Origin of the sequence: Catenuloplanes japonicus (genome assembly GCF_000717135.1) — a bacterium.
Classification (GTDB): Bacteria; Actinomycetota; Actinomycetes; order Mycobacteriales; family Micromonosporaceae; genus Catenuloplanes; species Catenuloplanes japonicus.
Genome location: NZ_JNXY01000028.1, coordinates 1 through 57,671 on the forward strand (window position 1 = coordinate 1; position 57,671 = coordinate 57,671).

The 57,671-nt window shown below is 72.9% G+C and carries 24 protein-coding genes and 3 pseudogenes (1 of these 27 running past the window's edge); 11 read left to right on the forward strand and 16 right to left on the reverse strand.

The genetic code is table 11. From position 1 onward, the window contains the following. A partial coding sequence (locus tag OP04_RS33730) for a potassium transporter Kup (RefSeq protein WP_033343994.1) occupies positions 1–1,606 on the forward strand: 1,606 nt, incomplete at its 5' end. 43 nt (positions 1,607–1,649) lie between these two features. Here the strand turns inward: OP04_RS33730 and OP04_RS33735 are convergent. Continuing rightward, positions 1,650–2,123, reverse strand: coding sequence for a hypothetical protein (locus tag OP04_RS33735; protein WP_033343995.1), 474 nt, complete (start codon positions 2,121–2,123; stop codon positions 1,650–1,652). Positions 2,124–2,258: 135 nt separating this feature from the next. Here OP04_RS33735 and OP04_RS33740 point away from each other — a divergent pair, with 135 nt between their 5' ends. The 6 genes from OP04_RS33740 to OP04_RS33765 all read left to right on the forward strand — a co-directional run bounded on the left by OP04_RS33740 (position 2,259) and on the right by OP04_RS33765 (position 12,845). Then, entirely contained in the window at positions 2,259–5,183 is a 2,925-nt protein-coding gene (locus OP04_RS33740; protein WP_033343996.1) for an AfsR/SARP family transcriptional regulator, read from the forward strand. 82 nt (positions 5,184–5,265) lie between these two features. Continuing rightward, a complete protein-coding gene (locus tag OP04_RS54930) occupies positions 5,266–7,284 on the forward strand; it encodes a S8 family serine peptidase (RefSeq protein ID WP_232323835.1) in 2,019 nt (672 codons plus the stop codon). A 176-nt stretch (positions 7,285–7,460) separates the two neighbouring features. Next, positions 7,461–9,086 carry an ABC transporter substrate-binding protein gene (locus OP04_RS33750; RefSeq protein WP_051799494.1) on the forward strand — a complete coding sequence of 542 codons (1,626 nt, stop codon included), beginning with the start codon at positions 7,461–7,463 and terminating at the stop codon, positions 9,084–9,086. Beyond that, positions 9,086–10,168, forward strand: coding sequence for an ABC transporter permease (locus OP04_RS33755; protein ID WP_033343997.1), 1,083 nt, complete (start codon positions 9,086–9,088; stop codon positions 10,166–10,168). The genes OP04_RS33750 and OP04_RS33755 overlap by 1 nt, the downstream gene beginning before the upstream one ends. Then, positions 10,169–11,194, forward strand: a complete 1,026-nt coding sequence (locus OP04_RS33760; RefSeq protein WP_198154063.1) for an ABC transporter permease — start codon at positions 10,169–10,171, stop codon at positions 11,192–11,194. After that, a complete protein-coding gene (locus OP04_RS33765; protein WP_033343998.1) occupies positions 11,187–12,845 on the forward strand; it encodes a dipeptide ABC transporter ATP-binding protein in 1,659 nt (552 codons plus the stop codon). Before OP04_RS33760 ends, OP04_RS33765 begins: the two co-directional genes overlap by 8 nt. 638 nt (positions 12,846–13,483) lie before the next feature. Here OP04_RS33765 and OP04_RS33770 read toward each other — a convergent pair. Further along, on the reverse strand, positions 13,484–15,019 hold the full coding sequence (locus OP04_RS33770) for an RtcB family protein (RefSeq protein ID WP_051799495.1): 1,536 nt from the start codon (positions 15,017–15,019) through the stop codon (positions 13,484–13,486). Positions 15,020–15,277: 258 nt separating this feature from the next. Here OP04_RS33770 and OP04_RS33775 point away from each other — a divergent pair, with 258 nt between their 5' ends. Next, a complete protein-coding gene (locus OP04_RS33775; protein WP_033343999.1) occupies positions 15,278–15,583 on the forward strand; it encodes a hypothetical protein in 306 nt (101 codons plus the stop codon). On the opposite strand, the gene OP04_RS33780 is transcribed toward OP04_RS33775, so the two are convergent. The 12 genes and pseudogenes from OP04_RS33780 to OP04_RS55955 form a co-directional block, all read right to left on the reverse strand. Beyond that, positions 15,476–16,156 (reverse strand): dTDP-4-dehydrorhamnose 3,5-epimerase family protein, encoded by a 681-nt coding sequence (locus OP04_RS33780; protein WP_063746735.1) that lies wholly within the window; start codon positions 16,154–16,156, stop codon positions 15,476–15,478. The two genes, OP04_RS33775 and OP04_RS33780, sit on opposite strands and share 108 nt — an antisense overlap. Then, entirely contained in the window at positions 16,156–17,451 is a 1,296-nt protein-coding gene (rfbH, locus tag OP04_RS33785; RefSeq protein ID WP_033344000.1) for a lipopolysaccharide biosynthesis protein RfbH, read from the reverse strand. Before rfbH ends, OP04_RS33780 begins: the two co-directional genes overlap by 1 nt. After that, positions 17,441–18,586: a DegT/DnrJ/EryC1/StrS family aminotransferase gene (locus OP04_RS33790; protein WP_033344001.1), complete on the reverse strand. Its 1,146-nt coding sequence runs from the start codon at positions 18,584–18,586 to the stop codon at positions 17,441–17,443. Before OP04_RS33790 ends, rfbH begins: the two co-directional genes overlap by 11 nt. Next, positions 18,583–19,536, reverse strand: a complete 954-nt coding sequence (locus OP04_RS33795) for a Gfo/Idh/MocA family protein (protein WP_033344077.1) — start codon at positions 19,534–19,536, stop codon at positions 18,583–18,585. Before OP04_RS33795 ends, OP04_RS33790 begins: the two co-directional genes overlap by 4 nt. After that, positions 19,533–20,993 carry an NDP-hexose 2,3-dehydratase family protein gene (locus tag OP04_RS33800; RefSeq protein ID WP_051799496.1) on the reverse strand — a complete coding sequence of 487 codons (1,461 nt, stop codon included), beginning with the start codon at positions 20,991–20,993 and terminating at the stop codon, positions 19,533–19,535. The genes OP04_RS33795 and OP04_RS33800 overlap by 4 nt, the downstream gene beginning before the upstream one ends. After that, positions 20,983–22,038, reverse strand: coding sequence for an alpha/beta hydrolase (locus OP04_RS33805; RefSeq protein WP_232323836.1), 1,056 nt, complete (start codon positions 22,036–22,038; stop codon positions 20,983–20,985). Before OP04_RS33805 ends, OP04_RS33800 begins: the two co-directional genes overlap by 11 nt. Positions 22,039–22,046: 8 nt before the next feature. Next, positions 22,047–24,428: a thioester reductase domain-containing protein gene (locus OP04_RS33810; protein ID WP_033344004.1), complete on the reverse strand. Its 2,382-nt coding sequence runs from the start codon at positions 24,426–24,428 to the stop codon at positions 22,047–22,049. Continuing rightward, positions 24,425–32,545 (reverse strand): annotated as a pseudogene (locus OP04_RS50365) (HAD-IIIC family phosphatase); the annotation flags it as partial. The pseudogene OP04_RS50365 and the gene OP04_RS33810, both read right to left, overlap by 4 nt. A gap of 98 nt (positions 32,546–32,643) precedes the next feature. Further along, entirely contained in the window at positions 32,644–37,194 is a 4,551-nt protein-coding gene (locus OP04_RS48680) for an SDR family NAD(P)-dependent oxidoreductase (RefSeq protein WP_157240726.1), read from the reverse strand. Continuing rightward, positions 37,140–45,848, reverse strand: coding sequence for a type I polyketide synthase (locus OP04_RS50370; protein ID WP_157240728.1), 8,709 nt, complete (start codon positions 45,846–45,848; stop codon positions 37,140–37,142). Before OP04_RS50370 ends, OP04_RS48680 begins: the two co-directional genes overlap by 55 nt. 242 nt (positions 45,849–46,090) lie before the next feature. Next, a pseudogene (locus tag OP04_RS55950) lies at positions 46,091–50,812 on the reverse strand (acyltransferase domain-containing protein); the annotation flags it as partial. After that, positions 50,779–52,182 (reverse strand): annotated as a pseudogene (locus OP04_RS55955) (type I polyketide synthase); the annotation flags it as partial. The pseudogenes OP04_RS55950 and OP04_RS55955, both read right to left, overlap by 34 nt. Positions 52,183–52,446: 264 nt before the next feature. Between OP04_RS55955 and OP04_RS33840 the strand changes: the two are divergent. From OP04_RS33840 to OP04_RS33850, 3 genes are all read left to right on the forward strand, one after another. Next, complete coding sequence (locus OP04_RS33840) at positions 52,447–53,691, forward strand: nucleotide disphospho-sugar-binding domain-containing protein (protein ID WP_332309699.1); 1,245 nt, start codon at positions 52,447–52,449, stop codon at positions 53,689–53,691. A 175-nt stretch (positions 53,692–53,866) separates the two neighbouring features. Continuing rightward, positions 53,867–55,312, forward strand: a complete 1,446-nt coding sequence (locus tag OP04_RS33845) for a PepSY-associated TM helix domain-containing protein (RefSeq protein ID WP_033344005.1) — start codon at positions 53,867–53,869, stop codon at positions 55,310–55,312. Between the two features lie 194 nt (positions 55,313–55,506). Next, entirely contained in the window at positions 55,507–56,004 is a 498-nt protein-coding gene (locus OP04_RS33850) for a MarR family winged helix-turn-helix transcriptional regulator (RefSeq protein WP_085066982.1), read from the forward strand. On the opposite strand, the gene OP04_RS33855 is transcribed toward OP04_RS33850, so the two are convergent. Continuing rightward, positions 56,001–56,762 (reverse strand): NADP-dependent oxidoreductase, encoded by a 762-nt coding sequence (locus tag OP04_RS33855; protein ID WP_085066983.1) that lies wholly within the window; start codon positions 56,760–56,762, stop codon positions 56,001–56,003. The genes OP04_RS33850 and OP04_RS33855 overlap by 4 nt on opposite strands. Positions 56,763–56,946: 184 nt before the next feature. Continuing rightward, positions 56,947–57,671 carry the 3' portion of a helix-turn-helix transcriptional regulator gene (locus OP04_RS33860; RefSeq protein WP_033344007.1) on the reverse strand. The gene runs 85 nt beyond the window's last position, so only the last 725 of its 810 coding nucleotides appear in the window; the start codon falls outside the window, past its right edge; the stop codon is at positions 56,947–56,949.

Sequence of the window (57,671 nt, forward strand, 5' to 3'; positions counted from 1 at the left end):
ACGCAAGACCGCGCTGATCCTGGCCGCGCTCGGCATCTTCGGCGCGTCGCTGTTCTTCGGCGACAGCATGATCACCCCGGCCATCTCCGTGCTCTCCGCCGTGGAAGGACTCAAGGTCGTCCAGCCGTCACTGGAGCCACTGATCGTGCCGATCACCGCGGTCATCATCGTCGTGCTGTTCGCCGTGCAGAAGCGCGGCACCGCGGCTGTGGGCCGGGTGTTCGGCCCCGTGATGATCGCCTGGTTCACGGTGATCGGCGGGCTCGGCGTGACCGGTGTCGCCGGCAACCCGGAGATCCTCAAGGCGCTGTCGCCGACGTACGCGCTCGGCTTCCTGGCCGGGCATTTCCACATCGCGTTCTTCGCGCTGGCCGCCGTCGTGCTCGCGGTGACCGGCGCGGAGGCGATCTACGCGGACATGGGCCACTTCGGGCGCCGCGCGATCAGCCGCGGCTGGCTGCTCCTGGTCCTGCCCGCGAGCACGCTCAGCTATCTCGGTCAGGGCGCACTGATCCTGGACGATCCGGCGAACATCAGCAGCCCGTTCTTCCTCCTGGCGCCCGGCTGGGCCCGCCTGACGCTGGTCCTGCTGGCCACCGCCGCGACCGTGATCGCGGCCCAGGCGGTGATCACCGGGGCGTACTCGGTGGCGTCGCAGGCCGGAAAGCTCGGCTACCTGCCACGACTACGCATCGCACACACGTCGGAGTCGTCGATCGGCCAGATCTACGTACCGTGGATCAACTGGCTCCTGATGTTCTCGGTCCTGATCCTGGTCTTCGCGTTCCGGAGCTCGACCGCGCTGGCGTTCGCGTTCGGGATGGCCGTGACCGGCACGATCACGATCGCCACGCTGCTGTTCCTGTACGTGGCGCACCGCCGGTGGGGGACGTCGTGGTGGCTGCTGGGCGCGCTCGCGTTCGTGCTGCTCGGCGTGGACCTGCTGTTCGTGGCCGCGAACCTGACCAAGCTGGTGCACGGCGCCTGGCTGCCGCTGGCGATCGGCCTGGTCGCGTTCACGCTGATGACCACCTGGCAGCGCGGCCGGCAGGTGGTGACCGCGGAGCGAGAGCGGATCGAGGGGCCGCTGCGCGAGTTCATCGAGGAGATCCGCACCAATACCGCGGGGATGCCGCGCGTGCCGGGCACGGCCGTGTTCCTCAACCGGGGGAACCGGACCGCGCCGCTGGCCCTGCGCGCGAACGTGGAGCACAACCACGTCCGGCACGAGCACGTGATCATCATGTCGATAGAGACCGAGCCGGTGCCCCGCGTGCCCGCGGACGAGCGGATCACCGTGGACGACCTCGGCTACGCCCACGACGGGATCTTCCACGTGGTCGCCCGCTTCGGCTACATGGAGCGGCCGGACGTGCCGGGTGCGCTGCGGATACTCGACCCGGGGACCACCGAGGGCCGGCTGGACATCGACGAGGCGTCGTACTTCCTCTCCAAGATCGAGCTGCGGGCCGGCGACGCGCCGACGATGGCGCTGTGGCGCAAACGCCTGTTCGTGGCCACGTCACACATCACGGCGGACGCGGCCGAGTACTTCCGGCTCCCCCGCGACCGTACCGTGATCATGGGGTCGCACATCGAGGTGTGAAGACCCCCGCGCGGAGCGGCCGCGCGGGGGCGCACCCCCCATCTCAGATCGTGATCACGCCGGTCTCGTGCGTCACCCACTCGAGCTGGATGCAGTCGTAGTAGGTGACCTCGGCGTAGATCTCGTCGGTGCCGTTGTCCTCGTTCAGGTTCATCGCGGCGCGGAAGAACTCGGCGGAGAAGCCGAACGACGTGACGATCGGCGAGCCGGGCTTGAGCGGGATGTAGCCCAGGTCGTCGTCGTCCGGGTGACCGCCGTCGTCGCCCCAGGCCACCGCGAAGATCTGGAGGCCGCAGGTATTGACGATGTACGCGGCGTGGTCCGCGGGCAGATGGCGGTCGTAGCCGACCGTGACGTCCCATCGGGCGTTCCCGGCGTACTCGAGTGTCAGGCACGCGTTGTACCCGGATTCGTAGTTGCAGCTCATCACCGCGGCCGAGGCCGGCGCGGCTGTCACGGTCAGCACGCCTGCGGTCATCACCATCGCGGCCAGGCCACCCAGCAGCTTCCTGAACATAAGGTCCCCCTGTAGCCGGTGTCCGGCGGGCCGGTGCCCGCCGCCGCGAACTCTGCTCGGGCGGTCCCATTCAAAACTGTCAAAATTCTGTAACTGGCAGCCCGGACCGCACCCGGCACCGGGAGGATCTCCCTCGTGGATGTCGATTTCCGGGTGCTCGGCGACCTCGAGGTGCGCGTCGGCGCGTCCACGGTCGACATCGGGCACGCGCGGCAGCGGTGCGTGCTGCTGGCCCTCCTGATCGACGCGAACCGCGTGGTCTCCGCCGATCAGCTCGTCGACCGCGTCTGGGCCGACCGGCCGCCGCAGCGGGCCCGGGGCGCGCTCTACAACTACGTGTCCCGGATCCGGCAGGTGCTGGCCCCGAGCGCGGACGTGTCGCTGACCCGCCGCCCGACCGGCTACCAGCTCACCGTGGCCTCGTCCGCGGTCGACCTGCACCTGTTCGACGACCTGACCGCGCGGGCCCGCGCGGCCGCGGACGAGGAGGCGGTCGCGCTGTTCGCCCGCGCCCTCGGGCTGTGGCGCGGCGAGGCGTTCGGCGCGCTGGACACGCCGTGGCTCAACATTGTGCGCGACACCGTGCAGAGCCGCCGGACCGCGGCCGAGCTGGACCGCGCCGACGTGGAGCTGCGGCGCGGCCGGCATCACGAGATCCTGCCCGGCCTGACCGTGCGCGCCGCGGCCGCGCCGCTCGACGAACGACTGGCCGGTCAGCTGATGCTCGCGCTCTACCGGTGCGGCCGGCAGGCCGACGCGCTGGACTGCTACCGGCGCGTGCGGGTCCGGCTCGCCGACGAGCTCGGCGTCGACCCCGGCCCGGCGTTGCGCGCGCTGCACCAGCGGCTGCTGACCGGTGAGGCCGCGGTCGAGGTCCGCGCGGCCGTCCCGGCGCAGCTCCCGCTGGCGGTCGCCGGTTTCACCGGCCGCGAGACCGAGCTTGCGTCGTTCGGCACGGACGGCGTGATCGTGGTGTCCGGCACGGCCGGGGTCGGCAAGACCGCGCTGGCCGTGCAGTGGGCACACCGGGTCGCCGGCCGGTTCCCCGACGGGCAGCTCTACATCAACCTGCGGGGGTACGACCCGGAGCGCCCGGTCCCGGCCACGGACGTGCTCGCCGGCTTCCTGCGCGCGCTCGGCGTGTCCGCGCAGGACATCCCGCCCGGCCTGGACGAGCGGGCGGCCCGGTTCCGCACCGCGCTGGCCCATCGGCGCGTGCTGCTGGTGCTGGACAACGCCGGCGGCGTCGACCAGGTCCGCCCGCTGCTGCCCGGCGCCCCGGGCTGCGTCGCGGTGGTCACCAGCCGCGACGCGCTGACCGGGCTGGTCGCGCTGGACGGCGCGCGCCGCCTGGAGCTGAGCCCGCTGCCCGCGGCCGAGGCCGTCACGCTGCTGCGCCGGCTGATCGGCGCGCGCGTCGACGCAGACCCGGTCGCGGCCGTCACGCTGGCGGCCCAGTGCGCGCTGCTGCCGCTGGCGTTGCGCGTCGCCGCCGAGCTGGCCGCGGCCCAGCCCGGCGTCGGTCTCGCGGACCTGACCCGCGACCTCGACGACCGGCGCCGGCGGCTCGACCTGCTGGACGCGACCGGCGAGGCCCGGACCGCGGTGCGCACGGTGTTCTCCTGGTCGTACCAGCGGTTGCCGGCCGCGGCCGCGCGCGCGTTCCGGCTGCTGGGGCTGCATCCGGGCCCGGACTTCGACGCGTCCGCGCTCGCGGCGCTGGCCGGTTCCGGCGTGGACGAGGCCGCGCGGTGGTGTGCCGTGCTGGCCCGCGCGCACCTGATCCACCACGCGGGGGTGCGCCGGTTCGCGTTCCATGACCTGCTGCGGGCGTACGCGATGGAGCTCTCCGCCACTGAGGACACCGCGGCCGTGACCCGGCTGCTCGACCACTATCTGTCCACGGCCGCGGCCGCGATGGACGCGCTGCACCCGGCCGAGAAGCACAAGCGTCCCCGGGTGGAGCCGCCGGGCGTGCCGTTCGCGCGCACCGGCGACGCCCGTGCCTGGCTGGACGCCGAACGGCAGGTGCTCGTCGCGGTGTGCGCGTTCGCGGCCGCGCACGACCGGCCCGCGCACGCGGTCCGGCTCGCCACCACGCTGTTCCGCGACCTGGACATCGGCGGCCACCACACCGAGGCGCTCGCCGTGCACACCGCGGCGCACCGGGCGGCGCGGGCCTGCGGCGACCGGCTCGGCGAGGCCCGCGCGCTGAACAACCTGGCGGCCGTGTACTGGTGGCAGGCCCAGCACCGCACCGCCACGCTGCACTACCGCGAGGCGGTGGCGCTGTTCCGCGCGCTCGGTGACCTGGCCGGTGAGGCGGACGCGCTGTCGAACCTCGGCGCCGTGCACCGGGAGGTCAGCGAGTTCACCGAGGCGGTCGCGCACCACCGGGAGGCGCTGCCGCTCTACCGCCGGGCCGGCAACAGCATCGGTGAGGCGCACGCCCGCAACGGCATCGGCTCGGTCGAGGCGACGCTGGGCCGGCACGCGGAGGCGGCCGAGCACGCCGGCCTCGCGCTGGAGCTGTTCCGGGCGGCCGGCAAGGGCGACGGTGAGGCGGACGCGCTGTCCACGCTCGGCCGGGTCGCGGCCGGCCGGGGTGACCTGGACCTCGCGGCCGCGCACTTCACGGGCGCGCTCGCGCTGTACCGGCGGCACGGCTACCAGGGCGGCGAGGCCACCACGCTGCACCATCTCGGCGAGGTGTTCCAGCGCCGCGGGGAGCTGGACCGGGCGGCGGATCACCACCGGCAGGCGCTGGCCCTGCACCGGCGGGCCGGCACGCGTCTCGGCGAGGCGGCCGCGCGCAACGGCCTCGGCCGCACGCTGCTGGCGACCGGTGCGTGGCCGGAGGCCCGCGACCACCACACGGCCGCGCTGGCGCTGGCGGTCGAGTCCGGCAACCGCTATGAGCAGGCCCGCGCGCACGACGGGCTGGCGGCCGCGCACGCGGCGGCCGGAGATCGCCCTGCCGCTCATGATCACGGAGAGCGCGCCCGACGGATCTGCACCGATCTGGGCATCTCCCCATTACGTGCCAACGGCCGGGACTGATGATCATCCACTGTGGTGGTACGCGAGGATGGCACGCGTACGCCGCGCCCCGCGGCGGGCTTCACCACACACGGGAGTCAGCGTGTTCGAACTCCACCGAGCCGGTCGTTCGGTGCTGGCCGGGATCGCGGTGGCGGCCACCGTCATCGTCGCCGCGCCGGGGTCCGCCTCCGCGGGCCCGCAGGACGACCGGGAGGCTCCGGCCACCCGGTTCACCAGCGACTACAGCGCGATCAAGGACAGTTACATCGTCGTGCTGAAGGACTCAGCGACCCCTGTCGACGCACGCGTGAAGACGCTGGCCGTCACCTATGGCGGCACGGTCACGCACACGTACCGGAGCGCCGTCCGTGGGTTCGCCGTCACGATGAGCGCGGCGCAGGCCGGGAAGCTGGCCGGCAGCCCCGAGGTGGCCTCCGTCGAGCAGAACCGCCGGGTCTCCGCGGACGCGGATGCGACGCAGCTCAACGTACCCTCGTGGGGTCTTGATCGGGTTGATCAGATCTTCGCGCCGATGAACAAGCGCTTCACGTATCCGAACACGGCGAGCAACGTCCGCGCCTACGTGATCGACAGCGGCGTCCGGATCTCGCACGCGGAGTTCGGCGGCCGGGCGAGCCACGGATACGACTTCGTCGACAACGACCGGGTCGCGGACGACTGCGCCGGGCACGGCACCCATGTGGCCGGCATCATCGGCGGCACGAACTACGGCGTCGCGAAGGAGGTCAGGCTGGTCTCCGTGCGCGTGCTCGACTGCGCGAACCTGTCCGACAACGCGACCGTCATCGCGGGCATCGACTGGGTCACGGCGAACGCGGTCAAGCCGGCCGTGGTGAACATGAGCCTCGGCGGCGACGTCAGCGCCGCGATCGACGCCGCGGTGGAGCGGTCGATCGCCTCCGGCCTGACCTACGCGGTGTCGGCCGGCAACAACCACCTCGACGCCTGCGAGAAGTCGCCGGCGCACGCCCCGAACGCGATCACCGTGGGCGCCACGGACGAGGTCGACTTCCGCGCGTCCTTCTCCAACTGGGGAGGCTGCGTGGACATCTTCGCGCCCGGCCACAGCATTCCGTCGTCGATCCGGAGCAGCGACACCGCGATCGGGAACATGAGCGGCACCTCGATGGCGAGCCCCCACGTCGCGGGCGCGGCCGCGCTGGCGCTCTCGGCCGACCCGGCGCTGACACCGGCCCAGGTGCGCAACTCCCTGGTCTTCGGCGGCACCCGGCGGGTGGTGCGCAACGTGGCGGCCTACCCCGGTACCACGGACGTGATGCTGCGCATCGGCACGCACGCGGTCCCGCAGGTGGCCGGCCTCCGGTCGCTGACCAACGGGAAGAACATCTCGGTCGGCGCGGCCGGCACCACACCGGTGCAGCCGGTCTCCGCGCCCGCCACCATGGGTGACCAGGAGAAGTTCACGCTGTCCGCGGCCGGTGACGGCTACTACGCGTTCGGGTCCTGGGTCAACGGCAGGTACCTCAGCGCGACGGCCACCGGGCCGCTGCTGGCGAGCGGCGCCACGATCACCGACGCCGAGCGGTTCGCTCCGGCCATGAACGGCGACGGCACGGTCAGCCTGCGGTCGAAGCTGACCGGGAAGTACGTCACGGCCCCGGACGGCGGCAACGGCCCGCTGACCGCCACCGCGACCGCGATCGGCGGCCCGGAGAAGTTCATCTGGGCCTCGCCCTCCGCGGTCGTGGTGCTCCGCGCGCACGCGAACAACAAGCGGGTCACCACGCCGAACGCGGGCCCGCTGGTCGCGAGCAACACGGCGGCGACGGCGACGAACGCGGAGAAGTTCGACATGCTGGACATGGGCGGCGACCTGATCGTGTTCCGCTCGCACCTGAACCGCCAGTACGTCACCGCGCTCGGCCGTGACCGGCAGTTGCTGCCCGACGCCACCACGATCGGCGACCCGCAGCAGTTCTTCTACTACAACTACGGCAACGGGTTCCTCGGCTTCCAGTCCTGGGACACCGGCGCCATGATCCGGGTGCCGGACGACGCCGCGCTCCCGCTGATCACCGGCGCGTACGAGCCGATCCCGGGCACCGAGTTCTCCTACGAGGTGCTGACCGTCGGCTGACCCCACCGCCGGGCATCCCGATTCCATACCACGGCCGGGATGCCCGGACGCCGATGTCGACAGAGATCAAAGTTTGTAACAGGATTGGAAAGACGCGATCCACTGTAGAGATCGACAGTCGGTGATAGCGTCCACCACCAAGATTCTCTGACTTCTCGGCGAAGAAGGGTGCAACCATGCCTCCGCTCTTCCGGATCAGATATTGGCGCCCGGCCGCGGCCATCCTCGCCGCCGGCGTGCTCACGACCGCGTGCACCAGCTCCACCACCGAGGGCGGCGACGGCGACGCGAGCGCCGCCATCACGATCGGCACCACCGACCAGGTCGCCAGCCTCGACCCGGCCGGTGCCTGGGACGCGGGCTCGAACACGATCGAGCGGGAGGTCTACTCCACGCTGGTCGCCACCACCTACGGCTCCACCGAGGTCAAGCCGAACCTGGCGACCGTCGCGCTGAGCGGCCCGACGGAGTACACGGCGACGCTCAAGCCCGGCCTGACGTTCGTCAACGGGCACAAGCTGACCGCGTCGGACGTGAAGTTCAGCTTCGACCGGCAGCTCGGCATCGCGGACGAGAACGGGCCGTCCTCGATGCTCTACAACCTGACCTCGACCGCGGTCGTCGACGACGTGACCGTGAAGTTCACGCTCAAGTCCGCCAACGACGTGCTGTTCCCGCAGGTGCTGACCACCGCGGCCGGCTACATCGCGGACGAGGAGGTGTTCCCGGCCGACAAGATCCTCGACGACGACGCGATCGTCGCGGCCAAGCCGTGGAGCGGCCCGTTCGCCGTGGACAGCTACGCGAAGAACTCGCTGGCCTCGTTCAGCGCGAACCCGGGCTACCAGGGCCTCTACGTGCCGAAGTCGAAGCAGATCACGCTGAAGTACTACACGGACGCCAGCAACCTCAAGCTCGACGTGCAGCAGGGCAACATCGACGCGGTCTACCGCACGCTCACCATCCCGGACCTGCAGGATCTCGGCACCAAGAGCGACGTCAAGGTGCACACCGGGTCCGGCAACGGCATCCGCTACATCGTGTTCAACCTGAGGACGCAGCCGTTCGGCTCCAAGACGCCGGACGCGGACGCGGCCAAGGCGCTCGCGGTCCGGAAGGCGGCGGCCAGCCTGATCGACCGGGCACAGCTCGCTTCGCAGGTTTACAAGGACACGTTCAAGCCCCTCTACTCGTACGTGCCGGAGGGCATCACCGGCGCGGCCGAGTCGCTGAAGCCGCTCTACGGCAACAGGCAGGGCGGGCCGGACGCGGCGGCCGCGACCGAGTTCCTCAAGGCCGCCGGCGTCACCACCCCGGTCGCGCTGCACCTGCAGTACAACTCCGACCACTACGGCTCCTCCTCCGAGGACGAGTACGCGCTGGTCAAGACGCAGCTCGAGGCCGGTGGCCTGTTCAAGGTCGACCTGCAGTCCTCGGAGTGGGCGTCCTACGGCAAGGAGCGCGTCGCCGACCAGTACCCGGCCTACCAGCTCGGCTGGTACGCCGACTACCTGGACGCGGACAACTACGTCGGCTCGTTCTTCAACAAGGACAACTTCATCGCCAACGGGTACGAGGACCCCACGGTCATCGGCCTGATCGCGAAGGAGCAGACCGAGCCGGACGCGGCCGCCCGCCTCCAGCTGCTCACCCAGATCCAGGACGAGGTCGCCAAGCAGGTGCCGATCCTGCCGCTGCTGCAGGGCTCGCTCGCGATCGTCACCCGGACCAGCGTCAGCGGCGTGCCGGAGGAGCTGGACAGCTCCTACGAGTTCCGCTGGTACGAGCTGACCAAGAGCTGATGACCGCGCTCGTCGAACTCGGGCCGGAGCAGGACCCCGCCGCCACCCCCAAGACGGGTGGCGGCGGGCTCGGCCGATACCTCCTGGTCCGCTTCCTGCTGATCTTCCCGACCGTGTTCTTCCTGGTCACGGTCGTGTTCTTCCTGATGCGACTGACCGGTGACCCGATCAGCAGCGCGCTCGCCGACCGGTTGACGCCGCAGCAGCTCCAGGAGCGACTGCATCAGGCGGGGTACGACCGGCCGCTGCTCGTGCAGTACGGCGACTTCCTGCGCGACACCGTCACCGGCGACCTCGGGCGGACCGCGACGGACAACCGCTCGATCACGGAGCTGCTCGGCACGTACGGGGCGGCGACGATCGAGCTCACCGCGTACGCACTGCTGGTGGCGCTGCTGGTCGGCATTCCGCTGGGGCGTCTCGCGGCCCGGCACCGCGATCGGATCCCGGACGCACTACTGAGGTTCGGCGGCATCCTGGCGTACGCGATGCCGGTCTTCTTCGTGGGTTTGATCCTGAAGTTGATCTTCGCGGTGTGGCTCGGCTGGCTGCCCGTCGCGGGCCGCGCCGGCACGTCCACCCAGCTGTTCCTGCAGAACCGGACCAGCGTCACCGGCATCTACCTGATCGACGCGCTGCGCAGCGGCGACGGCGGCGCGGTCCTCGACGTGCTCAGCCACGCCGTGCTGCCCAGCGTCGCGCTCGGCCTGCTCGTCGGCGGCGTGGTCCTGCGCCTGGTCCGGACCAACCTGATCGGCACGCTCTCCGCCGGCTACGTCGACGCGGCCCGGTCCCGCGGCGTCGGCGAGACCCGGCTGGCCAACCGGCACGCCACCCGCCCCGCGCTCATCCCGATCATCACGGTGCTCGGGCTGCAGGTCGCCGGCCTGCTCGGCGGCGCGGTGCTGACCGAGACCACGTTCGAGTGGCGCGGCCTCGGCTACCAGCTCGCCCACTACCTGACCGTGCGCGACTTCGTGGCCGTCCAGGCGCTGGTCATGGTGTTCGCCGTGGTCGTCGCCGTCACGAACTTCATCGTCGACGTGGTGGCCGCGTTCATCGATCCCCGGGTCAGGTACTAGATGTTCGCGATCTTCCGCTACGGCCGCGGCGTGCAACGGTTCATGCTGCTCACCGGCACCGCGCTGACCGCGCTCTTCGTGCTGGTGTCGCTGCTCGCGCCGCTGCTCGCCCCCTACGACTTCAACCAGCTCGGCGACGCGGACGGCCTGTTCGGCTCGCAGCGGCCACCGAGCGCGGAGCATCCGCTCGGCACCACGGTGACCGGCTACGACGTGCTCTCCCGCACGATCTGGGGCACCAGGACCGCGCTGGAGATCATCGTCATGGCCGTGGTCGTGTCGATCGTGCTCGGCGTACTGCTCGGGCTGATCTCCGGCTACTTCGGCGGCCGGCTCGACCAACTGCTGACCGGGCTCGCGGACGCCATGTACGCGTTCCCGTCGCTGCTGCTCGCGATCGTCGTCTCCATCGTGATCAGCCAGGGGCGGTCCGGGCTGTTCGCCGGGCTGACGTCCGCCGCGATCGCGGTCAGCGTGGTCTTCATCCCGCAATATCTGCGGGTGGTGCGCGCGGAGGTGGTGCGGATCAAGGCGGAGCCGTTCGTCGAGGCGGCGCGGGTGATCGGCACCGGCACGGTCCGGATCCTCACCCGGCACGTGCTCCGCAACTCGACCCGCACGCTCCCGCTGATCATCACGATCAACGCGTCCGAGGCGATCCTGACGCTGGCCGCGCTCGGCTTCCTCGGCTTCGGCATCGAGCCGAACTCGGCGGCGGAGTGGGGCTACGACCTGAACAAGTCCATGCCGGACGTGACCGCCGGCATCTGGTGGACGTCGATCTTCCCCGGCACCGCGATCGTGCTGACGGTTCTCGGAATCACGCTGCTGGGCGAGAGCCTCAACGACCTGGCGGATCCACGTCTGCGGCGGCGGGCGGCGGCTGCTTCGGGCGGCGCTGCCGATGCTGCCGGCGTTGCGGCTGTTTCTGACCCTTCGGGCACGGCCGGCATTTCGGGCGGATCCGATATTTCCGGTGCGCCCGGCGTCTCCGGTGGCTCTGCGGATGGGACGCGTGATGAGTGAGCTGCTGACCATCTCGGACCTGCACGTCCGCCTCGACACCGACCACGGCGAGGTCCACGCGGTCCGCGGCGTCGACCTGTCCATCGCGCCCGGCGAGGTCGTCGCGCTGGTCGGCGAGAGCGGCAGCGGCAAGACGATCACCGCCCGGTCCATCCTCGGCCTGCTCCCGGAGACCGCCCGCGCCACCGGCCGCGTCGACCTCGGCGGCGACGACATGCTCACCGCCGGCCCGTCCACCCTGCGCGCCCTACGCGGCAGCCGGGCCGCGATGATCTTCCAGGAACCGTCGACCGCACTCAACCCGGTCTACTCCGTCGGCTGGCAGATCGCCGAGGGCCTGCGCGCACACGGCGTCCCCGGTCGCAAGGCCCGCCGCGCACGGGCCGTGGAAGCACTGGCCGACGTCGGCATCCCCGAGCCGAACGTGCGCGTCGACCACTATCCGCACCAGTTCTCCGGCGGCCAGAAGCAACGCATCATGATCGCGGCCGCGCTCGCGCTCGAACCCGGCCTGCTGGTAGCGGACGAGCCCACCAGCGCACTCGACGTGACCGTCCAGGCCGAGATCCTCGACCTGCTCCGCACCGTGCGCGCCACCCACGGCACCGCGATCCTCATGATCACCCACAACATGGGCGTGGTCGCGGACATCGCGGACCGGGTCGCGGTCATGCGCCAGGGCGTGCTGGTCGAGCAGGCCCCGGCCCTGGCCCTGTTCGCGTCGCCGAAGCACGCGTACACGCGGGAACTGCTGGCCGCGATCCCGCAACTCGGGGGCGCCGGCGGCGCTCGGGAGATGTCGCCAGCCGATGCGCGTGAGCCCTCCCCGGACGCCGTCGTCGACGCCCGCCGTCTCGACGTGACCTTCCCCGGCCGCCTCGGCCGCCCGTCCTTCCGCGCCGTCCACGACGTCGACCTGCGCATCGACGCCGGCGAGGTGGTAGGACTGGTCGGCGAGAGCGGCTCCGGCAAGACCACCATCGGCCGTGCCGTCGCCGGCCTCACCCGCGTCACCGGCGGCACCCTGACCGTCCTCGGCGAACGTATCGACGGCCACCGCCACCGCCGCTCCCTCACGGTCAGCGCCCAGATCGGCTTCGTCTTCCAGGACCCCGCCACCAGCTTCAACCCGCAGCTCACCATCGGCGACTCACTGGCCGAACCGTTCCTGGTCCACCGCCCCGACCTCGGCAAACGCCAGACCGCCACCCGCATCGCCGAACTCCTCGACCACGTGGCCCTCCCCGCCGCCTTCGCCCGCCGCTACCCGCACGAACTCAGCGGCGGCCAGCGCCAGCGGGCCAGCGTAGCCCGCGCCATCGCCCTCGACCCCCGCCTGCTCATCGCGGACGAACCCACCTCCGCCCTCGACGTCTCCGTCCAGGCCACCGTCCTCGACCTGATCCTGCGCCTGCACCGCGACATGGGCTTCGCCGCGCTGTTCATCAGCCACGACCTCGCCGTCATCGAACGCGTCGCGAGCCGCGTCGTCGTCCTGCACCGCGGCGAGGCCGTCGAATCCGGCCCGACCCCGCAGGTTCTGCACCGCCCGGCTCACCCCTACACGACCCGCCTCCTGGCCGCCGTCCCAGTCCCGGACCCCACCCTCCAGGCCACCCGCCGCGCCGCCCGTACCACCGCCCCCGTCTGAAACCCCCAAAAGCCACAATCCATCTCCCGCTTCCAGCATGGTCCCGTTCCGCGCGCTCCCGCGGCCGCGGATCCGTGGCCGGTCACCACGAACCGCCAGATTCCCGCTGCGGACCGGGAAAGGCGCCCTGATCCGGGCGCTCGTAGCGCTCGCCCTGGCCGGATACGCGCTGTTCGGGCGCTCCGCACCCGAAATATCGCCATAAAGCATCCAGGGCTCATGCCCCCGACCGGCACCAGCACCACCGCGGACAGCCACAAAAGCCGAAAGGATCATTGACCGATACAGAAGGTAGATCCATCAGCGCTGTTGACCTACCTTTCGCATCGGTCAATGATCCTTTCGACAGGGCTCTCGGCTCAGCGCCAAAGCCCGTACTGCCGCGGGGCGATGAGGATAGCGATCGGCAGGAGCTTGCGGCTTCTAACGGGGCCACAAGAGCCACTATTTATCGAAATTTCGGGCGCGATGCGCCCGTTCCCTCGCCACCACCGCGCCGCGCGCTGGACGCGGACCCGCTACCAGGCCGCGACCAAGGGCGGTGACGGACAGGCCGCTACCAAGGGCGGTGGCGAACAGGCCGCGACCGAAGGCGGTGGCGGATCCGTAGCTACGGATCCGCCACCGCGCGTCGCTGGTCAGCCCTTGACCGTCAGCAGCGGCTGCAGCTCGACCACCGGCTCGGCGACCTGCGCGCCGCGCAGGCTGCCGACTACCGGTGCCACGTCCTTGTAGGCCCAGGGGGCCTCCTGCTTCAGGTCGCGGCGCCACGCGTCGATGATGTCGCGGCGTGCGGACACCGCGGGGTCGCGGTGATCCAGCGGCGTCACCACGCGGAAGTCGCGCAGGAAAGCGTCCAGTTCCCGGTCACTCCCCCGGGCCGCCGCACCACGCGGCACCCGGCGACCGGCGCCGTGGCAGGCGCTGCCCAGCGCACGCTCCGCACCGAGCCCGCGCAGCAGATAGCTGGGCGCGCCCATCGACCCCGGCACGATCACCGGCTCGCCCCACAGCTCCGGCCCGCGATCCGGGTGATCGACAAGACCACCCGCCGGGGTCGCGCCCTTGCGGTGCAGCACCGTCCCGTCGCCGGACGACGACGGCCACAGCAGGTTGTGCGGCGCGTCGTAGATCAACCGGGCGCCGACCTCGCCGGCCGTGGCCGCGAGCCCGGCCCGCATCATCATCGCCAGGAAGAACCGGTTCCCGATCGCGAAGTTGGCCGCGTTCGCGAACGCGGTCAGGTAGCGCTCCCGCCGCGCCGCGGACACCTCCCCGAGCAGCATCGGCAGGATCCCGTTCGCCGGCATCGGCACTCCGCGAGGCCAGGCCGCCCGCGCCTGGTCGCGGCCGATCGCGCCGGCCTGGTGCCCGAGCGACAGCGAGCCGCTGTGCACCATCAGCACGACCCGCCCCGGCGCGAGACCCCAGGCGTGCGCGGCCGCGCCGTCGTGCACGGCGGAGACGTACTGCAGCTCGGCGAAGTGGTTGCCGCCGCCGACGCTGCCGATGATGCTGTCGTAGCTGACGCCGCCGCCGCTGGCGATCCAGTCCTCGAACCCGGCCGCGGACTCCACCGGGAATCCGGTCGCGTGCAGCCGCCCGTCCAGATCCTGCACGTCGTCCGGCCGGACCTGCGACCACGCGCCCTCGGACTCCGCGGGCACGCCGTCGCCGAGCAGGCCGGGCAGCCCGTACCGCAGCAGCCCTTCGCGTTGTCCCGAGGTCAGCCCGATGCGCCGCCCGCCCTCGAAGAACAGGTGCCGCAGCCGACGCTCCAGGGAGTCCAGGTGCGGGCGCACCCGGTCCACGGTCAGCCCGGTCACCTCGACCCGCATGCCGCAGTTGATGTCGTTGCCGACCGCGGCCGGGACCAGCGCACCGACCGTACGGATCACCGTGCCGATCGGGATGCCGGCCCCCTTGTGGAAGTCGGGCGTGCAGACCACCCGATCGATGCGCGGCGTGATCTCCAGGCCGGGCGTCGCGGCCGCGAGCGTGCGCAGCGTGCCGGCGGTCTCCAGCACGGTGAGCAGCTCGTCGACGGCCGCGGTCTCCAGCGGCACGTCCGGACCGGCGCAGATCTCGACGGGCACGTCATCCGGGTTGGGCAGCGAGAGCCAGTTGTCGTCGAGCCGGACCAGGCGAGGGTCCGGCCGATGCGAGACAGACATCGAGAAAACCTTTCGTTCAACTGCTGAAACGTGGGTACGCAGCACCGGCGCACGCTTTCGGCGTACGCGAATCCGGTTTTGCATGCGTGTTGTGGTGCCTGACGGTTCAGCAGCCGCGAGGTCTTCGACCAGCATAAACATCGCCACAACCGATTTCCGCCCGCCGATCCGCGCGATGGTTGACGGCCGGGGCGCCGGTCCTCACGGACGACTCAGCCCCTGACCGGGACGTCCGCGGGCACCTGGCATCCTGTCCGCATGGCACAACACGTCGAGATCCACGTCCCGCTCGCGCCCGGTGACCGCTCCCCCGCATGGGTCGAGCGGGTGGAGGACTTCCTCTACGAGCTGGACGAGGAGGGCGTGATCGAGGTCTTCGACGACGCCGAGCCGTGGAACGACGTCTGCATCTTCTTCATCGCGGGCGCCCGGGAGCCTCGCCTGATCGAGGTCGCCTCACGTGTCGCGGCGCTGGACGGCGTGCCCTCCGGCGTGTTCGCCCGCGTCACCGACGACAAGGCCGCGGACTTCGGCATGGGCCGCCGCGTCGAGCTGCGCCGCTGACGAGACCTCGTCCCAGCGGGCGAGCAGCCCCGCGGCGAGCGCGGTGGCCACGTCCGGCGCGTGGGTGTCCTTGTCGGACATCAGCGGCGGGCTGGTGAAACCCCACGGGAGGCCGAGCGCCGGGTCGAGCGGGTTGATGTCGATCTGCGTGCCGGGAACGTGGGCGGTGGAGAGCACGTAGCTGATGCACGTGTCGTCCGTCAGCGCGAGGAAGCCGTGCATCACCCCCGGCGGGATGTAGACGGACGTGCCCGTGCCGGCCTCCAGCAGCGTGCCGGCGAAGACGCCGAACGTGGGCGAGCCGACGCGCAGGTCCACCACCATGTCGCGCAGCGCACCGCGCACGCAGGTGACGAGCTTCGCCTGCCCAGGGGGTACGGCCACGCCGTGCAGCCCCCGCAGCGTGTTCGCCGCCGAGACGGAGAAGTTGACCTGCTCCGGCCGGAACGGCGTGCCGATCGCGGCCTCCAGCGACTCCACCCGGAACGACTCGTAGAACGCGCCGCGCGCGTCCACGATGTGGTGCGGGGTGAGGACGAACGCGCCCGGCACGGCCGTCTCCGTGATGCGCATCAGCGGGCCCGGACGAACTCGGTGATCGAGTCGACCATGTAGCCGATCATCTCCTCGGTGAGGCCGGGGTAGACGCCGATCCAGAACGTGTCCTCCGTGACGACATCGCTGTTGGTCAGGTCGCCGTGCACGCGGTAGTGCACGTCCTGGTACGCCGGGTGCCTGGTGAGGTTCCCGCCGAAGAACCGCCGGGTGGCGATCCGCCGGCCCTCCAGGAACGCGACCAGCTCCTGCCGGGTGAAGCCGGCCCCGGGCAGCACCGTGAGCACGAAGCCGAACCAGCTCGGGTCCGATCCGGGCGTCGGTTCGGGCAGCAGCAGGCCGGGCAGCTCGTCCAGGCCCGCACGCAGCAGTTTCCAGTTGCGGCGCCGTGCCACGCCGAAGTCCTCGATCCGCTGCAGCTGCGCCAGGCCCAGCGCGGCCTGCAGGTCCGTCGACTTCAGGTTGTAGCCGACGTGGGAGAAGATGTACTTGTGGTCGTAGCCGTGCGGCAGCGTACCCAGTTGGTGGTCGAAGCGTTTGAAGCACCGGTTGTCCTCGCCGGGCTCGCACCAGCAGTCACGGCCCCAGTCCCGCATCGACTCGACGAGCCGCGCCAGCGTGAGGTTGTCGGTCAGCACGCAGCCGCCCTCGCCCATGGTGAGGTGGTGGGCGGGGTAGAAGCTGACCGTGGCCAGGTCGCCGAACGTGCCGACCAGCTCGCCGTCGTACCGGGAGCCCACCGCGTCGCAGTTGTCCTCGATCAGGAACAGGTCGTGCTGCGCCGCGAGGTCCGCGATCTCCCGGACCGCGAACGGGTTGCCGAGCGAGTGGGCCATCATGATCGCCCTGGTCCGGGGCCCGATGGCGGCGGCGACCCGGTCCGGCGTGGTGTTGTACGTGCCGAGCTCGATGTCGACGAACACCGGGACGAGGCCGTTCTGCAGGATCGGGTTGACCGTGGTGGGGAACCCGGCCGCCACCGTGATCACCTCGTCGCCGGGCCGCAGCCGCCGCTCCTCCAGCTGCGGTGAGGTGAGCGCGCTCAGCGCGACCAGGTTCGCCGACGAGCCGGAGTTCGTCAGGTGGGCCTTGCGCACGCCGTAGTACGCGCTGAACTCGCGCTCGAACCGGCGGGAGCTGACGCCGGCCGCGATGCGCAGGTCCAGCGCGGCCTCGACCAGCGCGACCCGGTCCGTCTCGTCGAGCACGGCGCCGGACGCCAGCAGCGGCGTCTCGCCGGGGACGAACGGTCTCGGCTCGCGGCTGTGGTGGTACTCGGCGACCAGCTTGAGGATCTCGTCCTTACCGGACATCGGTGCCTGCCTCTCCGACGACGTCGCGCGTGTCCCTGATGACCTGGTCGACGTCGCCGTCCTTGAGGCCCTGATGCAGCGGGAGCAGCAGCGTGGTCCCCGCGGCGAGGTCGGTGCCGGGCAGGTCGTGCCGCGCCCGGTACGCGGGCACGCGGTGCAGCGGCGGGTACCGCAACGTCGTGTAGACGCCCCGTTCCAGCAGGCCGGCGGCGACCCGGTCGCGGATCCCGGCCGGCATCTGGATCCAGTAGAAGTAGTACGAGGACCGGTGCCCAGCGGGCAGCGGCGGCGGCAGCGTCAGACCGTCCACGCCGGACAGTTCCGTGTCGTACCGTCGCGTGATCTCCGCCCGGCGGGCGACGAATTCCGGCAGCCGGCGCAGCTGGACCAGGCCGAGCGCGGCGGTCACGTCGTTGCCGACGATCCGGCGGCCGAACTCCTGGACGTCCAGGTCCCACCACCGGTGGCTGACCCGGGCCGCGGTGAAGCCGCTGGACTGCCGCAGGCCGTGATAGGCCAGCGCGCGGGCCCGCCGGGCCAGGTCCGGATCGCGCACGTACAGCATGCCGCCGTCGCCGGTGACGAGGATCTTCATCGCGTCGAAGCTCCACATCGCGATGTCGCCGAACGTGCCGCACGCCCGGTCCCCCACGGCGGACGCGGGCGCGCAGGCGGAGTCCTCGATCAGCGTGATGCCGCGTTCCCGGCACAGCTCCGCGATCGCGACCACGTCGCCCGGGTAGCCGGCGTAGTGCAGCAGCGACACCGCCTTCGTGCGCGGCGTCAGCGCGCGTTCCACGTCCGCGCGCGACGGGTTGAGCGTGCGCGGGTCCACGTCGCAGAAGACGGGCCGGGCGCCGGTCGCGGCGATCGCGTTGGCGGCCGCGACGAAGCTGGCCGACGGCAGCACCACGTCGTCGGCCGGGCCGAGTTCGAGCAGCTCGGACGCGAGGAACAGGCCCGCGGTCGCGGAGTTGATGAACACGACGTGGTCCGGGTCGACGCCGAGGTGCACGGCCCACGCCTTCTCGAACGCCTCGGTCCGCGGCCCGTGCCCGAGCCAGTTGCTGGCGAACACCTCGGCCAGCGCGTCGAGCTCCTCCTTGCCGAGACTCGGCTGAAAGACGTTGATCACGATGTCCTCCTCGCATCGGTACGAACGCTGTCGAGCAGCGCGGCCTGGCGCACGATCGTGTCGTCCGTGGTGCCGTCGCGCACGGCCGCCACGAAGGCGCGCAGCGTGTTCGCGACCTGGTCGTCCGCGGGCAGCAGCCGTTCCTCCACGCCGTCCGCGCGCACGATCCGCAGCACCGGCCGATGGTCCGCGGGCGGCGTGAACGCGCGCCGGAGCAGCATCCGCCCGGTCGCGCCGCACAGCTCGTACTCGCAGGTGTAGACGTCGTCGAGCCCGAACGACAGCAGCGCGGTGACGCCGTCCCGCCGGTACAGCAGCGCGCTCCCGCCGACATCGACGCCGTGCGCGGGGTCGTGGCGCAACACCGCGCCGGCGACCACCAGATCCGGTCCCAGGAGCAGATGAGCCACCCGCAGCGGGTACGACCCGACGTCCAGCAGAGCCCCGCCGCCGAGCTCACGATTCAGCCGGATGTCACCGGGCTCCCGGCGCGGGATGGTGAACGTGGCCGTCATCGACCGCAGCGCGCCGATCTCCCCGGCCGCGAGCGCCGCCGCCACGGCCGCGTGCGCACTGTGCCGCAGGAACATGAAGTTCTCGGCCACCACCAGCCCGGACGACCGGGCCAGCGCGACCAGCTTCTCCGTGGTCGCCGCGTCCGTGGTGAACGGCTTCTCGGCCAGCACGTGTTTGCCGGCCAGCAGCGCGCGCTCGATCCACTCCGCGTGCAGGGCCGCCGGCAGCGGAACATAGACCGCGTCCACGTCGTCGCGGTCCAGCACGGCCTGGTAGCCGTGCACGGCGTCGCAGTCGAAGCGCCGGGCGAACTCGCGGGCCCGCGCGACGGACCGGCTTCCGACCGCGACGGTACGCAGCGAGGGCTCCGCCGCCACCGCCGGCAGGATCCGCCGGGCCGCGATGTCCGCGCACCCGAGCACGCCGAGCCTCATCGCGCGGCCCCGGGACGGCTGCACGACAGGCTGTGCAGGCAGGCGACCAGGCTGCGCGCCTGCACGTTCACGTAGTGGCTGTGCCGGATCAGCGCGGTCAGCTGGTGCACGGTCAGCCAGCGGAAGTCGGACGGGACCTGCACGTGCGCGCCGGCGTCGACCTCGACCACCAGGTACCGGTTCTGCGCGTGGTAGAACCGGCCGCCCTCCTCGGACAGGATCGTGTCGAACCGGATCGCCGAGGCGGGCGCGTTCTCGACGTCGTCCAGGAACCGCGGCCGCGCCTCCTCCGTGTAGTTGCGCGGATCGCACTGCACCGTCGGTGCCAGCTCGATGATGTCCAGGTAGCCGGGCTCGACGCGCGCGTTGACCAGCACGTGCAGCACGCCGGCGACGCGTTTGACGAGGAACGCGATCAGCCCGGTGCCGCACGGCCGGATCATCGGCTGGGTCCAGCCGCCGACCTCGCGGTTGCCGGCGCGCACGTCCACGGCCACGATCTGGAAGAACAGGCCGGACTCGTGGCCGATCGCGTCGTCCGACCGGTGCCACCGCGTGGTCTCGGCGAGCGGGGTGGGCGTGGTCCGTACCGTGTTCTCGGTCCTGGCGTCCGTGATCCAGCTGAGCACGTCGCCGGCGCTGTGCAGGCTGCCGTAGTCCTCGCTGAACGAGCGCATCACCGCGGTCTCGAAGTCGTCCGCACCGGACGTGGAGGTCGAGGCGATGCCCGCGGACGAGAACGGCAGGCAGGACAGCACCGTACGGGCGTCCATGTTGACCAGGTCGTGCTCGCCCAGCAGGCTGTGCAGCTGGCCCACGGTGACCCAGCAGAACCCGTCGAGCACCTCGATGTCGTCGGTGACCTCGACGATCATGTTCCGGTTCCGCTTGCGGTAGAACCAGGAGCCCTGCTCGGACTGCAGCACGTCGGCCAGCACCCGGCGGTGGGCGGTGTCGCGGAAGTACTCCAGGTACGGCACCGCCTTGCCGCGGTGCACGCCGGTGTAGTTGCTGCGGGTCGCCTGCACGGTCGGCGACAGCTGCACCAGGTCCGTGTTGCCCGGCTCGGCCTTGGCCTGCATCAGGCAGTGCAGGACGCCGCCGATCTCCTTGACCAGGATGCCGAGGATGCCGACCTCGGGCTGGTTGAGGATCGGCTGCGACCACTGCTTGACCGGCCCGGCCGAGACCTCGACGGACAGCCCCTGGACGGAGAAGAACTTGCCGCTGTCGTGGACCAGGTTGCCGGTGCCCGCGTCGGTGGACCATAGCCGCATCTCGTCGAACGCGATCCGGCGGACGTCCATGGCCTCCCGGTCGCGGCGCCGCGCGAACCAGCGGTGGAAGTCCGGCAGCCCGATCACGCCGCTCGGGGTGAGCGCGGACTGCGCGATGCGGACCGAGTCGACGAGCTCGAAGGTGCGCAGGAGCTGGGTCATCGCGGCCTCAGTGCTCATCGAGGAAGTCGATGATCCGCCCGAACACGTCCAGCGCGGCGCCACGGCCGATGAAGGCGTCCATGTGCCCGTACCCCGGTATCTCGGTGTATCGCACGTCCAGCTGCGGCTGCCGGCGGGACAGGAGGTCGTGGCACAACCGGTTGGAGTCCTGCCAGATCTTGTTCTTGCTGCCGGACATCAGCAGCACCGGCGTGTCGATGCGGTGCGCGCTCTCCAGTGCGTTCTCCGGCAGCCGGGCGTAGCGGCGGTCGCGGTTGTTCCAGCGCATCACGGAGTGGGCCAGCTCGTTGCGGCGCATGTGCGGCAAGATCCACGTGGGTACGGACCCGAACAGCTCGGACAGCCGGTCGTGCGTGCGCTTGTCCAGCTTGTCGTGCTCGAACAGCGAGGCGCCGGTCGCCCAGGCGGAGTTGTGCAGCATCTGGCAGGTCGGGTCCGGGCAGTCCGCGCCCAGCGACGCCAGCCCGAAGATCGGCGTGTACCGCGACCGCAGCCCGACCTTCTTGATGTCCACCGGCACGTGCGTGAACCGCGACCGCAGCAGTTCCCCGCCGAGGTGCGAGCGGAGCCGGACCGTCCAGGTCACCTTCGGCGTCAGGAACACGCCGTGCGCCACCACGCCGGCCAGCCCGGGGATGAGCCCGGCGGCCAGCGACATGGACAGCGCCATCGCGCCGACGCAGTGTGCGACCACGAACAGTTTGCGGTCGCCGATCTGCCCCCGGATGTACGCCGCGGCCTCGGGCAGGTCGTAGAGCGACACGTCGTCGTAGGAGTACCGCACCCGCCCCTCGTTGTACGGCAGGCGGCTGCTGCCCCGCCAGTCCAGCAGCCACGGCTCGTAGCCGGCGTCGAGCAGCACGTCGACCAGGTTGCGGATCTCGGGCAGCGTGAAGATCTCGCTGGACACGGTGTGGCCGTGCACGAGCAGGACGGCGGGCCGGCCCGGCTCGCGGCTGATCCGGCACAGTCCCAGATCCGTGCCGTCCGAGGTCCGGAACGGCACCCGGTCCACCACGGCGCCGTCGAACCTCGCGGGCATCTGCGACATCATCGCGCCCTCACTCTCTTCTTGATCGTCGCGCGGTCCTGGTCGAGGTCGCTCTCGCGCTGGCGGTCGATCGCGTCCTTGCGCAGGTCGAGCAGGTCGGCCAGGAGCCGGAACCCGGGCTCCAGCAGGCCTCGGGTCATCTCCGGCAGGAACCAGGACAGCCACGCGAGCTTCGCGGTGCGCTGTTCCTGGGCGGACAGCCGCGGATCCACCTGAATGCCGTCGAACTGGTCGCGCAGGTAGCTCTTGGACGGCACCTTCAGCACGCCGGAGAACGTGGCCGGTTCGCCCTCGCGTCCGATCTCGACGGTCAGCGTCCGGGACTGCTTCCACAGGTCACGGCGGGGGCGGGCCATCTTCCAGCCCTCCAGCCACCAGCGTTGGCCGTCGGCGTCGCGCAGGCGCAGGTCGTACCGCAGCAGGGGGTGGTCGAATCCGCCCTGGAGCGGCACGCCCTCGTCCGGGCGGATCCACACCTCACCGGACTCCACCGTGAGCAGCTGGTCGTGCAGCTTGAGCTTGCCCCGCCGCACGTCGAGCGTGCGCTTGTCCTGGCGGGTCAGCTGGTACATGCTCGCGATGGACAGCGTGATGCGCAGCGCGGCCGGTTTGTCGTCGATGCGGCCCTTCATCGTCTCCGGGAACCACAGGTACGGCGCGTCCTCGGCGCTGGGCAGCGTGACCAGGCCGTCGCGGGCCATCCGCTCGTAGTTCTTCAGGCTCTGCTCGGCGCCGTAACGCACCGGCGCGGGCAGGTCGTGCCGGGCCGCGAACGCCTCCGTGCGCGTGCCGGTCGCGGCCGGGCTGGACAGGTTCGCCTCGCACAGCTGCATCGCGGTCGGGCTGCGCATGACCCGGGCCAGGAAGTCCAGGCCCGGCACCGGATCGGCCTCGGCGCGCGCGATGAAGTCCTCGCGCCAGTCCTCCCAGTGCATCACCTCGACGTTCATCCCGCCGAGCTCCAGGTCGCGGACCAGCTCCGACATGGCGTTCGGCCGGCCGGTCAGGTTGTAGTTCTGCCCCCAGCCGTCCGGCTCGTAGACGATCGCGGCGGCCATCTGGCTCACCCAGTCCACCGGCGCGACGTTGAAGAACCGGAACGCCGGCACCGTGCGATAGCGCGAGAACGCGGCCGAGAAACCACAGCTCAGGTCGTGCGCGTTGTAGGCGCCGGTCTGGGTGTGCCCGCCGATCCCGCCCGGCCGCAGCACGGTCGCGACCAGGCCGCGCTCGCGGGCGCGACGCAGCAGCACCTCGGCCGCCCACTTGGACTTGTCGTAGCCGGCCACCAGCCGGTTGATGTGCGCGAGCGGGTCGTCCTCGCCCATCGAGGCGATGCCGATCTCGTTGAACACGGCCACGGACGACACGTGGTGCAGCGGCTTGGACGGGCCGGTCATCGCCAGCTCCGCCAGCGTCCGTACCGCGACCACGTTCGACTGCCGCAGCGACGGGTAGCCGCGCAGGAAGTCCACGGCCGCGGCCACGTTCACGATCGAGTCCAGCTCGCGGGTGAGCGTGTCCCACACCGGCTCGGACAGTCCCAGCCGCGGCCGCCGGATGTCGCCGGCCAGCACGGTGGTCCGGCGGCGCACCTCACCGGACCAGGGCAGGTCGAAGCCGGCCAGCGCGTCGCCGAGCCGGCGGAGCGCGGCCTCGTCGTCGTCCGCGCGCACGATGCACACCACGTGCGCGTCGCCGCGCCGCAGCAGGTCCAGCAGCAGGTGGCCGCCGAGGAAGCCGGTCGCGCCGGTCAGCAGGATCCGGCGCGGCGTGACCGGCAGCGGCGCGTCGCACCACGGCAGGTCGTCGCCGAGCGACAGGTCCGCGGCGATCATGTCGAGGTCGCTGCCCTCGACCGGGACCAGGCTGGCCGGGACGGCGGCGACCAGCGCGGCACCGGGCGGGGCGCCGTGGGCGGTGAGCCAGCGTTCGGCCAGCTTGCGGGGGCGGGCGTCGGCGAAGACGTCGTCCAGTTCGATCGTGATGCCGTGGTCGCGGTCGAGCGCGGCGACCAGCTCGACCGCGTTGACGGAGGAGGCGCCGGCGTCGAACAGGTCGATCTCGGCGTGGAGGTCGCGGCCCGGCATCAGGCGTCCGGCCGCGGTGAGGATCGCCGAGGTCAGCCGGTCCACGGTCCAATCCCCCGGCGGTACGGCCGGCCGGTGGACCGCGGGCGCGGCGTCCTGCTCCGCGGACGTGGCGATTTCCTGGCGGGCCGGAGGCGTGACGCTCGTCTGGCGGGCCGAAGGCGTGACGCTCGTCTGGCGGACCGCGGCCAGCAGGTCCGCGACGCGGGCGGACCGGTCGCCGCCGCCGTCGATCAGCTCACCCTCCCACCGCCGGTCGACCTCACGGTTGCGTGCGGTCGGTTCAGTCATCGGGCACCTCCACCTTGTGCATCGGCCACCTCGTGCGCGCCCGGACTCCACGATCTGAACGCCCGGAGTCGATCCGGCGCGACCATCGCGTCCAGCCGTGTGTCGTCCACGTGCCCGCCGCCCAGCGCGGCCACCAGCCGCCGGGCCGGCACGTTGCGGGGCGTGTTCTCCGCGATCAGCCGCACCGACGCGCACCCGAGCGCCCCGGCACGGTCGGCCAGCCAGGCCAGCAGCCGTTCCTCGGCGCCGCGGCCGAGGACACGGCAGCTCAGCATCCACGCCACCACCTCGAGCACGCCGTCGTCCGGGCGCAGGACCAGCAGGCCGATCTGGCCGTACTCGCCGAACCGGTCGCGGGCCGCCACGGTCCACACCTCGCCGTCGCGCTGCCATCGGGTGAGCGCGGGCTCGTCCAGCTGCCCCGGCCGGAGGTTGAACTGGTTCGTGCGCCGGCTCAACTGCGCGGACCGTTCCGTCGTGGCCTCGGTCAGCGGCGCGATGTCGAGTTCGAGCCGCAGGTCCGCGAGGAAGTCCGCGAAGCTCGCCTGCGCGCGGGCCTCGGTGCGGGATTTCTCCTGGCGGTAGAAGTCCGCGCGGGACGCGTCCTCCGCGGTCGCGGGCCGGGGCGCGGCGGGCCACAGCCGGCGGACGAACGCCTCGACCTCGCCGCCGGGCGGGCAGGTCACGCACAGCACCTCGGGCAGCGTGGCGCGGACCGCGGCGATCTCCACCGGGTTGTCGTCGAGGAACAGGAACGCGTCCAGGCCGAGGTTTAGCTCCCGGGCGACGGCCTCGATCCTGGCCGATTTCGGCTCCCAGCCGGCCGAGATCACGCTGAAGTGGTCCGCGGTCAGCGGCATGTCCGGGCGGGCCAGCACCGCCCGTACCGTCTCGGCGTCGTTGTTCGACACCAGCGCCAGCAGCACACCGGCGTCCCGCCAGGAGATCAACCGCCGGATCAACATCTCCCGGGGTACGACGTGGTCCGCGCCGATCTCACCGGCGACACCGTCCCACAGCGTCTCGTCGCCGTCGACCACGATCACCTTGGGTGGCGGACGGTGCAGGCTGGTCAGCACGTCGCTGACGGTGAGCGCGATGACCGCCTCGAACTCGGCGTCGTACGGCAGGTGGGCCAGCGCGTCGAGGCGCTCGTCGAACGGGTCGCGCTCGTGGTGCCAGTCGCCGTCCTCCAGCACCGCGATGCCGGGGTGGTCGCGCAGCTGCGCGGCCAGGTTCCGCTCCCACCCGCGGGTGTCGTCGGTGGCCGTGCGCGCGGGCGGGAAGCCGACGATCAGCGGGAATCCGGTGCGGTCGGCCAGCGTGCGCAGCGCGTCAGGATATCGGGCGCCGAGGTCGGCGAGCAGCGCGTCGGTGAGCGGCCCGAACCGGCCGAAGTCGGCGGCGCGGATCAGGACCACGGCGGCGGTGGCGGAGGGCGCGCGCAGGGCTCCGGCCGGGTCGAGCAGGGCAGAGAGCACGTGATGGTACGGCGCTTCCGTCACCTCGAGACCGGTCGTGGCTCCGAGCAGCGCCGGCAGGTTGCCCAGCGCGAACGTGGCCGCGACCGCGATGTCTCCGGGTGCGGGCGCGGCCTCCGCGTCCTCGAGCGCCATGTCCTCCGGGACTGTCACGTCCCCGCGCACGGATGCGATCGTCGATTCCCCTGCCGCGAGCGGCACTGCCGTCTCCTCGGGCGCGGGCGGATCCGCCACGAGCTCGGCCACGGGCGGATCCGCCACGAGCTCGGCCACGGGCGGATCCGCCGCGAGCTCGGCCACGGGCAGGGCCGGGAGCGCCGGGTCCTCGGAAACCGCGGCGATCAGGTCGAGGAACTGCGCGCCGAGCCGGCCGCACGTCTCGTCGTCGAGGATGTCGAGGTTGTAGTCCAGGCGCAGCTCACCGATGTCCGCGGTCACCGTGACCATGAGGTCCAGGTCGGAGTAGCCGGTGCCGAACGGCAGCACCCGCACTCCGCGTACCTTCCCCGTCTGTGGCCTGATGTAGTTGACGTAGGTCTCGACCAGCGGCGCGCCCGGCCGGTGCAATCCCTGCGCCACCAGCACCGGCATCGTGTCGAAGAACGAGGTCCCCGGCTCCAGCACGCCGATCAGCCGCTGATCCGTCCGGCGGAGCACGTCGGCGACCTGGTCCCCCGCCGACACCTGCGCCGGGAACGGGATCGGCACCCCGAAGTAGCCGACCGCGTCCACCGACCCGGTGTGCATCCGCGTGTCGACCGGCACCGCGAGCGCGAACCGTTCCTGCCCGCGCAGTCGCGCCAGCAGCACCTGCAGCGTCCCCAGCCAGAACGCGGCCGGCGTGACGCCGATCCGTGCGGCCTGTGCCGCGACCCGTTCCTCGACGCCCTCGGGGATGCTGATCGACCGGACAGCCGCGCGGAAACTCCGCGTCGCCGGCCGCGGTCGCGCCAGCGTCAGATCGAGTCGCCGGACACCGGTGAACAGCTCCCGCCACTCTGCCGCCGCCACCGCCTTCTCGGCCGGCTGTGCGCGCAACAGGTCGTCGATGTCCTTGTTGGACGGTGAATCGTAAGTGTCCACGCCGGACAGTGCCGCGCCGATCTCCGCCGCGATCAGCATGAGCGACGGCGCGTCGGACACCGCATGGTGCGCGCCGTAGACCAGCACCTGCTGCCCGGACGCCGCATCGAGCATCTCGAACCGCCACAGCGGCCCGGCTGCCAGCGCGAACGCCGGTTCCATCAGCGCGCGCAGCCGCGCCGCCACGTCCACGTCGTCGCCGACCGCCGACCAGCGCAGCAGCGGCCCCTGCGGCTGCCGGTGCACCTCGAACTCCCGATGGTTCCCGGTGATCGCGGTCCGCAGCGCCGGATGCCGGTCCGCGATCCGGTCCAGGATCCCGGCGAGGCGTTCGGGCGTCGTCGGCACGTCCAGCCGCAACGCGGAGCCGATGTGGTGCGTGGCCGCGGGGGTGCCGTGCTGTTCGGCGCGCAGCAGCCGCGTGGTGTCGCGGGTGACCGGGTAGCGCGCCACGTCCGGAACCGGCTCGTCCGGCGCCGCCGTGCTGGTCGCCGCCGCTGCGGCACCGCCGAGGAGATGCTCCGCGATGTCGGTGACACTGGCCCCGTTGAGCAGCATCGCGACCGGCACCACACGACCGAAGGACAATTCGACCATCGCACGGGTACGCATCGCCGTCACCGAATCCATGCCCATCGTGGACAGTGGCGTCGTCACGTCGAGTTCGCCGGGCGCGTAGCCCATCAGCCCCGCGATCCCGGCCCGCAGCCGCGTCTCCAGATCGCCAGCGCCGGCACCGTCGTCGGCACCGCCCCGGCCGTCACCGTCACGACCGCCGTCACCGTCACGACCGCCGTTGCCGTCGCCGGACAGGGCCGCGCGGTGCGGGACCAGCCCGGTCAGCGCCGGTGCCAGCAGTCCGGGGTCCGCCGACGCGAGCACGGTCAGGTCCAGCCCCAGGGCCAGCAGGACCGGTGCGGAGGCGGCCGGCGCGGCATCGAAGAGGGCGAGCCCCTGCCCGGTGCTCAGCGCGGTCATCCAGTCCCCGTCGAGCCGCCGCAGTTCCGCGTCGGCCAGGTGTTCGGTCATCCCGGTGCGCGCGGCCCAGTACCCCCAGGCGAGCGCGAGTCCGGGCTTCCCGTGCGCGCGCCGGTGCTGCATCAGCGCGTCCAGGAACGTGTTCGCCGCCGCATAGTTGCCCTGTCCCGCGTTGCCGAGCGTGCCGGCCGCGGACGAGAACACCACGAACGCGGACAGGTCCAGGCCCTCGGTCAGCTCGTGCAGGTGCCAGGCCGCATCCGCCTTGGGCCGCAGCACGTGATCCACCCGCTCCGGCGTCAGCGACCCGAGCACGCCGTCGTCGAGCACCCCCGCCGCGTGCACGACCGCGGTCACCGGCACCCCGGCGAGCGCGGCCGCCAACTGCTCCCGGTCGGACACGTCGCAGGCCAGGATCGTGACCCGCGCGCCCAGCTCCGCGCGCAGCGCCGCCGCGCCCTCGGCCTCCGGGCCCTGCCGGGACAGCAGCAGCAGGTGCCGGGCACCCCGCGCGGCCGCGTGCCGTGCCAGCTGCGCGCCGAGCCCGCCGGTCCCACCGGTGATCAGCACGGTGCCGTCACCCCACGCGTGATGCCGTGGCGCGGCCGGGGACTCGATGCGCGTCAACCGCGGGACGTGGAGACGCCCGCCGCGCACCGCGACCTGCGGCAGCCCGGACGCGACGGCATCCCGCAGCCCGGATGCGTCCGCGTGCCGTTGCGCAGCCGCGACGGCTTCACGCGGGCCGGTCGTGCCGTGCGGCTCCAGGTCGACGATGCTGATCCGGCCCGGGTTCTCCGACTGGGCGCTGCGGGCCAGTCCCCAGACCGCGGCCTGGACCGGATCGGGGTCGTCGGCCAGCACCGCGCCGCGCGTCACCACCACGAACCGGGTCGCGCGCAGCGCGTTGCCGGCCAGGCCGTCGTTGAGGTCCCGGAGCAGCGCGAAGAGCCCGGTCCGGACCGCCGCCGGCACGTCGCCGCCCTTGGACGCCGTCACCGGCAGCAGCACGACGTCCGGCGCGCCGGTCAGCTCCCGGATCGAGTCGAAGACCGGAGCATCCACCCTCAGCCCGGAGCCGATCATCGCCCACGCGCCGGGCGTGCCCGTCGGCGCTGAGCCGATCATTGATCCTGCGGCCGACGTCGGCGTGCCCGGGTGCTCCGCCCAGTCCAGGCGCAGCAGGGTCGGCACGCCGCGGGCGGGGTCGCGCATCTGCTCACGGGCGGTCGGCCGGCTCAGCAGCGAGTCGATCGTGATGACCGGGGTGCCGGACGCGTCGACGGCCAGGATCGAGACCGCGTCGGTGCCCGCGGGTGCTATGCGGACCCGCAGCGTGTCCGTGCCCCGAGCGTGCCGGCTGATGCCGTTCCAGGCGAACGGCAGCCGGGGCTTCTCCCGGTCCTCCCCCAGCGCGCTGCCGTGGAGCGCGGCGTCGAGCAGCGCCGGGTGCAGCCCGAACCGCCCGCCGCCACGCACCCGTGCCTCGGCGAAGATCTCGTCGCCGCGCCGCCACATCCGGGTGAGCCCCTGGAACGCGGGCCCGTACTCCAGTCCGATCTCGGCGAGCGCCGGATACACGCCGTCGACCGGCACTTCCGTCGCGTCCGCGGGCGGCAGGTCAACCCCATCAGCCGGTACGGCCTGCCGGGTCAGCGTGCCCGTGGCGTGCCGGACCCATTCACCCGATATTTCCGCATGAACGGTGACCGGGCGAGCGTCCTCGCGGGCAGCGCCGACCGTCACCTGCAGCCGGACCTGGCCCTCCTCGGGCAGGATCAGCGGCTTCTCCAGGACCAGCTCGGCCAGTCGTGTCCAGCCCAGCGCCTCCCCCGCGTGCAACGCCAGCTCCAGGAACGCGGTGCCCGGCAGCACGGCCGAGCCCCAGACCCGGTGATCGGCCAGCCAGGCGTGCGATGCGAGCGAGATCGTGCCGGTCAGGACCGCACCCTGGTCCGCGGCCAGCACCACGACCGTGTCGAGCAGCGGGTGCGCCGCGGTGTCCCGCCCGGCCCGCGCCGGCAGCCAGTAGCGCTGCCGCGCGAACGCGTACGTCGGCAGCGATACCCGCCGCCCGCCGCGCAGCAGCCCCTCCCAGGCGACCGGCGCCCCGGCCACGAACGCCGCCGCCGCGGCCGCGGTCACCCGGTCCAGGTCGCCGTCGTCGCGGCGCAGCGTGTCCACGACCTTCGCCGCGGACCCGCGCGCGTCCACCGTCTCCTGGATCGCGACCCCGAGCACCGGATGCGGGCTGACCTCGATGATCACGTCGGCGCCCCGGTCCAGCAGCACGCCGGTGGCCTGCGCGAACTCGACGGTCTGCCGCAGGTTGCGGTACCAGTAGTCCGCGTCCAGCTCCGCCGTGTCCAGCAGCCCGCCGGTCACCGACGACACGAACGGGACCTCGCCGGTGCGCGGCCTGATCGGCGCCAGCGCCTGCCGCAGCTCGTCGCGGATGCGTTCCACGTGCGCGGAGTGCGAGGCGTAGTCGACGTCGATCCGGCGCGCCCGGATCCCGTCCTGCTCGGCGCGGGCCAGCAACGGGGCGAGCGCCTCGGGCGCGCCGGAGACGACCGTGGACCCGGGCCCGTTGATCGCGGCGATCGACAGGTCCGGCGCCATCTCCCGCACGCGGTCGGCCGGTGCCGCCACCGCGGCCATCCCGCCGGCGCCGGACAGCGCGGTCAGCGCCTTGCTGCGCAGTGCCACCACCCGGGCCGCGTCCTCCAGCGACAGCCCGCCGGCCACGACCGCGGCGGCGATCTCGCCCTGGCTGTGCCCGGCCACGTACGCGGGCTTCACGCCGAGCGACTCCCACACCGCGGCCAGCGACACCATCACGGCCCAGGACACCGGCTGCACCACGTCGACGCGGTCCAGCCGCAGATCCTCGTCGCGCAGCGACCAGTCGACGTACGCGCGCAGCGCCCGGTCGCACTCGTCCATCCGCGCGGCGAACACCGGCGACGACGACAGTAACGCCCGGCCCATGCCCGCCCACTGCGCGCCCTGGCCCGGGAACACGAACGCGGCCACACCGAGGCCGGCGCGTCCCCGTACCCCCTCCTGGTGGTGAATCAACGCCGTCAGGGCCTTGACCTGGTCGCCCAGGAGGACGGCCCGGTGCGCGAAGTGCGCGCGGCCGGACGCCAGCGAGAACGCCACATCCGCCACGGACAGCCCGGGATCGGCCTGGACGCGGGCCGCCAGCCGCGCGGCCTGGTCCCGCAGGCCGGACGCGGTCCGGCTGCTCAGCACCCACGGCGCCACCGGCCCCGCGGGCTCCGCCGGTGCCTCGTCCGGTGCCTGTTCCAGGATCACGTGCGCGTTCGTGCCGCTGATGCCGAAGGAGGAGACGCCGGCGCGCCGCGGATGTCCGGTCTCGGGCCAGGGTGTCGTGCCGGTCGCCAGTGAGACCGCGCCCTCGGACCAGTCGACGCGCGACGTGGGCTCGTCCACGTGCAGCGTCTTCGGGACCGTGGCGTGCCGCAGCGCCAGCACCATCTTGATCACGCCGGCGATCCCGGCGGCGGCCTGGGTGTGGCCGATGTTGGACTTGAGCGAGCCGAGCAACAGGGGTACGGGCCGTTCCCTGCCGTAGGCCGCGATCACGGCCTGGGCCTCGATCGGGTCGCCGAGCCGGGTGCCGGTCCCGTGTCCCTCCACCACGTCGACGTCGGTGTGCCCGAGCCGCGCGTCGGCCAGTGCCTCGCGGATGACGCGCTGCTGGGACGGGCCGTTCGGCGCGGTCAGGCCGTTGGAGGCGCCGTCCTGGTTGACGGCGGTACCGCGGATGACCGCCAGGACCCGATGGCCGAGACGCTTCGCGTCGGAGAGCCGTTCCAGCACGACCGTGCCGACGCCCTCGGAGAAGCCGGTCCCGTCCGCGGCGGAGGCGAAGGCCCGGCAGCGCCCGTCCGCGGACAGGCCGCGCTGGTGGGCGAACTCGACGAACAGGTCCGGCGTGACCAGCACGGACGCGCCGCCGGTCAGCGCCAGCGCGCACTCGCCGGACCGCAGCGACCGGACCGCCAGGTGCATCGCCACCAGCGACGACGAGCAGGCGGTGTCGATGGTGATCGCGGGCCCCTCCAGGCCGAGCGTGTACGCGATGCGCCCGGAGAGCAGGCTGGCCGCGCCGCCGGTCAGCGCGTGGCCGGCGACCTCCGGGGCCCGCATGGCGCGGTGCGCGTACTCCTGCACGGTCGTCCCGGTGAACACGCCGGTGCGGCTGCCCCGCAGCGTGCGCGGGTTGATCGCGGCGTCCTCGAGCGCCTCCCACGTCGACTCCAGCAGCAGTCGTTGCTGCGGGTCCATGGCCAGCGCCTCGCGGGGCGAGATGCCGAAGAACCCGGCGTCGAAGTCGCCGGCGCCGTCCAGGAAGCCGCCGCGCCGCGTGTAGGTGCGGCCGGGCAGGCCCGGCTCCGGGTCGTAGAGCGTCTCCAGGTCCCAGCCGCGGTCGGCCGGGAAGTCCCCGATCGCGTCCACGCCGTCCGCGACCAGGTCCCACAGCTGGTCCGGGGAGGCCACGCCGCCGGGCAGCCGGCAGCTCATGCCCACGATCGCGATCGGCTCGGCCGGCCGTTCCCGCTCCTCACGGAGCTGTTCGCGGGTGTCGTGCAGCTCGACCGCGACGTGTTTGAGGTATTCGAGCAGTTCGGCTTCGGTCGGCATCAGGCGCCGCCCTCGCCGCGGGACAGCCCCGGCCGGGTGATGCCGAGGTCGTTGGTGATGAAGTCGAGCACCTCGGCCGCGGACGCGCCGCCCAGCCGTTCCTTCGCGGTCTCCCCGGCCGGCGGTGCCGGAAGCGTCGCGAGCAGGCCGCGCAGCCGTGCGGCGGCCTCGGCCCGTTCCGTGCCGCCGGCGTCCGCCAGCATCGACTCGATGGTGTCCAGCGTGTCCATCAGGTTCCCGGCTCCTTGTTCCTGGGTGCTGGGGCCGAGCTCACCGAGCAGGTGGTCGGCCAGCTTGTCCACGGACGGGTAGTCGAAGATCGCGGTCTGCGGGAGACGTCGTCCCGTCGCGGTGTTGAGGCGGTTGCGCAGCTCGACCGCGGTCAGCGAGTCGAAGCCGAGGTCGCTGAACGCGCGGTCCGCGTCCACGGCGGCCGGATCGCGGTGCCCGAGCACGATCGCGGCCTCGGCCCGGATCAGCGCGACCAGCGCCGGCCGGTCCATGATCGCGGCCGTGACCGGTGCGGACGGGACGCTGCGGCGCCGGGCCGGAACCAGCTTGGCCAGCAGCGGCGGCGCGTCACCCTGCCGCAGTTGCCGCAGGTCCAGCCCCAGAGCCACGAACATCGCATCGGGGTACGCCAGCGCCCGGTCCAGCAACGCCAGCCCCTGCGCGGTGCTCAACGCCCGCATCCCGTCGCCCATCCGCCGGACGTCGTTGCCGGTCAGCCCGGACGTGAGCCCGGTGCGGTCCGCCCAGAGCCCCCAGGCCAGCGACAGCCCCGGCAGCCCCCGGTCGCGACGGTGCCGGGCGAGCGCGTCGAGGAAGACGTTCGCGGCCGCGTACCCGGCCTGTCCGGCGCCGCCGAGCGTGCCGGACGCGGAGGAGAAGAGCACGAACGCGGTCAGCGGCATCCCGGCGGTCAGCTCGTGCAGGTGCCAGGCCGCGTCCGCCTTGGGGCGCAGCACGGTGCCGATCCGGTCCGGCGTGAGCGCGTCCAGCACGCCGTCGTCGAGGCCGCCCGCGGTGTGCACGACCGCGGTCAGCGGCACCCCGTCGAGCGCGTGCGCGAGCTGGTCCCGGTCGGAGACGTCGCAGGCCACGATCGTGACCCGCGTGCCCAGCTCCGCCCGCAGCGCGGCCGCGCCCTCGGCCCGCTCGCCGCCGCGGGAGAGCAGCAGGAGGTGGCGGGCGCCGAGCGCGGCGACGTGCCGGGCCACGTGCGCGCCGAGTCCGCCGGTCCCGCCGGTGATCAGCACGGTGCCGTCGCCCGGGTCGAACGCGGCCGGGACCGTGAGCACGATCTTGCCGGTGGTCCGGCCCGCGCCCAGCAGCCGCATCGGCTCCCGGGCCTGCCGGATGTCCCAGGTGCGGACCGGCAGCGGGCGCAGCACGTCCCGCCGGAACAGGTCCATCAGCTCGGCCAGCATCTGCCGGACCCGGTCCGGTCCGGCGGACGTGATCAGCTCGAACTGCCGGTAGGCGACGCCGGGGTGGGCGGCGCGGACGTCGTCCGGGTCACGCACGTCGGTGCGGCCCAGCTCGACGAACGTGCCGCCGCGGGGCAGCAGTCGCAGCGACGCGTCCACGTACGCGCCGGCCAGCGCGTTGAGCACCACGTCGACGCCGCGGCCGCCGGTGCGGTCCAGGAACTGCGGCGCGAAGTCCAGCGTGCGGGAGGAGGCGAGCCGGTCGCGGGGCACGCCGGTGGTGTCCCATTTGCCGGGGCTCGCGGTCGCGAACACGTCGGCGCCGAGGTGGCGGGCGATCTGCACCGCGGCCATGCCGACTCCACCGGCGGCGGCGTGGACCAGCAGTGACTGGCCGGGGCGCAGGCCGGCCAGGTCGGTCAGCGCGTGGTAGGCGGTCAGGAACACGACCGGCACGGACGCCGCGGTCTCGAAGGACCACTCCGGGGGTACGGCCGTGATCATCCGATGGTCGGCCGTGGCGACGGACCCGAACGCGTCCGTGAACAGGCCGCACACCCGGTCGCCGACGGCCAGGCCGGACACGCCGGGGCCGACCTCGGTGACCACGCCCGCGCCCTCCGCGCCGAGCCGGGTCTCGCCGGGGTACATGCCGAGCGTCATCAGCACGTCGCGGAAGTTGACGCCGGCCGCGCGCACGCCGATCCGCACCTGGCCCTCGGTCAGCGGGGTCGTCGCGTCGGGCGCGGGCAGCAGGTCCAGGTTCTCCAGCGTGCCGGTCTGCGCGGCCGTGAGCCGCCAGGGCAGGTCGCCGGCCGGGAGGGGCAGGCTGTCGCCGCTCTCGGCGCGGGAGAGGCGGGGCGCGTAGAGCGTGCCGTCGCGGACCGCGACCTGGGCCGGCCCGGACGCGATCGCGGCGGCCAGCGTCCCGCCGAGGTCGCGGTCCGGCTCGCCGTCCAGGCTCAGGTCCAGGTCGACGAGCGTGATCCGGCCCGGGTTCTCGGTCTGGGCGGTGCGCACCAGGCCCCACACGGGCGCTTGGGAGAGTTCGGGCGTACCCGTGAAGACTGCTTTTCGGGTCACGACGACCAGCCGTGAGGAAGCCAGCGCGTCCTCGCGCAGCCACGCCTGAAGGTGGTGCAGCACGTGCCCGAGCCGGGCGCGGACCTGCGCGGGCACCGGTCCGTCGTCGCCCGCGGGCACCGGCAGCAGCACCACCTCCGGCAGCGGCGTTCCTGCGGCGAGCAGCGCGTCGACCGACGGATAGGCGGGCACCCCCGGGACGTCTCCGGCGATCGACGCCCAGCGGCCGGGTCCGGCAGCGACCGACGGCTGCTCCGTCCACTCCAGACGCAGCAGCGTGGCCGCGCCGAGCGCCGTCTCCTGGCGTCCGAGCTGCCCGGCGTCCACCGGCCGGGTCACCAGCGCGTCGACGCGGATCACCTCGGCCCCGGCCTGATCCGTGGCACGCACCGAGATCGCGTCCGGCCCGGCCGGTGCGATGCGCACGCGCAGCACGCTCGCCTGCCGGGCGAACAGCGTCACGCCGGTCCACGCGAACGGCAGGTGCGTCTCGGTCTCGCCCAGCGCGGCCGCGTGCAGCGCCGCGTCGAGCAACGCCGGATGGATGCCGAACGTGTCGGTCTCCCCCGGCTCCGGCCGGCTCACCTCCGCGAACGTCTCGTCCCCGCGCCGCCACATCCGGCGCAGCCCGCGGAACGCCGGGCCGTACTCCAGACCCAGATCGGCGAGCAGCGGGTACGCCTGCGCGACGTCCACCTCGTCCGCGCCGGCCGGGGGCCAGACCGCGTCCCGCGGCGCCTCCGCCACGTCCCGCCCGTTGAGCCTGCCGGTCGCATGCCGGGTCCACACCGGACCGTTCGGATGCTCCGGGCTGGAGTGGATCGCGACCGTGCAGGTCCCGTCCTGTGCCGGCCCGACCACGACCTGCACCAGCACCGCGCCGGTCTCGGGCAGGATCAGCGGCCGGGTCAGCGCCAGCTCGTCCAGCCGTGGCATCGCCACCTCGTCGCCGGCCCGCAACGCCATCTCGGCGAACGCGGTGCCGGGCAGCAGCGCGACGCCGCGTACCCGATGGTCGGCCAGCCACGGGTGGGTGCCGAGCGAGATCCGCCCGGTGAGCACGTATCCCTGCCCGTCCGCGAGCACGAGCGCGGCGCCGAGCAGCGGATGTTCCGTGGCTGCCAGCCCGGCCGTGCTGACGTCCGTGCGCCCCGGCGTGATCTCGGGCCAGAACCGCTGCCGGTCGAACGCGTAGGTCGGCAGCGCCACCCGGCGGCCGCGTACCCAGGTCTGCCACCGCACGGGCGCGCCGGCGACGAACGCCTCCGCGGCCGAGGTCATCAGCCGGTCGAGCCCGCCGTCGTCGCGGCGCAGCGTGCCGAGGCTCGTCGCGTCCGAGGCCAGCCGGTCGCAGGTCTCCTGGATCGCCATGCTCAGCACCGGGTGCGGGCTGACCTCGATCAGGATGCGGCTGCCGAGCCCGAGCAGCGTGGTGGTCGCGGTCTCGAACTCCACGGTCTGCCGGAGGTTGCGGTACCAGTAGCCGGCGTCGAGCCCGGCCGTGTCCAGCAGCTCGCCGGTCACGGACGACACGAACGGGATCCGCCCGCTCCGGGGCCGGACCGGCTCCAGCGCCTGCAGCAGCTCCGGTGCGATGCGTTCCACGTGGGCGGAGTGGGACGCGTAGTCGACGGTGATCCGGCGCACGCGTACGTCCGGCTCCCAGGCGGCCTGCAGCCGGTCGAGCGCGTCACCGTCGCCGGAGACCACGGTCGAGGAGGGTCCGTTGACCGCGGCCACGGACAGCCCGGGATAGTCGGCGAGCAGCTCCCGGACGCGCCCGGCCGGCAGCGCCACCGACACCATGCCGCCGTCGCCGGACAGTACGGTCAGCGCCCTGCTCCGCAACGCCACCACGCGGGCCGCGTCCTGCAGCGTCAGCGCACCGGCGACGCAGGCGGCCGCGATCTCGCCCTGGCTGTGCCCGGTCACGTACGCGGGCGTCACGCCCAGCGACTCCCAGACCGCGGCCAGCGACACCATCACGGCCCACGACACCGGCTGCACCACATCCACCCGATCCAGCGGCAGATCCACGTCCAGCACCGAGAAGCCGACGAACCGCCCGGCGCGGAGACGCCGTCCGCCAGCGCGGACAGGCCCGCGAGCAGCTCGTCCCGGTCGCGGCCCAGCACGACCGCGCGATGGGTGAACAGCGCGCGCTCGGTCAGCAGCGACGAGGCGACGTCGGCCGCGGCCAGGTCGTCCGTCAGGTGGGCGCGCAGGCGGCCGGCCTGGGCGCGCACCGCGGGCGCGGTCTTCGCGGACAGCACCCACGGGACGACCGCCATGGGATCAGCGGGCTCGGGCACGGGTTCCGGCGACGGCTGTTCGAGGATGACGTGGGCGTTGGTGCCGCTCACGCCGAACGACGAGATGCCGGCCCGGCGCGGGCGGCCGGTGCCGGGCCAGGCGGCGGCCTCGGTCAGCAGCGAGACCGCGCCGGACGCCCAGTCCACGTGCGCGGACGGCGCGTCGACGTGCAGCGTCTTCGGGGCGATGCCGTGGCGCATGGCCAGCACCATCTTGATCACGCCGGCGACGCCGGCGGCCGCCTGGGTGTGGCCGATGTTCGACTTCAGCGAGCCGAGCAACACCGGGGTGTCGCGGTCCTGGCCGTACGTGGCGAGCAGCGCCTGCGCCTCGATCGGGTCGCCGAGCTGGGTGCCGGTGCCGTGCGCCTCCACCACGTCGACGTCCGCGGCGGTGAGCCCGGCGTTCGCCAGCGCCTGGCCGATCACGCGCTGCTGGGACGGGCCGTTCGGCGCGGTCAGCCCGTTGGACGCGCCGTCCTGGTTCATGGCGGAGCCGCGTACCACGGCGAGGACCCGATGGCCGTTGCGGCGGGCGTCGGAGAGGCGCTCGACCACGACCATGCCGACGCCCTCGGCCCAGCCGGTGCCGTCGGCCGCGGACGCGAACGCCTTGCAGCGCCCGTCCGCGGACAGGCCACGCTGCCGGGAGAACTCGACGAACACGTCCGGCGAGGACAGCACCGTGACGCCGCCGGCCAGGGCCAGCGTGCTCTCCCCGGACCGCAGCGACTGCGCGGCCAGGTGCAGCGAGACCAGCGAGGACGAGCAGGCGGTGTCGATGGTGACCGCGGGGCCTTCGAGGCCGAGCGCGTAGGCGACCCGGCCGGAGATGACGCTGCCCGCGCCGCCGATCAGCCCGAATCCCTCCGACTCGGCGGCGCCGGTCAGCGTGGCGTACTCGTGGTACATCGCGCCGGCGAAGACGCCGGTGCTGGTGCCCTTCAGCGTGTGCGGGTCGATGCCGGCGTCCTCCAGCGCCTCCCACGACGTCTCCAGCAGCAGGCGTTGCTGCGGGTCCATGGCGACGGCCTCGCGCGGTGAGATGCCGAAGAAGCCGGCGTCGAAGTCCGCCGCGCCGGTCAGGAATCCGCCGTGCCGGGTGTAGGACGTGCCGGTGTGCTCCGGGTCCGGGTCGTAGAGCGCGTCGAGGTCCCAGCCGCGGTCCTCGGGGAACCCGCCGATCGCGTCCGTGCCGTCCGCGACGAGCCGCCACAGGTCGTCCGGGGAGGAGACGCCGCCGGGCAGCCGGCAGCTCATGCCCACGATGACGATCGGGTCGTCGTCGGTCGCGGCGTTCCTCGTGGCCTCAGGCCGGGCCTGAGGGACACCGATCAGTTCGCCGCGCAGGAACTCCGCGAGCGCGGCCGGCGTCGGGTGGTCGAAGATCATCGTTGCGGGCAGCCGGGTGCCGGTCGCGGCCGTCAGCCGGTTGCGCAGGTCGACCGCGGTCAGCGAGTCGAACCCGATCTCCTTGAACGACCTGCCCGCCTGCACGGATGCGCCGCCGCCGTGCCCGAGCACGGTGGCGACCTCGCCGCGCACGATCTCCAGCACCGCCTCGGCCTGCGCGTCCTCGGCGAGCCCGGCCAGCCGGCGGGCCAGCGGGTCGCCCGCACCCGTTCCGGCGCGGGCCTTCTGCCGGACCGGCCCGCGCACCAGCCCGCGCAGCACCGGATGCACCGCGCCCGACGCACGCGCCGCTTCAAGATCCAAAGGCGAGACCACGACCATCGGCCGGTACGTCCCGAGCGCGGAATCCAGCAGCGCGGGCCCGTCCGCGGTGGCGATCCGGCGCAGTCCGGTGCGGCGCAGCCGTTCCACGTCCGCGTCGCTCATGTGCCCGGTCATGCCGCTGCTCTGCTCCCACAGCCCCCACACGATCGAGGTGGCCGGCAGCCCCAGATCCGCGCGGTGCCGGGCGAGCGCGTCCAGGACCGTGTTCGCGGCCGCGTAGTTGGCCTGCCCCGGGCTGCCGATCACGCCGGACAGCGACGAGAACAGCACGAACGCGTCCAGGTCGCCGGTCAGCTCGTGCAGGTGCCAGGCCGCGTCGGCCTTGGGCCGCAGCACGTCCGCCAGCCGGTCCGGCGTGAGGTCCGCGGTCAGGCCGTCGTCGAGCACGCCCGCGGCGTGCAGCACCACCGTCAGGTCCGGGATGTCCCGGAGCAGCGCGGCCACGGCGTCCCGGTCCGACACGTCGCAGGCGACGATCGAGACCTCGGCGCCGAGCGCGGTCAGTTCGGCCGCGAGCGCGGTCGCGCCCGGCGCGTCCGGCCCACGGCGGCTGGTCAGCACCAGCGTGGTCACGTCGTGCGCGGTGACCAGGTGCCGGGCGAACGTGGCGCCGAGCAGACCGGTCCCGCCGGTGATCAGCGCGGTGCCGCGCAGCCGCCGGGGCGCGGTCGTGGTCACCCGGGCCAGGCGCGGTGCCCAGGCCCGGCCGTCACGGACGCGGACCTCCGGCTCGCCGGACGCGACGATCGCGGCCAGCACGGTCTCGTCGTCCACGTCGGCCAGCACGAACCTGCCCGGGTGCTCGGACTGGGCGGCGCGCACCAGGCCGTGCACGGCGGCGGCGCCCGGCTCGGCATCGGTGCGGATGACCAGCGGGGTTCCGGACTCCGCGCGCAGCCGGTCCTGGACGACCCGGAGCGCGCGTGCCGCCTGCGCGTGGACCGTGCCGACGACCGGCCCGGCCGGTGCGCGGAAGTCCGCGACCTCGCACGACGTGTCCGCGGGCTCGGGCAGGGTGATCGGCGTCCACTCGACGTCGTACAGGTCGTCCGCGCTGCGCCGGACCGCGTCGACCGGGCGCATCGCCACCGCGTCCACGGTCATCACGGGCGCGCCGTCGAGGTCGGCGAGCCGCAGCGACACCGTGTCGTCGGTCGTCGCGACCATGTCGATCCGCAGCGCGGACGCGCCGGCGGCGTGCAGGCGCACACCGCGCCAGGCGAACAGCGCACGCGGACCGGTCGCGCCGGGCCGGTCCGAGAACACGGAGGCGTGCAGCGCGGCGTCGAGCAGCGCCGGGTGCAGGCCGAACGCGGATCCGTCCGCGGCCTCGGGCAGCGCGGCCTCGGCGAACAGGTGCTCGCCGTACCGCCAGGCGGTGTGCAGGTTCTGGAAGGCCGGGCCGTAGCCGTGGCCCTGGGCGGCCAGCCGCGCGTAGAGGTCGTCGACCGGCTGCGGCTCACCGGCGGGTGGTGGCCAGGCCGTGAGGTCGAACCCGGCGCCGGCGGTGTCGGTGCCGAGGCTGCCCTCGGCGTGCAGCGTCCACGGCGTACCGTCGCTGTCCGGCCGTGAATGGATCGTGACGGCCCGGCGTCCGGCGTCCTCCGGCGGGCCGAGGGACACCTGCACCACGACTGCGCCGCGCGACGGCAGCACCAGCGGCGTGCGCAGGATCAGCTCCTCCAGGACCGTGCTGCCGCACTCGTCGCCGGCCCGGATCGCCATCTCGACCATGGCCGCGCCGGGCAGCAGGACCGTGTCCAGCAGCGCGTGATCGGCCAGCCAGGGGTGGGTGGACAGGCCGATCCGGCCGGTGAACACGATCTGGCCGGTCGCGGCGAGGTGGACGGGCGCGCCGAGCAGCGGGTGGCCTGACCGGCTCGCGGCCGACGTTCTGCTCATCCAGTAGCGGCGGCGCTGGAACGCATAGGTGGGCAGGTCGACGCGGGTCGCGCCGGTGCCGGCGAACACGCCGGGCCAGTCGACGGGCACGCCGCGCACGAACAGCTCGGCGGCGGACCGCAGGACGCGCGCGAGGCCGCCCTCGTCGCGGCGCAGCGTCCCGGTCGCCAGGCCGGAGCCGGTCGTCTCCTCCAGGATGTCCTGGAGGCTCATGGTGAGCACCGGGTGCGGGCTGACCTCCAGGAACGCCTGTCCGGCCGCCATCGCGGCGACGACCGGCGCGAACAGCACGGTCTGGCGCAGGTTGGTGTACCAGTACTCCGCGTCCATCACCGCCGTGTCGATCAGGCCACCGGTGACGGTCGAGTGGAACGGCACGTCGCTGCCGCGCGGCGTGATCGGGGCGAGCAAGGCCAGCAACTCGTCACGGATCGCCTCCACGTGCGCGGAGTGCGACGCGTAATCGACGGGAATCCGCTTCGCACGATCGAACTCGCGCAGAATCCTGTCCAGGGCGGCGACGTCGCCGGACACGACCGTGGTCGACGGACCGTTCACGGCGGCGACCGACACGTCCGGCCAGCGCTGTTCGACCTCGGCGCGCGGCAACGGGACCGAAACCATGCCACCACGACCCGCAAGACGCAGCAAAGCCCTGCTGCGCAATGCGACCACACGCGCGGCGTCCTGAATGGACAGTGCGCCAGAGACGCAGGCCGCGGCGATCTCACCCTGCGAATGGCCGACCACCGCCGACGGCGTCACGCCGAGCGACCTCCACAGCGCGGCCAGCGACACCATCACGGACCACAGCACCGGCTGCACCACGTCGACCCGATCGAAGCCGTCGGCGTTACGGACCACATCGAGCAGCGACCAGTCCGTGTACGGCGCCAGCGCGTCCGCGCACTCGGCCATCCGCGCGGCGAACACCGGGGACGAGTCCAGCAGCTCGACGGCCATGCCGGCCCACTGCGAACCCTGGCCGGGGAACACGAACACCACGTCGCCGCCGAGGTCCGCGACGCCGGTCACGGGCTCGGCCAGGGATCCGATCCCGACCGCGCGGTGCGCGAACAGCGTGCGCGTGGTGGCCAGCGAGAACGCGACGTCCAGCGGGTCGCCCTCGGACGGGATCCGCGCGATCTGGTCCCGCAGCGCCTCCGGCGACTTCGCCGAGATCACCCAGGGGATCACCGGCGGCGGCGCGCTCACGGCGGCCGCTGGATCGGCGTGGGGTGCCTCTTCGAGGATCGCGTGCACGTTCGTGCCGCTGACGCCGAAGGACGAGACCGCGGCCCGGCGGGTACGGTCCGCGGGCCACGCGCGCGCCTCGGTCAGCAGCGAGACCGCGCCCGCGGACCAGTCCACCAGCGGCGTCGGCGCGTCCACGTGCAGCGTCTTCGGCATCGTGCCGTGGCGCATCGCCATCACGGCCTTGATCACGCCGCCGACACCGGCCGCGGCGGACGCGTGGCCGAGGTTCGACTTCAGCGAGCCGAGCCAGGCCGGCTCCGCCCGGTCCTGTCCGTAGGTCTGCACGAGCGCCTGCGCCTCGATCGGGTCGCCGAGCGTCGTACCGGTGCCGTGCGCCTCGATCAGGTCCACATCGGAGGGTTGCAGTCCGGCGTTGGCCAGCGCCTGCCGGATCACCCGCTGCTGCGCCGGGCCGTTCGGCGCGGACAGGCCGTTGGACGCGCCGTCCTGGTTAGCCGCCGAGCCGCGCAGGACCGCCAGCACCGGGTGCCCGTGCCGTTGCGCGTCGGAGAGCCGTTCCAGCACGACCAGGCCCGCGCCCTCGGACCAGCCGATGCCGTCCGCGGCCGCGGCGAACGCCTTGGACCGGCCGTCCACGGACAGGCCACGCTGCCGGGAGAACTCCACGAACAGGAACGGCGAGCCCATCACGGTCGCGCCACCGGCCAGCGCCAGCGACGACTCGCCGGAGCGCAGCGACTGCGCGGCCAGGTGGATCGCCAGCAGCGACGACGAGCACGCGGTGTCGACCGTGATCGCCGGGCCCTCCAGGCCGAGCGAGTACGCGATCCGGCCGGACGCGACCGCGCCGAGACTGCCGGTCAGGTAGTAGCCCTCGGACTCCGGCGGGCCGCCGTCCGCGCCGACGTAGGTCTGCCCGGCGATGCCGGTGAACACGCCGGTGCTGCTGCCGCGCAACGTCTCCGGGTCGATGCCGGCGCGTTCGACGGCCTCCCACGCGGTCTCCAGCAGCAGCCGCTGCTGCGGGTCCATCGCCACGGCCTCGCGCGGCGAGATCCCGAAGAACTCGGCGTCGAACGCGGCCGCGTCCAGGAAACCGCCGGACCGCGCGTAGGACGTGCCGGGGTGGGCCGGGTCCGGGTGGTAGAGCGCGTCGGCATCCCAGCCGCGGTCGGCCGGCCAGTCCGAGATGACGTCCGTGCCGTCGGCGACCAGCCGCCACAGATCCTCGGGCGAGGCGACGCCGCCCGGATAGCGGCAGGCCATGCCGACGATGACGATCGGGTCGTCGGTCTGCACGGCCGCCGCCTCGACCGCGTCATCGCTGTCCGTCTCGCCGAGGAGTTCCGCGCGCAGGAACGCGGCGAGCGCGGCCGGCGTCGGGTAGTCGAAGATCATCGTCGCGGGCAGCGGGACGCCGGTCCGCACGGACAGCCGGTTGCGCAGGTCGACCGCGGTCAGCGAGTCGAAGCCGAGCTCCTGAAAACGGCGGTCCACCCGGATCGCGGCCCCGCCGGCGTGGCCGAGCACGGTCGCGGCCACACCGCGTACCAGCTCCAGCAGCTCCCGGGTCTGATCCGCCTCGGACAGCGCGGCCAGCCGGCTCACCGGCGTGGACTGCTCCGGCGTGCCCCGGACCAGGTCGCGCAGCACGGACGGGATCGCGCCACTGGCCCGCACCGCGGCCACGTCCAGCGGCGCGGCCACCACCGCGGTCCGGCCCCAGGCCGCGTCCAGCAGCGCGACACCCTGGGCGGGCGCGATCCGCCGGAAACCGCTGCGCCGGTAGCGGGCCCAGTCGTCGATGCCCCAGCCCGCGTTGACGCCGCCGTCCACGTTCCAGGCGCCCCAGGCTATCGAGGTCGCGGGCAGGCCCTCCGCGGCGCGGTGCAGGGCGAGCGCGTCCAGGAAGGCACTCGCGGCGGCCTGGTTGCCCTGGCCCGCGCTGCCGAACGTGCCGGTCGAGGACGAGAACAGCACGAACGCGTCCAGATCGCGGTCCTTCGTCAGCTCGTGCAGGCGCCAGGCGGTGTCGGCCGTGGACCGCAGCACGTCCGCGAGCTGCTCCTCCGTCATGGCGGAGAGCAGGCTGTCGTCGGTGGTGCCCGCGGCGTGCACGACCGCGGAGAGGTCGGGGATGCCGTCGAGGATGCTCTCCAGCCGGTCCCGGTCCGCGCGTCCGACCTGCACGATCCGGTCGGTGCCCAGGTGGGCGGCCACGATCCGGCCGAGCGCGCCGGTTCCGCCGGCGACCAGCACCGTACCCCGTGGATCGACCGGTTGTGGTCGTGACGCCGCGACGCGTACCAGCCGCGGGACCTCGGCCCTGCCCGCCCGGATCCTGACCTCCGGCTCGCCGGAGCGGACCGCGGCGGCCACCAGCGCCTCCGACGCGGGATCGTCGTCCAGCGCGGCCAGCCCGATCCGCCCCGGGTACTCCAGCTGCGCCGACCGCACCAGACCGTTGACCGCCGCAGAAGCAAGATCCAGACCGGCGAGCACGAGGAGGTACGCCGCCGGCGGCGTCCGCAACGCCGCCAGCGCACGCCGGGTCTTCTCGTGCACGTCGGCGACGACGTCGTCCGTGTGCCCGCGCAGGTCCAGCGTCTCGAAGGCGGTGCCGGCACCCGTCGCGGTCAGCGGGAACGGCACCCAGACGGCCTCGAACAGCGCGTTGTCCGGCGTGGCCAGTTCGTCGTCGGTGAGCGGCCGCAGCGCGAGGCGGCCGACGGTCAGCACCGGGTCGCCGGTCGCGGAGGTGACGTGCACGGCCAGGTCCGGGGCGACGCAGATGCGCACGGTCTCGGCGCCGGAGGTGTGCAGCCGGACACCGTGCCATCCGGCGGCGGCCACGGCCTCGTCACGGGAGAGGGCGGCGGTGTGGACGAGCGCGTCCAGCAGCACGGGGTGCAGGCCGAAGCGCGCGGCCTGATCCGCGAGGCGCGCTTCCGCGAAGATCTGGCCGTTGTGCCGCCAGGCGGCGGCGAGGTGCTCGCCGGGGTCGACGGGCTGCGCACCGGCGGGCGGCCAGGTGCCGGTGGCCGGGGTGGTGGCGGCGGTGCTCTGGGCCGGCGTGCCGGCCATGCTCTGAGCCAGGGCGGCGTCCGCGCCCCGGGTCGCCGCGGCGGTCGCGTTCCCGGTCAGCGTGCCGGGCGCGCTCCCGGCCAGAGTGCCAGCAGTGCTTCCGATCAGCGTGCCGGTCGCGTTCTGGGTCGGCGTGCCGGCCACGCTCTGGGTCGAGGCGGCGGCCGCGCTCTCGGCCGGGGCGACGGCCACGTTCCGGGTCGGCGTGCCGACCACGCTCTCGGACAGACCGCCGGTCGCGCCCCGGGTCAGCGTGCCAGGCGTGCTCCCGGCCAGAGTGCCAGCCGTGCTCCTGGTCAGCGTGCCGGTCGCGTGGAGAGTCCAGATGCCGGTGGGCTCGTCCGGGCGGGAGTGCACGGTGAGCGGGCGGCGGCCTGCGTCGTCGGCCGCACCGACCGCGACCTGCACCTGGAGGCGGCCCAGGGCGGGCAGAAGCATCGGCGTGGACAGGGCCAGCGTTTCCAGCGTGGTGGTCCCCGCCTCGGCACCGGCGGTTCCGACCTCAGCGCGGGCAGCCCCAGCGGCCCCGACCTCAGCGCCGGCGGCACTGGCGATTCCGGCCTCAGCGCCGGCGGCACTGGCGATTCCGACCCCAACGCCGGCGCCACTGGCGATCCCCACCCCAACGCCGGCGCCACTGGCGATCCCCACCCCAACGCCGGCGCCACTGGCGATCCCCACGCGAGCCACGGGTGCGTGGTGCGGGAGACGCGGCTGGTGAACAGGATCTGGTCGGTGCCGGCGACGTGCACGGGCGCGCCGAGCAGCGGGTGGTCGGCGGAGGCGTCGAGCGCGGACGCCGTGTTGAGCCAGTAGCGGTCGCGCTGGAACGGGTAGGTCGGCAGATCCACGTGCATGGCGCCGGACCCGGCGAACGCGGCGGGCCAGTCGACGAGCACGCCGTGGGCGAACAACTCCCCGGCCGACCGGTAGAAGCGGCGCAGCCCGCCCTCGCCCCGGCGCAGCGTGCCGATGGCGGCACCGCGGCTGCCGTGGCCGGTCCCGTCGTTGCGGCCGCTCCGGTCGAGGATGTCCTGCACGCCGATGGTGAGTACCGGGTGCGGGCTGACCTCGACGAACGCCCTGCCGTCGGCCAGGGACTCGATGACCGGCTGGAAGAGCACGGTCTGGCGCAGGTTGGTGTACCAGTACTCCGCGTCCATCACCGCCGTGTCGATCAGGCCACCGGTCACCGTGGAATGGAACGGGACCTCGCCGCTCCGGGGTGTGATCGGGGCGAGCAGGGTCAGCAGCTCGTCGCGGATCTCCTCCACGTGCGCGGAGTGCGACGCGTAATCCACGGGAATCCGCTTCGCCCGATCGAACTCGCGCAGAATCCTGTCCAGGGCGGCGACGTCGCCGGAGACGACCGTGGTCGACGGGCCGTTCACGGCGGCGACCGAGACAGCCGGCCAGCGCTGTTCGACCTCGGCGCGCGGCAACGGGACCGAGACCATGCCACCACGACCCGCAAGACGCAGCAACGCCCTGCTGCGCAATGCGACCACACGCGCGGCGTCCTGAATGGACAGCACGCCCGCGACACAGGCCGCGGCAATCTCACCCTGCGAATGACCGACCACCGCCGACGGGGTGACGCCGAGCGACCTCCACAGCGCGGCCAGCGACACCATCACAGCCCACAGCACCGGCTGCACCACGTCGACCCGATCCAGGCCCTCGCCGCTGCGGATGATCTCCAGCAGCGACCAGTCCACGTGCGGCGCCAGCGCGTCGGCACACTCGGCCATCCGCGCGGCGAACACCGGGGACGAGTCCAGCAGCTCGACGGCCATGCCGGCCCACTGCGAGCCCTGGCCGGGGAACACGAACACGACGTCGTCGCGCTCCCCCGCGGCGGTCCGGGCCGGTTCGCGGCCTTCGGCCAGGTCGGTGAGGCGGGCGACGAGTTCGTCACGGTCGGCGCCGACGATGACGGCGCGGTGGTCGAAGCGGGCGCGACCGGAGGCCAGCGACCAGGCCACGTCGGCGGGGGCGGCGCCGTGGGAGAGCCGCTGTCGTACCCCCGTGGCCTGGTCCTTGAAGGCGGTGTCGTCGCGGGCGGACAGGACGAGCGGGAACACCGGCATCGAGACGGTACGGGCGGGACGGTCCGGGGCGGGGGCCTGCTCGATGATCACGTGGGCGTTGGTGCCGCTGATCCCGAACGAGGAGATGCCCGCCCGGCGCGGACGCCGGGACTCCCACGGGCGGGCCTGCGCGAGCAGCGCAACGGCGCCGGAGTCCCAGTCGGCGTGCGGGGACGGGGAGTCCACGTGCAGCGTGCGGGGCATGATGCCGTGCCGCATCGCCATGATCATTTTGATGACGCTAGCGACACCGGCGGCGGCCTGCGCATGGCCGATGTTGGACTTTAGCGAGCCCAGCCAGAGCGGCTCGGCACGGTCCTGGCCGTAGGTGGCCAGCAGCGCGTTCGCCTCGATCGGGTCGCCGAGCACGGTGCCGGTGCCGTGACCGTCCACCGCGTCGACGTCGGCCGGGGTCAGGCCCGCGCCGGTCAGGGCCGCGCGGATCACGCGTTCCTGGGCGCGGCCGTTCGGGGCGGTGAGGCCGTTCGAGGCGCCGTCCTGGTTGATCGCGCTGCCGCGGACCACGGCGAGCACCCGGTGGCCGCGGCGGCGGGCGTCGGAGAGGCGCTCGACCACGAGTACGCCCGCGCCCTCGGCCCAGCCGGTGCCGTCGGCGGACGCGGAGTAGGACTTGCAGCGACCGTCCGCGGCCAGGCCACGCTGCCTCGAGAACTCCAGGAAGATGCCGGGACGCGCCATGATCGAGACGCCGCCGGCCAGCGCCAGGTCGCAGTCGCCCTGGCGGAGCGCGTTCACGGCCTGGTGCAACGCGACCAGCGAGGACGAGCAGGCGGTGTCGACCGTTACCGCCGGCCCCTCCAGGCCGAGCGTGTAGGCGATCCTGCCGGACGCGACGCTGGCGGAGGTGCCGGTGAGCAGGAAGCCGTCGGCGCCGTTCGCGGGCTCGTGCAGCCGCGGTCCGTACTCCTGGGCCATCACGCCGGCGAACACGCCCGTGCGGCTGCCGCGCAGCGTGGCGGGGTCGATGCCGGCGTGTTCGAACGCCTCCCACGAGGTCTCCAGCAGCAGGCGTTGCTGCGGGTCCATGGCCAGGGCCTCGCGCGGCGCGATCCCGAAGAAGCCGGCGTCGAAGTCCGCCGCGCCGGCGAGGAAGCCGCCGTGCCGGGTGTAGGAGCGGCCGGGCTTTCCGGGGTCGGGGTCGTAGAGCGCGTCGACGTCCCAGCCACGGTCCTCGGGGAAGTCGCCGACCGCGTCCGTCTCGTCGAGGACGAGCTGCCACAGGTCGTCGGGCGAGGCCACGCCGCCGGGGAGCCGGCAGCTCATGCCGACGATCACGATGGGGTCGTCGGCGGGGGTGGAGATCGTGGCGGCGCGCGGGCCGGTCGTCGCGGCCGGGGATCGGTCCGCTTCCGCGGCCGTCGTCGCGGGCGGCGCCAGGACCGCGGTTGTGTCCGCGGCCGTCGTCCCGGGCGCCCCTGAAGCCGTGCCCGCGACTGCTCGCTCGTCCGCATGCGTCCCCGCAGCTGTCCGCGCGCGCTCCAGGCCAGCCCCCGTATCCGCGCTCGCGGCCCCGCCGTCGAACGAGCCGGCCGTGCCGGCCACTCGTGCGTTCACGTTCGCTGCCGTGTCCGCGGCCCTGTCCGCGCTCGCGCCGGACCTCAGGCCCGCTCTCCTGTCCGCGCCCGGATCCGCTCCCGCATTCGCGGCCGGCTTCGAGTCCGGGCCCGCGGTCCCGGTCGCGGTCGCGGTCCCGGTCCCGGTCGCGGTCCCGGTCGCGGTCCCGGTCGCGGTCCCGGTCGCGGTCGCGGCAAGGATGTGGTCGGCGACCTCGCGGGGTGTCGGGAAGTCGAAGACGAGGGTCGGGGGGAGGCGGACACCGGCGGCGGCCGACAGGCGGTTGCGCAGCTCCATGCCGTTCACCGAGTCGAAGCCGGCGTCCTTGAACGTCCTCGCCGGGTCGATCACGCCGGTGTCGGCATAGCCGAGGACGACGGCCGCGTGCTCCCGCACCATGCGCAGCAGGGCGTGTCGCCGGTCGCTCTCCCCCGGCCCGGCGAAGCGATCGCTTGGCCCGGCGGAACGATCGCTTGGCCCGGCGGAGCGATCACCCGGCCCCGCGAGGCCATCGCCCGGCCCGGCAAAGCCATCATCCGGCGCGACGTGACCGTCCATCAGCCTGACAGAGCGATCAGCCGGCCAGATGTGGCCATCGCCCGGCCGGGTAGAGCGATCACTGAGCCCGACGTGGCCATCACCCGGTCCGGCAGAGCGCCCACCGAGCCCGACGTGGTCATCGCCCTGTCCCGTGGAACGCCCATCCAGCCCGGCGGGATTCTCACCGAGTCCGGCGAGCGGCTCCGTCGCCGCGGGCTGCCGCATGCCCGCACCCTGTACCGCGTCCGTCTCGGCGCCCGTCAGCCAGAAGCGCTGCCGTGCGAAGGCGTAGGTCGGCAGCGCGATGCGGCGGCCGCCGGGCAGCAGCGAGTCCCAGGCGACGTCCGCGCCCGCGACGAAAGCCTCGGCCGCCGAGAGCACGACGCGGTCCAGCCCGCCGTCGTCACGGCGCAGCGTGCCGACCACCGCAGCCGACGACTCGCGGGATTCGAGCGTCTCCTGGAGCGCGATGCCGAGCACCGGATGCGAGCTGACCTCGATGATCACGTCCACGCCGCGGTCGAGCAGCGTAAGCGTGGCGTCCTGGAACTCGACCGTCCGGCGCAGGTTGCGGTACCAGTAGTCCGCGTCCAGTTCGGCCGTGTCCAGCAGGGCGCCGGTCACGGACGAGACGAACGGCACGTGGCCGGGCCGCGGCCGTACCGGCGAAAGGTCCTGGCGCAGTTGATCCTGGATGCGCTCCACGTGCGCGGAGTGGGAGGCGTAGTCGACGGCGATCTGCCGGACGCGTACTCCCTCCGCTGTCAGGGTTTCCCGCAGGGATTCCAGCTCGGCGGGATCACCGGACACGACGGTCGACCTCGGACCGTTGACCGCGGCCACCGAGAGATCGCCGGTCAGTCGCGCGCGCACGTCGGCGGCCGGGAGCGCGACCGAGGCCATCGCGCCGGTGCCGGCCAGCGCGAGCAGTGCCCTGCTGCGCAAGGCCACGATTCGCGCGCCGTCCTCCAGCGACAACGCGCCGGCCACGACCGCGGCGGCGATCTCGCCCTGGCTGTGCCCGGCCACGAAGCTCGGCTTCACGCCCAGCGACTCCCACACCGCGGCCAGCGACACCATCACGGCCCACGACACCGGCTGCACCACATCCACCCGATCCAGCGGCAGATCCACGTCCAGCACCGAGAAGCCGACGAACCGCGCAGCGCCGAGGCCGACCGGGCCGACAGCACCCACGGAACCACGGCCGGCGCGGGAGCCGGCGCCGGCCGTGCCTCCGCCGGTGCCTGTTCGAGGATCACGTGCGCGTTGGTGCCGCTGATACCGAACGAGGAGACGCCCGCGCGTCGCGGGCCGCCGGTCCGCGGCCAGGGTGCCGGCACGGTCGCCAGCGAGATCGACCCGCTGGACCAGTCGACCTGTGGCGTGGGCTCGTCCACGTGCAGCGTCGGCGGGACGATGCCGTGCCGCAGGGCCAGGACCGTCTTGATCACCCCGGCGATGCCGGCGGCGGCCTGGGTGTGGCCGATGTTCGACTTCACGGAGCCGAGCAACAGGGGAACGGCGCGTTCCCTGCCGTAGGCCGCGATCACCGCACGGGCCTCGATCGGGTCGCCCAGCCGGGTGCCGGTGCCGTGTGCCTCCAGCACGTCCACGTCGGCCCCGGTCAGGCCGGCGGCGGCGAGCGCGTCGCGGATGACCTGTTCCTGGGCGGCGCCGCTGGGCGCGGTCAGGCCGTGGGAGGCGCCGTCCTGGTTCACGGCGCTTCCGCGGACCACGGCGAGAATGCGATGTCCATTGTGCAGGGCATCGGACAATCGCTCGACCACCACAATGCCGATGCCCTCGGAAAAGGCGGTTCCGTCGGCGGCGGCGGCGAACGGTTTGCACCGCCCGTCCGCCGCCAGCCCGCCGATTCGGGAGAACTCGGCGAGGAACCTGGGCGTGGACATGACGGTTACTCCGCCGGCGAGCGCCAGCGTGGATTCGCCGGATCGTACCGATTGGACGGCCAGATGCAATGCCACTAGCGAAGAGGACTGAGCGGTGTCAATAGTGATGGCGGGACCGGTCAATCCGAGTGAATAGGCGACGCGACCCGAGATAACGCCTGCTGAGCCGCCGGTCAGCCCATATCCGGCGGTCTGGGCGAGCGTGAAAGAGGCGCCGTAATCGTGATGCATCGCACCGGCGAAGACACCCGTACGTGTCCCCTTCAACGCATCCGGGCTGATGCCGGCGTCTTCAAGCGCTTCCCAGCAACCTTCCAGCAACAGCCGTTGTTGCGGGTCCATCACCAGCGCCTCACGCGGCGAGATCCCGAAGAAACCGGCGTCGAAATCGGCCGCACCCTGCAGGAATCCGCCGGTCCCGGGCGGGGTCGCGGGGTCCCAGCCGCGGTCGGCGGGGAAGGCCCCGATCGCGTCCACACCGCCCGCCACCAGGTCCCACAACCCGGCCGGTGACGTCACCCCGCCGGGGAAACGGCAGCTCATCCCCACGATGACAACGGGATCCCCGCCCGCCGGCACGGACCCGTCGCTACCAATGGACATGAAGCGCCTCCTGTCGGAATACGACGTATTCGGTGACGGCGATCGGACGATCTGAAGCTCGGCCATTCACCAGCTTCAGCAGAAATGCACGATTCATCGGCCCGGCAGGGAGCAATCGCCGATCCAAGACCGGCAATACGACGCTATCCGGCCGCTCCAGAGATCGTCAACGGTCCCGCTCGTCCACAAGAGAGGACGGTTGTCCGGCGTCGCTTGTTGCCCTACGGTGTAAGCGCTTCCACTCCAGCCGCACATCACAGCCTGAGGCAGCACCCCGCCGCACGCCGTCCCCAGTGGTCAGAGAGGACACTCCACATGCGAGTACTGTTCGCTCCGTTCGACTATCCCACCCATTACCGGGTATTGACGCCGTTGGCGTGGGCGTTCCGGGCCGCCGGGCACGACGTTCTCGTCGCGTGCGGAGATGTGATGAGCGACACCGTTTCGAAGACCGGCATGGTGCACACCCTGGTCGGCGACGGATACGACACGTTCGCCGCCTATCAGGCCGTCGACACCGAGATCCGGGAGACGTTCGGCCGCAAGCTGACCACCGACGCGCTCGTCGGGCTCACCGCCGACGAGCAGCGGGAACTGCTCCGGATGATGTGGACGCCGTACGCGCGCTGTGCCGACGGCATGACCGACGACCTGGTCCGGCTCATCCGGGACTGGCGGGCCGACGTGGTGATCGCCGACCCGTGGGTCTACGCCGCGGTGCTTGCCACGCAGATCACCGGTGTGCCGCTGGTCCGGCACCTGCTCGGGCCGGACAACATGAGCCACATGGCCGCACCCGGCCAGAGCGGGCCGCACGGCGTCGATCCGCGCGTGATGTGGCCGTCGCCCTTCGTGGAACTCTTCGACAGGTACGGCGTCGAGGTGCGTGAGGAGTACGCGCAGGCGGTCGTCGACCCGGTCCCGGCCAGCATGCAGCTGGACTTCGACATCCACCGGTTCCGCACGCGGTTCGTGCCGTACAACGGCTCCGGCGAACGGCCGGCCTGGCTCGGCGTGCCACCGGACCGGCCCCGCGTCTGCGTGACCTGGGGGACGATGACCGGCGGGCTCACCAGCCAGCAGCGGTTCCTGCTGCCCGAGGTGGTGCGCGCCGTGGCCAAGCCCGGCCTCGAGGTGGTCCTCGCGATCACCCCGGCGGACGCGGAACGGCTCGGCGACCTCCCCGACGGCGTGCGCCTGGCTCCCCAGCTGCCCATCCACCTGCTGCTGCCGACCTGCGACGCGATCGTGCACCAGGGCGGCAGCGGGACGATCCTGACCGCGGCCGCGCACGGCGTCCCGCAGGTCAGCATCCCCGAGGTCGCGGACGAGCCGTTCAACGCCGCACGCCTGGCCGGCACCGGCGCGGGCGTGACCCTCACGCCGGATCAGGCGGCCGAGGCGGGCGACGTCGTGTCCGGGCTGCTCGGCGACAGTGAGCAGCGGCGGGCCGCGACCGCGCTGCGGGCGGAGATGTTCCGCATGCCCACGCCAGCCCAGACGGCCGCCGCGCTCGTCGATCTCCTCAGCGCGGGCGACCGTACCCCCGACGGATCTTGATCTTCAAAAACCTCGCGGGAACTTTTCGGCACGCGCGCGCGACTACGGGGCCGGAGGCTGCCGTCGATGCGGTGGCCTCCGCCGTCGCGCCGGAGATCGTGGGGACCGGTGTGGCGGCGGTCATCACCGGATACCGGCGCCCGCGCGCGCCACCGACCCTGACGAGGTAGAGCCGATGTCCGTCACCACCACCGCCGACACGCACCCCCCTCAACCCGCGGAACCGGCGCCGGCCGCCGCCCCACGCCGGGCGAACGGCAGCTCCGCGTTCGGCGCGCTGCTGCTGCGCCTGCACTTCTACGCCGGCATCCTGATCGCGCCGTTCCTGGTCGTCGCGGCCACCACCGGCCTGCTGTTCGTGTCCACGCCGACGCTGGACCGGATCATCTACTCCCAGGAACTGCTGGTCGACGACGCGAGCGGCGAGACGGTCCCGATCGGCGCACAGCTCGCCGCCGCGCGCGCCGCACACCCCGAAGGCACGATCACGGGGGTACGGGTGAAGGGCGGCGAATGGACGACGCACGTCGACTTCGCGGTGCCGGAGCTGGCCGCGGAGGAGAAGGTGCACACGGTCTACGTCAACCCGTACACCGGGGCGGTGACCGGGCAGCTGACCACCCAGTTCGGCTGGACGCCACTGCAGTCGTGGCTCGACGTCCTGCACCGCGACCTGCACCTCGGCACGATCGGCAACCTCTACTCGGAGCTGGCCGCGAGCTGGCTGTGGGTAATCGCGCTCGGTGGGATCGTGCTCTGGTGGCGCCGCCGCCGTGCCGTCCGGAAACTCTTCGCCCCGGAACTCTCCGCCAAGAAGGGCGTCCGGCGCACGCGCGGCTGGCACGGCGCGGTCGGCGCCTGGCTGCTCGTCGGCCTGCTCGGCCTGTCCGCCACCGGCCTGACCTGGTCGAACTATGCCGGGGCGAACTTCGGCCTGCTGATCGACCAGATCAAGGGCGGGACACCGTACGTCTCGACCGCGCTCACCTCCGCCCCGGCCGCCGAAGCCGGCGGACACCACGGCGGCGGCGCCGCCCCGGCCACCGGCGCGGACCCGGTCGGCATCGACATCGCGCTGCGCGTCGCCCGCGACAACGGCCTCTCCGGCCCGGTCTCGATCACCCCGCCCGCCGACGCGAACTCGGCCTGGACCGTCAGCCAGACCGACGCCGAACTGCCGAACCACCTGGACAGCGTCGCCGTCGACACCACCGCCGGCACGGTCGTCGACCGGGTGAACTTCGCCGACTGGCCGTTCACCGCGAAGCTCACCAGCTGGGGCATCAACGCCCACATGGGCATGCTGTTCGGCGTGGCCAACCAGCTGCTGCTCGCCGCCCTGGCGCTCGGCCTGCTGTGCGTCATCTTCTGGGGCTACCGCATGTGGTGGCAGCGCCGCCCCACCCGCGCCGACCGTCGCGCCCCGGTCGGCACCCTCCCCCCGCGCGTCGACTGGAGCACGGTCCCGGCCTGGGCGATCGTGACCGGCATCCTGGTCATCTTCGCGATCGGCTGGGCGCTGCCGCTCCTCGGCATCCCGCTGGCCGCCTTCATCATCATCGACGCGCTCCTGGGTGCCCGCCGCCCTCGCCCGGTCTCACCGCCTCACGCGGGCAGCTGACCCTCGCGTACCGGGCCTGTCCGGGGCCCGGTACGCCCTCTTTCATGCCGCTCGTGGATCGGACCGAGGCTCTCCGCGCGCAGGTCCGTCGCCACGATCATGGCTGTGTGGTCAGCACCGGCCGTGGCGCTCTCCGGTCGTACCCGCAAGAAATGCTTTTGATTTGAAGCACGTAGGATGGGCGGGTGACTGACATGACGGGTGGGCTGAGTGCGGAGGAGCTCGGCGCGTATTTCGCGTTGATGGAGGTCGGGAGCCTGCTGCAGTACGCGGTGGATGCGCATCTGCGGGCCGAGGGCGACCTCAGCTACGTGCAGTTCCAGATCCTGGCCCGGCTGGCCGACGCGCCGGAGGGACGACTGCGGATGACGGACCTGGCGGACGGCGTGGTCTACAGCCGCAGCGGGCTGACCTACCAGGCCGGGCTGCTGGAGAAACGGGAGCTGATCACCCGCTCGTCGTCGCCGGACGACGAGCGCAGCGTCATCGTGTCGGTCACCGACGGCGGCCGCGCCCTGGTCGCCCGCGTGCTGCCGGGGCACGTGGACGACGTCCGGCGGCTGCTGTTCGACCCGATGGCCGACGGCGATCTGGCCGCGATCAGCGAGGTGCTCGGCCGGATCCGCCGGCACATGCGGTCGACGCCGCCCCGGTCGGCCAAGCCCCGCGCGAAGAACCGCCGCAAGGGCTAGGCGCCGACCGTGATCACGGTCTTGCCGGGCACCGCGCCCGGCTCCGCGTGCACGGTCGCCAGCGCGGCCAGCGGCACCCGGCGGGCGACGTCGACGCGCAGCTCACCGGCGTCGATCATCGCGACCAGGCGGGCCAGCTGCGCCGCGTCGCTGGTGGCGAAGAGGTCGATCCCGCGCACGCCGCGCCCCTCGTCGGACGGGGCCGGCATCCACACGGTCGTGTTGACCAGCACGCCGCCGTCACGGATCAGCGTGACCAGTTCGGCCAGCCGCTCCGGCGCGACGGGTGCAAGGTTGAGCACGACGTCGACCGGCTCGGTGACGTCGGTGACGATCTCGTCCGCGCCCGCGGCCCGCGCCCGATCGGCGCTGCGGGCGCCGGTGATGCCGATGACGTACGCGCCGGCGTGCTTGGCCAGTTGCACGGCGTAGTCGCCGACCGCGCCGCCCGCGCCGTTGATCAGCACGCGCTGACCGGCGGCCAGCTTGGCGTGGTCGAACAGCGCCTGCCAGGCGGTGAGGCCCACGGCCGGCAGCGCGGCCGCATCGGCCAGCGGGATGCTCGTCGGCGCCGCGGCCAGGATCCCGGCCGGCGCGATCACGTACTCCGCGGACGCGCCGGCGCCGGTCATCGGCAGGAAGCCGACGACCCGGTCACCGACGGCCACGGTGTCCACGCCGTCGCCGAGCGCGTCGACCGTGCCGGCGACGTCGAGGCCGGGCGTGTGCGGCAGCACGACCGGGATCGGGCCCTGCATGAACCCGGCCCGAGCTCATTGAGACCGTAACATGCTTCAGATTCGAAGCTAGCCAGTGAGGCTGTGACCCCGGCTACACAGGCCCTCAGCTTCCCGAGGTGCGGCGCACCGCGCACCGCCGTCCGTCAGTCCCGGCGGGCGGGTATCGGGACGAGGACACCGAGCGCCACCACCGCTCTCCACCTCACCGAGGATCGCCGGCGGCCGCCACCGCCCTGCTGTGAGCCTCGGCCCCCGGACGAGGGCGGAGGACGAGGAGTTTCTGGCGGCGGCCCTCGCCGAAGACGACGTGACAGTCGAAGTCGACCCGCCCGGCACCCGGGTGAAGGATCGCGGTCGTCTCCGCCCGGCAGGCATGCACCTCGTGCCGGCTCCACAACGTGGCGAACTCGGCGCTGACCCCCAGCAGCGCGCTCACCAGGCCGGCCAGCTCCGCGGCATCCGGTCCGAGGTCCATCGCCGCACGGATGCTCGCCGCGTACGTCCGGCTCTGCGCCTCGTGGACGTCGACGGGGTAAAGGTCCCGCTCACCGGGGCGGGCGAACCAGCGGTAGTAGCCGCTGCGGTCGAGCCCGGCGAACCGCGTCAGGTCGCCGAACAGCGTACGCGCGAAGGGATTCTGCAAGAGGGTCTGACCGATGTTGGAGTTCACCATCGCCGCGCTGTCATCCAGCGACTCGAGCAGCATGCGTAGCGCCGGATCGATCGTCGTGACACCGTCGTCGCGTACCGGTGGATTGTGGCCGATCAGCGTGAACAGGTGGTCCCGCTCGTCGGCGGTGAGCCGGAGCGCGGTCGCGAGCGCGGCCGCCACCTGCTCGGACGGGCGCGGCCCGCGGCGCTGCTCGAGCCGCGTGTAGTAGTCGATCGAGATGAACGCGCGCGCGGCGACCTCCTCGCGGCGCAGCC

Excerpts from the sequence above, each read along its gene's own strand:
- OP04_RS33735 (WP_033343995.1), bottom strand. The coding sequence starts at position 2,123 with ATGTTCAGGAAGCTGCTGGGTGGCCTGGCCGCGATGGTGATGACCGCA.
- OP04_RS33750 (WP_051799494.1), top strand. The coding sequence starts at position 7,461 with ATGCCTCCGCTCTTCCGGATCAGATATTGGCGCCCGGCCGCGGCCATC.
- OP04_RS33755 (WP_033343997.1), top strand. The coding sequence starts at position 9,086 with ATGACCGCGCTCGTCGAACTCGGGCCGGAGCAGGACCCCGCCGCCACC.
- OP04_RS33760 (WP_198154063.1), top strand. The coding sequence starts at position 10,169 with ATGTTCGCGATCTTCCGCTACGGCCGCGGCGTGCAACGGTTCATGCTG.
- OP04_RS33765 (WP_033343998.1), top strand. The coding sequence starts at position 11,187 with ATGAGTGAGCTGCTGACCATCTCGGACCTGCACGTCCGCCTCGACACC.
- OP04_RS33770 (WP_051799495.1), bottom strand. The coding sequence starts at position 15,019 with ATGTCTGTCTCGCATCGGCCGGACCCTCGCCTGGTCCGGCTCGACGAC.
- OP04_RS33775 (WP_033343999.1), top strand. The coding sequence starts at position 15,278 with ATGGCACAACACGTCGAGATCCACGTCCCGCTCGCGCCCGGTGACCGC.
- OP04_RS33780 (WP_063746735.1), bottom strand. The coding sequence starts at position 16,156 with ATGCGCATCACGGAGACGGCCGTGCCGGGCGCGTTCGTCCTCACCCCG.
- rfbH (WP_033344000.1), bottom strand. The coding sequence starts at position 17,451 with ATGTCCGGTAAGGACGAGATCCTCAAGCTGGTCGCCGAGTACCACCAC.
- OP04_RS33795 (WP_033344077.1), bottom strand. The coding sequence starts at position 19,536 with ATGAGGCTCGGCGTGCTCGGGTGCGCGGACATCGCGGCCCGGCGGATC.
- OP04_RS33800 (WP_051799496.1), bottom strand. The coding sequence starts at position 20,993 with ATGAGCACTGAGGCCGCGATGACCCAGCTCCTGCGCACCTTCGAGCTC.
- OP04_RS33805 (WP_232323836.1), bottom strand. The coding sequence starts at position 22,038 with ATGCCCGCGAGGTTCGACGGCGCCGTGGTGGACCGGGTGCCGTTCCGG.
- OP04_RS33810 (WP_033344004.1), bottom strand. The coding sequence starts at position 24,428 with ATGACTGAACCGACCGCACGCAACCGTGAGGTCGACCGGCGGTGGGAG.
- OP04_RS50370 (WP_157240728.1), bottom strand. The coding sequence starts at position 45,848 with ATGCTTCTGCCCGCCCTGGGCCGCCTCCAGGTGCAGGTCGCGGTCGGT.
- OP04_RS33840 (WP_332309699.1), top strand. The coding sequence starts at position 52,447 with ATGCGAGTACTGTTCGCTCCGTTCGACTATCCCACCCATTACCGGGTA.
- OP04_RS33845 (WP_033344005.1), top strand. The coding sequence starts at position 53,867 with ATGTCCGTCACCACCACCGCCGACACGCACCCCCCTCAACCCGCGGAA.
- OP04_RS33850 (WP_085066982.1), top strand. The coding sequence starts at position 55,507 with ATGACGGGTGGGCTGAGTGCGGAGGAGCTCGGCGCGTATTTCGCGTTG.
- OP04_RS33855 (WP_085066983.1), bottom strand. The coding sequence starts at position 56,762 with ATGCAGGGCCCGATCCCGGTCGTGCTGCCGCACACGCCCGGCCTCGAC.